This is a genomic window from Brachyspira innocens ATCC 29796, assembly GCF_000384655.1.
GTDB classification, from domain to species: Bacteria; Spirochaetota; Brachyspiria; order Brachyspirales; family Brachyspiraceae; genus Brachyspira; species Brachyspira innocens.
In genome coordinates, this window is record NZ_ARQI01000101.1 from 1 (window position 1) to 40,976 (window position 40,976).

General features: G+C 29.2%; 40 protein-coding genes and 1 tRNA gene. 15 read left to right on the plus strand and 26 right to left on the minus strand.

What is annotated here, in order from left to right:
- Nucleotides 1-681 precede the first annotated feature (681 nt).
- The 12 genes from F811_RS0105610 to F811_RS0105665 all read right to left on the minus strand — a co-directional run bounded on the left by F811_RS0105610 (nt 682) and on the right by F811_RS0105665 (nt 12,233).
- Nucleotides 682-2,784: a 6-bladed beta-propeller gene (locus tag F811_RS0105610; protein ID WP_020004300.1), complete on the minus strand. Its 2,103-nt coding sequence runs from the start codon at nt 2,782-2,784 to the stop codon at nt 682-684.
- Nucleotides 2,785-2,835: 51 nt separating this feature from the next.
- Nucleotides 2,836-2,908: transfer RNA gene (locus tag F811_RS0105615), tRNA-Thr, on the minus strand.
- Between the two features lie 73 nt (nt 2,909-2,981).
- On the minus strand, nt 2,982-3,713 hold the full coding sequence (locus F811_RS0105620) for a lytic transglycosylase domain-containing protein (protein ID WP_020004301.1): 732 nt from the start codon (nt 3,711-3,713) through the stop codon (nt 2,982-2,984).
- 11 nt (nt 3,714-3,724) lie between these two features.
- Nucleotides 3,725-4,177 carry a flagellar FliJ family protein gene (locus F811_RS0105625; RefSeq protein ID WP_020004302.1) on the minus strand — a complete coding sequence of 151 codons (453 nt, stop codon included), beginning with the start codon at nt 4,175-4,177 and terminating at the stop codon, nt 3,725-3,727.
- A 31-nt stretch (nt 4,178-4,208) separates the two neighbouring features.
- Nucleotides 4,209-5,666, minus strand: coding sequence for a FliI/YscN family ATPase (locus F811_RS0105630; RefSeq protein WP_020004303.1), 1,458 nt, complete (start codon nt 5,664-5,666; stop codon nt 4,209-4,211).
- Between the two features lie 55 nt (nt 5,667-5,721).
- Nucleotides 5,722-6,624 (minus strand): flagellar assembly protein FliH, encoded by a 903-nt coding sequence (fliH, locus tag F811_RS0105635; RefSeq protein ID WP_020004304.1) that lies wholly within the window; start codon nt 6,622-6,624, stop codon nt 5,722-5,724.
- 44 nt (nt 6,625-6,668) lie between these two features.
- The gene (fliG, locus tag F811_RS0105640) at nt 6,669-7,700 is read right to left on the minus strand and encodes a flagellar motor switch protein FliG (RefSeq protein ID WP_020004305.1); all 1,032 of its coding nucleotides are present in this window, start codon (nt 7,698-7,700) and stop codon (nt 6,669-6,671) included.
- Nucleotides 7,701-7,756: 56 nt separating this feature from the next.
- A complete protein-coding gene (fliF, locus tag F811_RS0105645) occupies nt 7,757-9,460 on the minus strand; it encodes a flagellar basal-body MS-ring/collar protein FliF (RefSeq protein WP_020004306.1) in 1,704 nt (567 codons plus the stop codon).
- 232 nt (nt 9,461-9,692) lie between these two features.
- Complete coding sequence (locus tag F811_RS0105650) at nt 9,693-10,172, minus strand: CinA family protein (protein ID WP_020004307.1); 480 nt, start codon at nt 10,170-10,172, stop codon at nt 9,693-9,695.
- 510 nt (nt 10,173-10,682) lie between these two features.
- Nucleotides 10,683-11,192: a hypothetical protein gene (locus F811_RS0105655; protein ID WP_020004308.1), complete on the minus strand. Its 510-nt coding sequence runs from the start codon at nt 11,190-11,192 to the stop codon at nt 10,683-10,685.
- 167 nt (nt 11,193-11,359) lie between these two features.
- A complete protein-coding gene (locus F811_RS0105660; protein WP_020004309.1) occupies nt 11,360-11,716 on the minus strand; it encodes an FMN-binding protein in 357 nt (118 codons plus the stop codon).
- Nucleotides 11,717-11,801: 85 nt separating this feature from the next.
- Nucleotides 11,802-12,233, minus strand: coding sequence for a hypothetical protein (locus F811_RS0105665; RefSeq protein ID WP_020004310.1), 432 nt, complete (start codon nt 12,231-12,233; stop codon nt 11,802-11,804).
- A 149-nt stretch (nt 12,234-12,382) separates the two neighbouring features.
- Here F811_RS0105665 and F811_RS0105670 point away from each other — a divergent pair, with 149 nt between their 5' ends.
- From F811_RS0105670 to F811_RS0105705, 8 genes are all read left to right on the plus strand, one after another.
- The gene (locus F811_RS0105670; protein ID WP_020004311.1) at nt 12,383-13,987 is read left to right on the plus strand and encodes a hypothetical protein; all 1,605 of its coding nucleotides are present in this window, start codon (nt 12,383-12,385) and stop codon (nt 13,985-13,987) included.
- Between the two features lie 224 nt (nt 13,988-14,211).
- Nucleotides 14,212-16,122, plus strand: a complete 1,911-nt coding sequence (locus F811_RS0105675; protein ID WP_020004312.1) for a ribonuclease J — start codon at nt 14,212-14,214, stop codon at nt 16,120-16,122.
- Nucleotides 16,014-17,114 carry a signal peptide peptidase SppA gene (sppA, locus tag F811_RS0105680; protein WP_020004313.1) on the plus strand — a complete coding sequence of 367 codons (1,101 nt, stop codon included), beginning with the start codon at nt 16,014-16,016 and terminating at the stop codon, nt 17,112-17,114. The genes F811_RS0105675 and sppA overlap by 109 nt, the downstream gene beginning before the upstream one ends.
- Nucleotides 17,114-17,680, plus strand: a complete 567-nt coding sequence (locus F811_RS0105685; protein WP_020004314.1) for a hypothetical protein — start codon at nt 17,114-17,116, stop codon at nt 17,678-17,680. The genes sppA and F811_RS0105685 overlap by 1 nt, the downstream gene beginning before the upstream one ends.
- A 1-nt stretch (nt 17,681) precedes the next feature.
- The gene (locus F811_RS0105690; protein WP_020004315.1) at nt 17,682-18,935 is read left to right on the plus strand and encodes an LptF/LptG family permease; all 1,254 of its coding nucleotides are present in this window, start codon (nt 17,682-17,684) and stop codon (nt 18,933-18,935) included.
- A gap of 3 nt (nt 18,936-18,938) precedes the next feature.
- Nucleotides 18,939-19,652: a 23S rRNA (guanosine(2251)-2'-O)-methyltransferase RlmB gene (gene rlmB, locus F811_RS0105695; RefSeq protein ID WP_020004316.1), complete on the plus strand. Its 714-nt coding sequence runs from the start codon at nt 18,939-18,941 to the stop codon at nt 19,650-19,652.
- 117 nt (nt 19,653-19,769) lie between these two features.
- The gene (locus F811_RS0105700) at nt 19,770-20,132 is read left to right on the plus strand and encodes a hypothetical protein (protein WP_020004317.1); all 363 of its coding nucleotides are present in this window, start codon (nt 19,770-19,772) and stop codon (nt 20,130-20,132) included.
- Between the two features lie 15 nt (nt 20,133-20,147).
- Entirely contained in the window at nt 20,148-20,909 is a 762-nt protein-coding gene (locus F811_RS0105705; protein WP_026364359.1) for a DUF6115 domain-containing protein, read from the plus strand.
- 4 nt (nt 20,910-20,913) lie between these two features.
- Here the strand turns inward: F811_RS0105705 and F811_RS0105710 are convergent, their stop codons facing one another.
- From F811_RS0105710 to xdhC, 12 genes are all read right to left on the minus strand, one after another.
- Entirely contained in the window at nt 20,914-21,363 is a 450-nt protein-coding gene (locus tag F811_RS0105710; protein WP_020004319.1) for a hypothetical protein, read from the minus strand.
- 3 nt (nt 21,364-21,366) lie between these two features.
- Entirely contained in the window at nt 21,367-22,773 is a 1,407-nt protein-coding gene (locus F811_RS0105715; protein WP_020004320.1) for an ABC transporter permease, read from the minus strand.
- A complete protein-coding gene (locus F811_RS0105720; protein ID WP_020004321.1) occupies nt 22,773-23,813 on the minus strand; it encodes an ABC transporter permease in 1,041 nt (346 codons plus the stop codon). Before F811_RS0105720 ends, F811_RS0105715 begins: the two co-directional genes overlap by 1 nt.
- Before the next feature lie 182 nt (nt 23,814-23,995).
- Nucleotides 23,996-24,487, minus strand: coding sequence for a ribonuclease HI (gene rnhA / locus F811_RS0105725; RefSeq protein WP_020004322.1), 492 nt, complete (start codon nt 24,485-24,487; stop codon nt 23,996-23,998).
- A 24-nt stretch (nt 24,488-24,511) separates the two neighbouring features.
- Nucleotides 24,512-25,507, minus strand: a complete 996-nt coding sequence (locus F811_RS0105730) for a DHH family phosphoesterase (RefSeq protein ID WP_020004323.1) — start codon at nt 25,505-25,507, stop codon at nt 24,512-24,514.
- 36 nt (nt 25,508-25,543) lie between these two features.
- Nucleotides 25,544-25,900, minus strand: coding sequence for a 30S ribosome-binding factor RbfA (rbfA, locus tag F811_RS0105735; RefSeq protein WP_026364360.1), 357 nt, complete (start codon nt 25,898-25,900; stop codon nt 25,544-25,546).
- 5 nt (nt 25,901-25,905) lie between these two features.
- Complete coding sequence (locus tag F811_RS0105740; protein WP_020004325.1) at nt 25,906-26,385, minus strand: chemotaxis protein CheW; 480 nt, start codon at nt 26,383-26,385, stop codon at nt 25,906-25,908.
- Between the two features lie 147 nt (nt 26,386-26,532).
- Nucleotides 26,533-27,834: an L-cysteine desulfidase family protein gene (locus tag F811_RS0105745; RefSeq protein ID WP_020004326.1), complete on the minus strand. Its 1,302-nt coding sequence runs from the start codon at nt 27,832-27,834 to the stop codon at nt 26,533-26,535.
- Nucleotides 27,835-27,928: 94 nt separating this feature from the next.
- Nucleotides 27,929-28,381 carry a cyclic pyranopterin monophosphate synthase MoaC gene (gene moaC / locus F811_RS0105750; RefSeq protein WP_020004327.1) on the minus strand — a complete coding sequence of 151 codons (453 nt, stop codon included), beginning with the start codon at nt 28,379-28,381 and terminating at the stop codon, nt 27,929-27,931.
- A 24-nt stretch (nt 28,382-28,405) separates the two neighbouring features.
- Nucleotides 28,406-29,203: a GTP 3',8-cyclase MoaA gene (locus tag F811_RS0105755; RefSeq protein WP_020004328.1), complete on the minus strand. Its 798-nt coding sequence runs from the start codon at nt 29,201-29,203 to the stop codon at nt 28,406-28,408.
- On the minus strand, nt 29,187-30,398 hold the full coding sequence (locus tag F811_RS0105760; protein ID WP_020004329.1) for a molybdopterin molybdotransferase MoeA: 1,212 nt from the start codon (nt 30,396-30,398) through the stop codon (nt 29,187-29,189). Before F811_RS0105760 ends, F811_RS0105755 begins: the two co-directional genes overlap by 17 nt.
- 39 nt (nt 30,399-30,437) lie before the next feature.
- A complete protein-coding gene (gene xdhC, locus F811_RS0105765; RefSeq protein WP_020004330.1) occupies nt 30,438-31,298 on the minus strand; it encodes a xanthine dehydrogenase accessory protein XdhC in 861 nt (286 codons plus the stop codon).
- Between the two features lie 166 nt (nt 31,299-31,464).
- Between xdhC and F811_RS0105770 the strand changes: the two genes are divergently transcribed.
- The 5 genes from F811_RS0105770 to F811_RS0105790 are packed head-to-tail and all read left to right on the plus strand — an operon-like array spanning nt 31,465 to nt 34,932.
- Nucleotides 31,465-31,914, plus strand: a complete 450-nt coding sequence (locus F811_RS0105770) for an MOSC domain-containing protein (RefSeq protein WP_020004331.1) — start codon at nt 31,465-31,467, stop codon at nt 31,912-31,914.
- Nucleotides 31,886-32,362: a MogA/MoaB family molybdenum cofactor biosynthesis protein gene (locus tag F811_RS0105775; protein ID WP_020004332.1), complete on the plus strand. Its 477-nt coding sequence runs from the start codon at nt 31,886-31,888 to the stop codon at nt 32,360-32,362. Before F811_RS0105770 ends, F811_RS0105775 begins: the two co-directional genes overlap by 29 nt.
- A 26-nt stretch (nt 32,363-32,388) precedes the next feature.
- Nucleotides 32,389-33,177: a molybdate ABC transporter substrate-binding protein gene (gene modA, locus F811_RS0105780; RefSeq protein ID WP_020004333.1), complete on the plus strand. Its 789-nt coding sequence runs from the start codon at nt 32,389-32,391 to the stop codon at nt 33,175-33,177.
- Nucleotides 33,178-33,190: 13 nt separating this feature from the next.
- Nucleotides 33,191-33,859 (plus strand): molybdate ABC transporter permease subunit, encoded by a 669-nt coding sequence (gene modB / locus F811_RS0105785; RefSeq protein ID WP_020004334.1) that lies wholly within the window; start codon nt 33,191-33,193, stop codon nt 33,857-33,859.
- A gap of 23 nt (nt 33,860-33,882) precedes the next feature.
- Nucleotides 33,883-34,932 (plus strand): sulfate/molybdate ABC transporter ATP-binding protein, encoded by a 1,050-nt coding sequence (locus tag F811_RS0105790; protein WP_020004335.1) that lies wholly within the window; start codon nt 33,883-33,885, stop codon nt 34,930-34,932.
- A 288-nt stretch (nt 34,933-35,220) separates the two neighbouring features.
- On the opposite strand, the gene hydA is transcribed toward F811_RS0105790, so the two are convergent.
- Nucleotides 35,221-36,660, minus strand: coding sequence for a dihydropyrimidinase (gene hydA, locus F811_RS0105795; protein WP_020004336.1), 1,440 nt, complete (start codon nt 36,658-36,660; stop codon nt 35,221-35,223).
- Nucleotides 36,661-36,769: 109 nt separating this feature from the next.
- The gene (locus F811_RS0105800) at nt 36,770-37,699 is read right to left on the minus strand and encodes an Rpn family recombination-promoting nuclease/putative transposase (protein WP_020004337.1); all 930 of its coding nucleotides are present in this window, start codon (nt 37,697-37,699) and stop codon (nt 36,770-36,772) included.
- A 121-nt stretch (nt 37,700-37,820) separates the two neighbouring features.
- Between F811_RS0105800 and F811_RS0105805 the strand changes: the two genes are divergently transcribed.
- Both F811_RS0105805 and F811_RS0105810 read left to right on the plus strand, forming a co-directional pair.
- The gene (locus tag F811_RS0105805) at nt 37,821-39,980 is read left to right on the plus strand and encodes an ankyrin repeat domain-containing protein (RefSeq protein ID WP_020004338.1); all 2,160 of its coding nucleotides are present in this window, start codon (nt 37,821-37,823) and stop codon (nt 39,978-39,980) included.
- A 319-nt stretch (nt 39,981-40,299) separates the two neighbouring features.
- Nucleotides 40,300-40,976, plus strand: a 677-nt coding sequence (locus F811_RS0105810; RefSeq protein WP_020004339.1) for an Rpn family recombination-promoting nuclease/putative transposase, incomplete at its 3' end; no start/stop codon positions are given.

The window sequence follows — 40,976 nt, forward strand, 5'->3', positions numbered from 1 at the left end:
TACATTATATAGAATTATCAACTTTTTTGCCGCACAAAAAAGTTTTTGCCAAAGGCACGCTTCGCGAAAAACGCAATTACTAGAACTTTATACTTTAAAGATACGTATTAAATGTATGATAATATACGAAATTTGGGCTACACCTTGCCTACGGCACGCAGAGCGAGGTGGACTTCGTCAAATGCAGTTCTTTCACCGAAGGTGTACTGCGTATGGTTCTTTGTGCCACACCAAAGGCGGACAGCGTCACAAAAGAACTGGGGGTTCGGCACGACTGTGTGCTTTGCAGGGCTAGTCCCCGAAAATAATAAAAATATAAAAACTAATTTTGACAAATTATAATTGTTTAGGTATATACTAAAAATTTTAAGTTTGTCAATTTTTTATTCAACTTTTTCCCGCCGCACACCACAGGCGGACTTCGTCAAAGTTGCAAAAAGTGCAAGTATAAAAATAATACTAAATATTACTAATTTATGTTTTACATGTAGAATAAATTACTAAATTTATACTGAAATGTAGCCTTTCCCTGCCGAAAGCACGCAGAGCGGCGGGCAAAGCACTGCAAGTATTTAAAATTTTGACAAATTGTAATTGTTTAGATATATTAAAAATAAGGCTCCTCTCTTCTATATAGAACTATAAAGAGAAAAGCCTTAATTTTTATATATTAATATTTTATTATGGTATCACATATCCCACTTCTTCTTCGCCGTACATATCTCTATACTGAACCCTTACATTCAAAGCCCTAAACTGTCCAGACTGAGACAGATTTCTAAAACTGCTGTAATATATATAGTATCTTCCAAAATTAATATTCTTCATTCTTTCAAGTTCGGCAGAATAATTAATAGATAAATCAGCATTTATAGTATATCCGTATGTATTTTTTGTCATCAAGTCTAAGAAGTAATTAGACTTTTGAGCACCTATATAAACCTGATTCAAAGATATAGCATTATTTTTAGCAAAACTAGCAATATCGCTGAAGTTCATCATATTAAATACTCCGTCATCAGGACTGCTTACTGTAAAATGTATTATAGCTGTTTTCTTAAAGCTGTTGCCTGCAAGTCTTACAGCCTCATAATAAGCATCATCTAAAGCAGATATTCCTCCTGCAAAATGGAAGTTATTAGCATTTTCAAGTATTCTTAAATTTCTTGCATCATAATTATCAGCCTTATAAACCTGATCATTATAATGTATAACCAAAACTTCATCATTTCCTTGTAAGTTCATAGTAAAGTTGCTGATTTCCTCTTTTATTCTGTTTTCATAAGGTTTTGCTGCTGCACTGTCTTCTATCAAATATACAAATCTATACTCATGAAGTTCTGGTGCATCATAAAAACCAACTTTATAATCAACACTTGAGTTTTCTTTAACAAAGAAATTATCAGCAGTAAGCCCTATAACAGGATTAGCCATTCTGTCTCTTACTGTAACAGAGGCAACAACTACAGGGAATTTATTTAAATACTCTCTGTCTACAAACACATCTAAATTAGCATAATACTCTTCTTTTCTAGTATAAACATCAACTCTTCCAGACATAAAATCAGTAAGATATATATCCCCATTAGGTCCTTCTGACACTGATGTAGGAGTAGCTGTATATCTTTCAGAATTATTGAATATAGTAAAAGTATCAGCATTTATATCATAATAAAAAACTTTGCTTCCGTCAGCTATATAGAGGTTTCCGTCTTTAGCAAAGGAAAGTCCTCTAGGCTCATTAAATAAAGCATGTTTAATAGTTTTTATATAATTTCCGTTAAGGTCAAACTGCTGTATTCTTTTATTTCCCATATCAGCAATATATATATACTGACTATTTACAACTATACCAGCTGGAGAAAATAATTCGCCTTCATTTTCACCAAGTTTTCCAAAGCTGTATAAAAAATTTCCTTCTATGTCAAATACCGCTATTCTATTATTTCCAGTATCAGAAACATACAATTTACCGTCATTATCAGCAAAAACAGATGAAGGTCCTAATAACTGACCATCTCCAATACCAGATACGCCTATATTAGTAATATAACTTCCATTAGAATCATATTTAAATATTTTATCTTTTTTAGTATTTGCTATATATATATTTCCGCTGTTATCAATAGTAAAGCCTCTAGGATTTTCAAGTTTTTCATAAGGATAAACTCTTGCTATAAACTGCAAAGCTTTTCTCCACCAGCTTGGCTGAGCAACTTCAAGTCTCTTACCATAAGATATTTTATTAAGCATATTGCCGTTAGCATCAAATCTTTTTAAAGATGAATCGCTGTAATCAAGAACATACAAAGTACCATCAGCCATAGTTTGTATTTGTATAGGCTGATTAATATTTTTTAAGAAATTAGCATTAGTAGAAAATGCTTTCAAATAAATAAAATTACTAAGTATATCTTTTTGATCTTCTACAGCATTAGCAGAATCGTACTTATTAATTTTAGAAAGTATTATAGGGTCTTCATATCCCATTCTTGCAATATTGAGCCATTCATTAATAGCCAAAGACATATATCCTGCTTTATATAATGATTTGCTGTACCAATACCTTATAAACTTATCAGTAGGATTAGTATTAAGAGAGTTTCTAAAACTAGCTATAGCAGCATCATAACGTTCCTGATTATAATAATGCACCCCTCTTAATAGCTCTCTGTACGAGTCATAAGTTTCTGTGTTTACATAATACGGAGTTTTATCGAATGTGTATGAAAGCGGCATAACTGTCAAAAAAAACACTATGACCGCTAGAAGTTTTACTCTCATAAATCCTCTTTATAGTGTGTGATATTTTTTTGGTTTATAATAGTGAACAAAAGCCCGCTATCGGGATTGAACCGATGACCCTCACCTTACCATGGTGATGCTCTACCTGCTGAGCTAAGCGGGCGACTTTGTAAAATATTATAAAATTACAGAATAAAAAAGTCAAGCAAACTAATTATTTTTTAGTTATGTTAACTTTACTTTATATATCCTATAATATTTTTAACATAATTTTGTGTTTCCTCAATATTAGGAATTCTTTTAAGTCTGTCAACCAAATTAGGTCCTGCATTATAAGCAGATAGAGACAAATCAAGTCTTCCATCATATCTGTTTAACATTTGAGATAAATACTTGCTTCCAGCCATAATATTAGTATACGGATCTTTAAGCATTTCTTCATCTGTAATACCCAAACCTACACCAGTTTGCGGCATTATCTGCATCAAACCTACAGCACCCTTATGACTAACAGCATTTGGTACATAGTTTGATTCCTGTTTTATAACAGCTTTAATCAAATTCTCCGGCAAAGAATATTTTTCAGCTGCCTCTTTAATTATATCATCATACTTAGTAGGGAAACTTTCTACTGAAGCCTTTTTATATGCATTAATAGCCTTAGCAAAATTATTTGTATTTCCTTCATAAACTCCAAAAGATATTTTTCCTTTAAAAGCATCTGAAGAAGTATCTCCATTAATAACTTTGCCGTTATCTAATTTTTTATTAGTATCATTAATAACAGAACCGTCCAAATTATTATTAGCTTCTACACTATTAACCTTATTTTCAGCCATAGCTTCATTTAAATGCTCAGCAAATGGTTTTGAAGGAAGCGGAGTATTAATAGGAGCAAATCCAAGTTTATTAAAAGTTTCCTGAATTTCACCTATTCTTGATTGTATTCTTTGTACAGATTCTATCATAATAATACCTCTTAATATTCATAAGCATCGCCGGTAACATACTCTTTCTTCCATTCGTCCAGCTTAGCCTGTTCTTCTTTATTCATTAACTTTTTATATTCTAATAATTTCTTTTCTTTTAATAATTCAACAGCCCTTCTTTGTCTTGAAGCCTCTTGTAAAACTTCCTGCCTTCTTCTAAGCTCCACACTAATTTCAGCCATATTGTCTTCATGTATAGATATCTGAGAGTTCAAAGCAGTTATATACTCTCCCAAATAAATACTCATAGAAACCATTTCATTATCATCTTCTATGCTGTCTACAATTCTTATACCTTCACTAATTTTGAGAAGACAATTATCTTTCCCGTCACGCTCCTTATTATATTCAGCAGAAACTTCAGCTACTTCAGCCTGCCTTTGTTTTTCTATATTTTTTCTAAGTTTATATAAAGGCTCCAAATTAAAATTAAATCTCTTCATACTGCAATAAATCCAACAATTTTTAATTTATCTAAAGTATAACAACATCATTATTAGCATATTCTACATTGTCGGAAATATTTGTTCTGTCTTCTGCTCTTTTTACATCTCCGCTGTTTACTAAATCCTCTTCTATCTCTTCCTGCGAATAGAACATAGATAAAAGAGCCTCTTTACTGTCAGCAAAACTAGATACTTCATATACGTCCTGCTGCAAATATCTATCCATCATAGGCTTATAATCAATAGCTCTGTCAACGTCTGGCATACTGCCTTTAGCATAACCGCCAATCATTATAAGCTCTTTAGCCTCATTATAATCAGCACTCATCTTTAAAAATTCTCTTGCTGCCTTTTTATGCATATTGGAAACTACTTCATTCATAATCCTCGATATGCTTTTATTAACATCAATAGCAGGGAAATGCCCTCTATTGGCTAAATCTCTTGATAAAACTATATGCCCGTCTAATATACCTCTAACAGCATCAGTAATAGGTTCGTCCAAATCATCACCTTCAACCAATACATTATAAAAAGCAGTAATAGTCCCTTTATTAGAAGTACCAGTACGCTCCAAAAGTTTAGCAAGCTCTGAAAATACGCTTGGGGTATAACCTCTAGTTGTAGGAGGCTCACCTCTTGAAAGTCCAATCTCTCTCTGAGCTAAAGCAAAACGTGTTACAGAATCCACCATAAACATAACATTTTTGCCTTTATCTCTAAAGTATTCTGCTATAGTAGTGGCAGTATATGCAGCACGCACTCTCAAAAGCGGAGCATCATCACTTGTAGCAACTACTAATATACTTCTCTTTAATCCCTCTTCTCCAAGGTCTCTTTCTATAAAATCTCTTACCTCTCTTCTTCTTTCACCAATTAATGCTATAACATTAACATCAGCATTAGTATTTCTAGCTATCATAGACAAAAGTGTAGATTTACCGACGCCTGTACCGCTCATTATAGCCATACGCTGCCCTTGACCTACTGTAAGAAGTCCGTCTATAGCTCTAACACCAGTTTGTATATGCTTTTTTATTCTAGGTCTGTTCATAGGGTTTACAGCATTGTGAGATACTGGAACTGGAGTTTCATAAAAATTATGTCCGCCTCCTGCAAGAGGTTTTCCTCTGGCATCAAGCACTGTACCTAATATCTCATCGCAGCACATAACTGATAAAGGTCTTTCAAAAGAATAAACCATATTGCCGAAAGTTATTCCATTAACAGGTCCGAAAGTAGCCAAAAGAACATCTTGATTTCTAAAACCTATAGCTTCCGCATCAAGATAGGTGTCATCATTCATATATATACGACACATATCTCCAAGTTTGCAAAATGGTCCCTCGCTTATTACTAAAGAACCTATAACTTCTTTAACCTTTCCGTAAGATTTTAATAAAGCTACATCATCAACTACTTTTCTGTACTTGTCAAATGTTTTTCTTACCTCTTTAATAAAATCTATATTTTCATCTTTTATCATCAGCAAGCCCTATTATAAATTAATACCAAAAATATTTTAATTAACAATATCTTAATTAAAAACCTTTTATAGGTTCAACTTCTTTAATAGCAGTTTCTATCTCATTAAGCTGAGTATTTATTCTAGCATCAATATCACCAAAGTCAGTTTCTATCATACATCCGCCCACATCAACATTAGGATCCTCAAGAACAGTTACACCTTCTATCTTATCAAGCATTTGATAAAACTCATCTTTATGTCTAGCAGAAACTTCCAAATCATCAATATTAACTCTAATAGTGATTTTTGTTCTTCCTTTAATTCTTCTTAAAGCTTCCTGAATATTTCTAATAACTATACCTTTATCTCTTTCTGTAAGCATTTTCACTACACGCTTAGCTATAAGTACAGCTACTTCAATAACCTGAGCTTCTGCTGCATCTATTATTTCATTTCTTTTATTAATAGTTTCAGCTAATATTTTCTTCATTTTTTCTGTTAATTTAACCAAATCATTATTGCTGTCAGAAAAAGACTTTTCAAAGCCTTCATCGTATCCTTTAGCATAACCTTCTTTGTATGCAGCATCTTTAATAGATTCGGATTCGCTTTGTATTTTTTCTTTTTCAGCATTAGCATCTTGTATTATCCTTGAAGCGTCAACTTTAGCCTGTTCGGAAATAACATGTGCCTCATTTTGTTTTGATTTAAATATTTCAAAGGCCTGAGTTTTAGCATCTTCTATAATTCTGTCTGCTTCATCAACAGCCTTTCTCCTCATATCTCTTAAATCTTCTTCCCACTGAGCCCTAAGTCCTGCAATCTCAGCTTCAATCTCTTCAATAGAAGGACCTTTATATTCTTCCTGTGATTCTTCATAATCAAGTTCTTCCTGTGATTTATGATGAGGTACAGCAATATTAACTTTTTGAGTAAGCTCTACAATACTTTTAGATTTAAAAACCTTTTCTGGCATAATTAAAACTCCATAATATTAATAATCAAGCATATATTTTTACATCATACAACCATTTCATCTTCACCTGCACGAGCAACAACAATATCACCTTGTTCTTCAAGTTTACGTATGATATTAACAATTTTCTGCTGTGCTTCTTCAACGTCTTTAAGACGAACAGGTCCCATAAAGTCCATATCCTCTTTAAGTAATGCTGCAGCACGTTTGGACATGTTTCTATAAACTTTATCTTGAGCATCTGTATCAACACTTTTAAGTGCTTTAGCCAAATCGCTTGAATCAACTTCACGAAGTACTTTCTGTATAGCTCTGTCATCAAGTAAAACGATATCTTCAAATACAAACATACGTTTCTTGATCTCTTCTGCAAGTTCCGGATCATCTTCTTCCAAGCTCTCAATAATACTTTTCTCAGTAGATCTGTCAACACTGTTAATGATTTCTACTATAGAATCTATACCGCCAGCAGAAGTAAAGTCTTCGCTTGCAAGAGTAGAAAGTTTTCTTTCAAGTACCCTTTCAACCTCTCTTAAAACCTCTGGAGAAGTTCTATCCATTATGGCAATACGTTTAGCTACATCCGGCTGTATTTCTGTAGGCAAAGCACCTAATATACTAGCAGCTTTTTGTGGTTCCAAATATGCCAAAATAAGTGCTATAGTTTGAGGGTGCTCACCTTGTATGAAGTTAAGCAAATGAGCTGGGTCTGTACGGCGTATAAAATCAAAAGGTCTTACCTGTAATGAAGAAGTAAGTCTGTTTATGATATCGCTTGCCTTCTGACTTCCTACAGATCTTTCAAGCAAGTCTCTTGCATAATCTATACCGCCTTGAGTTATAAAGTCCTGAGCTATCATCATCTCTTGGAATTCTCTAAATACTGCATCCTTATCAGCAGCTTCTATATTTTCAAGTCTCGCAATATCAAATGTTATTTGTTCTATCTCTTCTTCCCTTAAATGTTTGAATATTTCGCTTGAAGTTTCCATTCCTAGAGATACTAAGAATATGGCAACCTTTTGACGACCGCTCAAAACACGTTGTTTTTTATCTTTATCTTTTTCTGCAGCCATAATTTTTTCTCCTAATTTTTATATTTATAACTCAATTTTTTTAATTTACACTTTTATTAACTCTTATCATCTGCCATCCAAGTACGAAGCAATTGAGCTACGTCATCTGGTCTTTCATGGCTTACACGTATAACTTCGTCCATAAGTTTTTTACGTGCAGCATCTTCCAAACTCATTTCGCTTATAGGCTCTTCATTAGCATTCATCATAGCCTGTCTGCGCATTTCCATTTGTTTGCGTTCAAGCTCTTCTTCTCTAAGTCTGCGTCTTCTAGCAAGTTCTTTCTGTATAGCTCTTATTACTAATGCCAATACAAACAATATTAGTAAAGAAATCATTGTTATGATTAATGTTTTCTTTATAAATCTGTCACGCATAAGTTTAGCATCTTCAGCATTAAATCTATCCCAATGGTCAAACTGAATATGTGTTACACTTACTTGGTCACCCCTTGTCAAATCATAACCAATAGCAGCCTGTACCAATGATGTAACATTTCTTATCTCTTCTGTTGTTACTGGATGATATTCTCTTACATAACTGTTGCCGTTAGTAATTACTGGTTCCCCATTAACATCATAAACTTTTGTCCATCTTCCGTCCAAAGCAACTGCTGCAGATATTTTACCTATTTGATAACTTCCTTTCTTAATAGCTTCATATCTTTTACTTAATTCATAATTATCCTGTGAATCTGTTTTTGTATATGTCTGCCATCTGTCGCTTTTATCTTTATATCCAGGAGGCACATTTTCTTCAGCACCTGCAGCACCCTGAGGTATAAACTGCTGACCTTTCCAGTCTTCTGTTACTGTACGGCTTGAAACCTGAACCTTATTAGTAAACTGACTGTCATCATAAGGTGTTGTAGGATCATCTTCTTTTAATATTATAGGAAGAACCAAATTATTTGTTATACTAACATCGTCCCATATAAGTTCTAATGCTATTGTTGTTTCTACTCTGTTAGTGTATATTCTTCCTAATGTTTGTCTTATTTTATTTTCTATCTTTTTTCTTTCTCTATCAACTATTTTTAACTCTTCCTGAGCTACTTTTAATTTTAAGTTTGCAGCTTCATCTGTAAAATCTGTTAATACATAGCCTGTACTATCTGTAATTGTTACATACTCTGGTTTTAATTTGTCAACACCCATTGCTATTAACTGCTGCAAGCCTCTTACTGTTTTAGGGTCTCTTAAAATATCCTCTTTAAAAGGCTGTGCTTTAATAACTACTGAAGCTGTAACTGGAGAATCTATATCAGTTAAATATTCTTTTTTAGGAAATGCCAAATCAACTGTAGCTTCCTGTACAAAATCTAATTTTGTTAAAAGCTGAGTGATAGCTTTAGTTAAAGATCTTCTTTTGTTTATATCAAGTTCAACATCTGTTATACCAATACGAGGGGCATCAAATAATTCCCATCCGTCTACTCCTGTAGGCATTCTTCCCTCTTTTACCAATTCTAATTCTGCTTTCGCTTTATCATTCTGATTATTAAGTGTGATAAAACCGTTTCTGTACTGGTATTTTATGTTATTTGCATCTAAAACTGATATAACATTTCTAGCATCTTCCTGAGTTAATGCCTGCTGAAACAATAATGTTCCTGTTTTTCTTGATGTAAGCATTATTGTTGCAATTATAGCTCCAAGACCTACTACTAAAACACCTATTAACACCGCTTTTTGAAGTGTTGTTGTTTTAGCAAAAATATTTTTTATCTGACTTGTCAATTTATTTATAAAGTCCTGCATTAGAAACCACCTAATAAAAGTTATCTTTAGAAATTATCGGTTATAGTTATGTTTACTTTATAAAAAAATTATGTTTATATAAATGAGTTTACATAATTATTTTATCGTTTTATGAATATTAGTTTACATAATTATTTTTGTCAACAAGTAAACATAATATTTTTTGAATTTATGATGGACTTTTCAGATTTTTTTATTAAATTTAATTCGCATGCATTAGTGTTAATATAGACTAACATTTTTTTATGAAATTTTCAACCAAATTCAAAGAAAATAATACGCTCTGCTCTCTTACTTCATCTCTATTTCCAGAAAATATATTTTTATAAGCCTTAATATAAGCTTCAGCTGACAAACATATCCATACCAAACCTACTGGTTTATCTTCACTTCCTCCAGAAGGTCCTGCTATACCGCTTATTGCTATCGATATATCACTTTCCATTATCTTACGGCTATTTTCGGCCATTTCGAGTACGCATTCCTCACTTACAGCCCCATATTTCTCCAATGTTTCCTCTTTTACATTTATCATTTTATGCTTTATTTCATTAGAATAAGTTACAAAAGAGCCTTCAAAACATTCTGATGAACCTGACACTGATGTTATATTAGCAGCAAATAATCCTCCTGTGCATGATTCTGCTGATGTTATTTTTAATCCTCTCTTTATAAGAAGTTCAACCACTTCTTTAGATTTTTCATAATTCATATAAATACTCCAAATTTATAATATATAAAAACACAATAATCATAAAAAAATAAAATATTAAATATTTTTTATTAATAGAAATTGTTAAAACTTCTAAATTTCAGTATATACCTAAACGACTATAATTTGTCAAAAAATTAATTTTTTTAATTTAAAATGTTGCAGGGCTTTGCTGCGAAGCACACAGTCGTGCCCCGCTCTGCGTGCCTTCGGCAGCGAAAGGCTACATTTCAGGCTAAATTTAGTAATTTATTCTACATGTAAAACATAAATTAGTACTATTTAGTATTGTTTTTGCACTTGCACTTTTTGCAACTTTTTGCGGCGGGAAAAAGTTGAATAAAAAAATTGACAAACTTAAAAATTTTAAGTATATACATAAAAAATTATAATTTTTATCTTTTAGTCATTTGTAAATGTATTATCAACTTTTTTGTGCCCAAAAAAGTTGCAAAAAAGACTAGGTTTTATATTAGTTAACTATTATATTAATAATATATAATATAAAACCTATTGTATAAATACTAGTTCTTCATCATAAGAAAACTCAAAATATTTACCATACACAGTAAAAGTTATAATAATATTAGCATTGCATTTAAAACTTTTAGACTTTATAGCATCTATAACAGTTTCAAACAAGTCAGAATACTGGGCTTTGAATTTCATGTTAAATGATATTGAAGAATTGGCTGGTATTTTTAAATTTTCTGAAGTATCCGATGAATTAGCAGAAGCAAATACTTTATCAGAATTATTTATTAGTTTAACTTCGGCTTTTTCTATAGGAAGTTCAAAAGGCAAATTATTTTTTACTTCAATTAATGTATTTAGTGTGATATATGATAAAGTAATTTCATCTATAGAAGCACTTTTAAAAGTTATATCGGGTTTATATTTTTCAATATATTCTCTGCTTATTTCTTTTGCTCTTGATTTTATTTTACCATATGACAATACAAAAACAATCACTAATAAAACAGCTAAAAAAATTAATAAAATAATTATTTTATTTTTCATAATATTAAAGTCCGATTTTAAATTTATTAATACTTTATTAAAAATATACAAAATAAAATAACTTAAATATGAAAACAGTGCAAAAAATTCAATAATAAATAAAATAAAATAATAAAAAAGCGTACCTAAATATTAGATACGCTCATTAACATTCTTATAATCAAAAATTATTTAGCAGGAGTTAATTTTGTTAATGCATCTTCTACTAATGCAACCCAAGTAGCTCCGCTAACGCCATCAACATAAATGTCATTAGCTTGAATCATTTTGTCATAAGCTGCTTTTCCTCTAGCAGGTCCGCTGCTATGTGCACATTTTGTTAATACAACTTTTGTTAATTTACCGCCTGCAACAGTAACTTTAGCCTGATAATCGCCTTGTCTTGTTTTGTAAGTAGCTTTGTAGTTTCCTAAATATGTGCCGTCTGGTACTTTAGACAAATCAACTTTACCTTGAGCAAATAGGAACATGCTAGCTGCAAAAACTAGAGCAAGAACCAAAACCATAATTTTTTTTAAGCTCATACGATTTTCCCCTTTTTAATATAATTACTATTATAAACTCTTTATTTATTTAAAACGTAAAAAAAATGTAAATTAATAATGTAAATTAGTTAAGTATTTTTTTTATATTTCCAGCCCTTAACAATGAAAGAAGGTTATCATATTCCACAGTTGTTTTAAGCTGATAGTATCTATCATCTATAAAACTTGAATATTCCACTTTTATATACTTTTCTACAATATTTTTTAATTCTGTATTTTCAGATTCTCTATTTGGAAGCTCTTTAGCAAAAGCATTCTCAATTTTTACTTTTGATAAGGCTAAAGCAGCATTAAAGGCACTTGTTTTTATCTCTTCTTCGGTTGAAGCATAACCATTAGGGTATCCTATAGATGTAGCTATAAACTTACTTTCATTTACCCAGCCTTCATTAAAATTTACAATATTTGAAGTTTGAGTATTATTTTTTTCTACAGTCTTACATGATAATGCTAAAAAAGAAAAAACAATTAGTATTAATAAATAATTATATCTCATACTGCCTCCAAATAAAAATATACTCCCACAATACTCGTCAAATTTTAATTTTTTTTAAGTTAATAATTTTACATAATTATTAATTTTAGACTGTAAATGTTCCGATTATATTAAAAAAATATACAAACATATTAATATTGGGAATTATTATGAAAAGATTATATATTGTATCTATACTATTTCTTTTGTTATATACAAGAGCTTTCACTCAAATATACACTCTACAAAATAATGAAAAGCTGAACAATTCGTATATTTCATCAGAAACTAATTATGCCCTAATTATAGAAAAAAACTCAGCAAATGAGGGTAAAACCTTTGATATAATATACAAAAACAGCAGACTTACTGGATATAAAGATGCTGGAATTATTAAAATACTTCCAAATGGAACATTAACTGCTACAATGCTTAAAACTTCACTTGGAAAAGATATGTGGGTTTTAATATACGGAAATACTGAGCAGGAATTTGACTCTATAGAAAGAACTATTTTTTCTGGAAACAACTCAATAATATTCGCTAGATTGATGAATTACGGAATAGCTGTTATAAACGGAGAGGCAAAAATACAATATTCAGAATTATTTGACAGTGTAATAAATGATAATTCCTATGCTTTCTCATATTCAAGAGACGGACTATATTATATAAATATTAACGGCGAAGAAAAACAAATATCAGCTAAAGCAGACAGATTAAAATTCTCAAATGACGGAACTAATATAGTATATGTTATTGAAAATGAAGGAAATGCTGTAATATTTACTGGAACTTCTGACAGCGAAAACTTTAGATTAGTTGATGATATTGCTTCATTTAATAATAACAGTATAGCATATGCTGTAAAAATGATGCCTCAGATTGATACTAATAATCAAACTAATACTAATTTATTAACTAATAATCTTGAAATTACAAATGATGTTGTAACTAATACTTCAACTATTACAAATTATAACCTTTCAAATATAAGCGTATATACAAATGAAGAGGGAATAACTGTTAAAGGTCAGTCAAACACTATAGCATTAATTACTGTAACAAATGTTATAACTAATATAAGATACAATGAAATTCCGTCTTTGCCTCCTGCAGCAGACACTTCAAATACAATAATCACAAATGAATTTATTATGACAAGTGTTATTGCTAATGGAAGAAATTACGGAGAATTTAATCTTGTAACTAATATGTCATTCTCCCCTAATGGAAAAACTTTAGTATTTATAAATGTTAATACAAACAATACTATGCAGCTATATGTAGGCGGAAATATGACTACTAACTACAATATCATACATAATTATAAATACTCAGATGACAGTTCTATGCTAGCTTATGGAGCTCAAACTAACGGAGTATCTTTTATAATTCTAAACGGCAGAAGACTTCCTAATAACTATGACTCTATAAATGATATATACTTTTCTACAAATAACAATTTAGTTTATAATGCAAGTAGAAATGAAAGAGAATACATCATAGGAAATGATTTTGAAAGCCCTTCATACAATAATATTACTTCATTTAAGTTTTTAGGCGATTCATTTGCATTTACTGGTGAAAGATTAGGTAAATACTATTATTTCATACTAAACAAAAATGCATCATTGAGAAGAGAATTCGGCGGATATGATTATGTATCGCCTTTAGATGATAGTAATGAAAATGCTGTGTCTATAGTTTCTGACGGAAAAAATGTATTTATAATAAAAGACGGCATGATTATGAATGATAATCAGCAAAACTAAATCTCTATTATTTTTTTATAAGTATGCATAGTAGGTTATAAAAACTTGCTATGCATTATTTTTTTATTAGACAAATTACAGTATAACACTGTATAAAATATTATTACATCAAAAAAGTACATTATTTTATAGCTTGACTTAATATTTTTTTATAGTTAAAATAAAATAAAAATAGTGATGGGTCTTATATATTGAAAATTTAAATAATAAAGTAGTTAATGTAAATGAATAGTAATGATAAAATAAGAATCATACCTCTTGGCGGCGTTCAGGAAATTGGTATGAACATGACAGTTATAGAATACGGAAACGAGGTTTTAGTAATTGATTGCGGTTTTATGTTTCCTAGATATCATATGCTTGGAATAGATTATGTTATACCAGATACATCATATTTGAAAGACAAAAATGTAATAGGTCTTATACTTACACATGGTCATGAAGATCATATAGGGGCAATACCGCATTTTTTAAGAAACTTCCCAGATATTCCAATATACGGCTCAAGACTGACCATAGCATTTCTAACAGCAAAACTTAATGATTATAAAAATGAATATAAAGATGCAAAATTGTATGAAGTAGAGCCTAGAAATAAAATACAGCTAGGTATGAATTTTGATATAGAGTTTATAAAAGTTAATCACAGTATACCAGATGGAATGGGAATTGCTATAACAACGCCTCTTGGAGTAATAATACATACAGGTGATTTCAAAATAGATTTAAACCCTACAACTGATAAATTTATAGATTTATATAAGTTTGCTGAATATGGAGAAAACGGAGTACTTTTAATGCTTGCAGACTCCACCAACTGTCAAAAAGAAGGTTTTTCTATGAGCGAAAGCGTTGTTCAAAATAATATGACGCCTCTATTTGCTTATGAAGACGGTATGATTATTGTTGCAGTGTTTGCAAGCAGTATAGAGAGAATACAGGATTTAGTAACTGCTGCAAAAGTTAATAATAAATACGTTGCATTTTCTGGAAGAAGTTTGATTAAATTCACTAAAATAGCTCAGGATATGGGATATTTAAATCTTTATGATATAGTAATACCAATAGATAAAATAAACAGATACCCAAGAGAGAAAATAGTATGTATAACTACTGGAACGCAGGGAGAACCTTATTCATCTCTTTCTTTAATAGCAGCAGAGGCTCATAAACATATAAAAGTAGAAGACGGAGATATGATTATATTTTCATCAAGCGTTATACCTGGAAATGAAATGGCTGTTACTAGAATGATAAATAACCTCTTTGATTTAGGGGCAAAAATGGTGGGCGAAGATAAAAAACTTCTTCATGTATCAGGACATGCCTCAAGCGAAGATTTAAAATTAATGTACAGATTGGTAAAGCCAAAATATTTTATACCTATTCATGGAGAGAAGAGACATTTAATAACTCATATCAAATTAGTTGAAAATTTAAATGGTTTGGATACTAAAGGATTTTTACTTTATAATGGAGATGTACTTGAAATAGATGAAGCTTTAGAGGCTAAATTTGCAGAACCTATAGAGATAAGAAATATATATGTTGACGGTAAAGGCGTAGGCGATTTGGAAGAGAGTATATTTCATGATAGAGAACAATTATCACTTAACGGCGTTGTTGTTGCTAATGTAATAGCCAAAAAAAATAAAACAGGACAATATGATATAAAAGTAGATTTAGAAAGCAAGGGATTTACTTATAACGGAGGAGAAAAAGAAGGGTTAATACATAAAACAGAACAGCTTAGAGAAGAAGGAATTAACTCGGCAATGGCAGCAGTAAAAAAACTGCTTGATAGAAATAAAAGAACTCCTTCCACAATAAAATACGAAGTAAGAGAAGCATTGCGTAAAAAATTCATGCAGATAATAGGCCGAGAACCTGTAATATTTGTATGTTTATATATGGAGCATGTTTATATAGAAAATACAGAAACATCAGAAGATAATATTGATAATATAGACAACATCAATATAGATAATATAAAAAAAATAATAACAGAAAATGAAGAGGAGATAAAATGTCATACGAAGAAGAAAAAGAGAATAAAGAAAACGGCAGCCAAGAAGAAAATAACACAAATAAAAAGAACAAAATCCAAAAAGAAAAAAGCAGTAAAAGAGAGTTAATATTTACAGCATTAGTTTTAGCATCAATTATAATTGGAATATACAGTTTATTTTTTAATAATGAAAATAAAACTACGCCTATACAAATAACAAAAAATATTAATTCAATATCAGCAAATACGCAAGACGGTATTGCTATTATAGATTTGACTGGAGTTATAACGCATGCAAAGAGAAAAACTAGCATAGGTTTGGAATATCCTTCTGTAACTGAAGAACTTATGGAAGATTTTGAATACTATATAAAAGACCCAAAAGTAAAGGCAATAGTTCTTCAAGTAGATAGCCCCGGAGGAGCTTTAACTTCATGTGAAGAGGCTTTAAAATACTTACAAGATTTAAAAGCAAAATATCCTAAACCAATAGTAGCTTCATTTAGAGGTATGGCAGCAAGCGGAGGATACTATATGTCTATGATAGCCGATAAAATATATGCTAATGAATCTACTCTTACTGGAAGTATAGGAGTTATATCACAATTTCTTAATGTTTCTGACTTAATGGATAAATACGGCGTAAAAATGTATACAATAAAAAGCGGAAGAAATAAAGATTCGCTCTCCCCTTTCAGAGAACCTAGAGAAGATGAGCTAGCATATTGGCAGGATATGACTTATGAATTTGTGGCTCAGTTTACAAATGTGGTAGAGCAGGCAAGAGGCGATAAAATTAAAGGAAACAGAGAAGATATATTTGACGGAAGAGTGTTCAGCGGTAAAAAAGCATTAGAAGTGGGTCTTATAGATGCTATAGGTACATTACAGGACGCTATAAAAGATGCAGCAAAATTGGGCGGTATAGAAGGTGAAGATCCTTACATTATTAAAAAACCTCAGCCGAAAGATAATTTACTTAATATGATATTCTCTGGAATATCTGAAAATATAAAGCCCAAATCTTCACTTCCTATACCTTATGAAGAGATTATTAACACAAAATATATAGGAGTGCCTATGTATATTTATATTCCTAACTATATCGGAGAAAACTGATGAGAATATCTAAAGCAATATATTTATACATGATGCATCCTAAATATGCTATGAGGAATAATATTAATTTTGAATATTCATTTTTAATATATTTACTTTCCATATTAAGTATTGCCGTATCTGCATTATATACATCAAATTCAAAATGTAATATAATAAACTTATTTCTACTTGCCTTTGGAATAGCTTCTTATATTGCTGTGTCAAACATAGTAAAAATAGCTATAATTAACCTTACTGTATCAGTATTTTTTAAAAATAATGATAAAAAAAATATAACTACTTTTATTAGTAACTGTTTTGGTATATATGGAATATTTATTTTTATACTTCCTATAACTTTGATATTTGGAAATTTTAGTTCTATATACTGGATACAGGCTGGAACACTGTTAATACTGCAGTTATATTACATAGTACTTATGTATAATAATATTAAGTATTCATTTAATATAAAAAGTTCATTCAGGGCTGTTTTGGTTTTATTTGCTCCTGTAATATGTGATTATTTAGTATATACAGCTTTAGCAATATTAATATTTGGAAGTTTTATAAACATTATATAACATGAAAAAAATTACTAAATATATTATTCTTGAAACTATAGGTCCGTTTCTAGCGGGTATATTATTTTTTACATTTGTATTTGTAATACAGCTTTTACCAGAATTAATAAGGCTTATTATGAATAATGGAGCTCCGCTTTTAATGTCATTAGAAACTTTTGTTTATATGCTTCCATTTAATATTGCCATAACTATACCTATGTCCATACTTATGGCAAGCATAATAGGATATGGAAGACTTTCATCAGATAATGAAATAATAGTTATGAGGGCTTTGGGATTTCCTCATATGAGAATATATATGCCTATAATAATATTAGGCTTTTTTACTTTTCTATTTTCATTATTCTTTAATAACGTAATTATGTCCGAATCAAATTACAGATACAGAGCATTAATTTCATATATGGTAAATATAAGACCTTCTATTGCTGTAGGAAAATTAGAGTTTACAGAAATTTCTGATATGGGATTCTCAATAGGAGCGAAATATGCTGATGACACTAGTATATCAAATGTTGTAATATATGATAAATCAGAAACAAAAAGAGTTATCACAGCAAAATACGGATTATGGAAAAATAATCAGGCAAACTCTCAGGTTGTAACATTAACACTTTATGACGGAGTAGTACAGGAAATGCCTAACTACGGATTTGTGACTAATGACTACACAGTGTTTGATTCTATGGATATTAATATAATTAGAAATGTAAGCACTCTTACTTCTCATGAAAGAGGATTAAGAGAAATGCCTTCTTGGGAAATATTAAAAAAAATCAATGAAGCTAAAATTAATGCAAATAAATCTGTAGATGAACAAATAGCAGGTATGATAAATAATTCATATAACAATGTACAAAATACTGGAATAGATATAACATCTTTTTCTAATGAATATATTAAAACTAATTCTGCAGAGCTAATATCAATACGTGAAAAAGCTATTGATGAATCAGTGCCTTATTTTTATTATGTTGAATTTTACAAGTTTATATCTATACCTGCAGCTTGTTTATTTATGGTATTAATAGGTGCTCCTTTAGGAATTGTAGGAAAAAGAAGCGGTAAAGGTTTTGGATTTGGAATATCTGTAATAGTTGTAGTTATATATTATCTTCTTATAACAGCAGCTGAATTATTGGCTGGAGGTAAAAAGGTTCCGCCTCTTTTAGCTATGTGGTTTCCAAATATAGTGCTGGCACTTATGGGCGGATTTTTTATGATTAGATCTTTCTTTAGCAGAGGAAAATAGAGTATGTTTATAACAAGTAAAAATGCAATAACAGAAGCTATATCAAAAAATCTAGTAGAAACTTTATATATAAAATTTCCAATATCAAAAAGAGAAAAAGACATTATAAAATTAGCTGAAAAAAAGAAAGTGTTAATAAAAAATGTTGATAAAAATGAAATGGAAAAAATAGTAGGAAAAGTATATTCAATAGCAGCTGACATAAAAGAAAATGCGGAAATAGGTATTGAAAACTTTTTACAAAAAGCACTTGAAAAAAAAGATAATCCTTTAATATTTATACTAGATTCTATAACTGATGTACATAATCTTGGAGCTATTATTAGAAATGCATACTTCTTTGATGCGTCTGGCATAATAATACCTAAAGATAACTCTGCCCCTATCAATGAAAAAGTTTATGAAATATCTGCAGGTGCTGCTTATCATCTGCCAATATCTATAGAAACTAATCTTAATAGAACTATAGAACTTATGAAAGATAAAGGCTTTTGGATATATTATGCAAGCGAAAAAGGAGAAACATCTTTAGAAGACTTTAAGTTTAATACTCCTACTGCAATTATACTTGGCAATGAGCATAGCGGAGTGAGAGATATTTTAAAGAAAAACTCTGATGGGAGTATTATAATAAATGCCTTTAATGATTTTGATTCATTAAATGTGTCTGCTGCGTCTGCTGTTATAGCATATGCATATTCTATATATAAAAAATAATAATATTCTATTTTTATATATTTATTTTAATTTTTTTGCTTGCAATAATAAGAAAAAATATATATATTAATTAATATAGGATATAAAATTTAAGGCATATTATATGGAGATTAAAAAATGCCTATAGCACCTTTGGATTTACAGCAATTATATATGCAGCAGTCGCATATAGGACGTATGGAGCATACGAGAATGGCCGCCAAAACCATTGCTATGCAGTCCGAAGATAGAGATATACATAGAGATTCTTATATAAAAGATTCTACTGTTGTGAAATCCGAAAATATTTCTGATGAAACAAAAGTTAAAGAAAAAAAAGATGATGAGCAGAAACAAAAAGATCAAGGTTATATGTCCTATAGAAAGAAAAATAAGAAAAGAATTATTGATAATAATGAAAATGATAATAATATTATAGAAATAGAAGAGGTTTCGGCTACAGAAAAAACTAAAGGCTCAAAAATAGATCTTTTAGGCTAGTGCAATTTTCAAGTTATGCAAATTTTAATCAGTGTAATAATCAATATAACAATATTAGCGGTTGTCCTACCGTTATTTTATATATATATAGTTTCTAAAGCTAGAGAGAGACTAGAAAAAGAAACTATGTCAAAGGCTAGAGATGAAATAGAGGCTTTGGTAAAGGAGTTTAATAATATAGCATTATCAAGAATTTCAATATTGGAAGATGCCATAACTAGAGCAAATAAGCTAACAGGTGAATTAACTTCTAATAATAAAGAAATACGTACTGAAGATAATACAATAAAAGAAGTAAAAGAAAATAAAGAAGAAGTTAATAATAATATAACTATTCATACAGAAAAGAAAAAGTTAGATATAAGAGTAGAAGATGAAAATGTACAGTTAAATATAAAACCTGAAGAGAAAGAAAATAAAAAAGAAGTTAAAGAAAATAAAGAAATAAAAAAAGAAGAAATTAAAAAAACTATCAAAAAAAATAATATAGATACTGCAGCAAAAGCTATAGATGATGAAGCTAGAAAAGAGGCTATAGAGAGATTAAGAAGCAAATTAGACAGAACTATAAAATCTAATATGTCTATATACGATAAAAATAATGATACTGATAAAAAAATATCAAAAGAAGAAGATAATACAGCAGTATCATCAGATGATAAAAATGCAAATATTATCAAACTATATAAAGAAGGCATGAGCAAAGAAGATATTGCTAAAAAATTAAACTGCTCTATTACAGAAATTGATATAGTAATAGATTTGGAATTAGAATAATAAGTTAATTTAAAGCCTTATTTTTTATAAGTATTAAAGATAAATTATAAAGCTCGTTCTCATCTTCCCCTGATAAAGAGTAATATATTCCTTTGACATTCCAATGAGCAATGTATTCTTTATTAACAGTTTCTATTATTATTTCTGTAGATGTTTCATTATCAGTATATGTTTTATATTCTTTTAGATTATTATATAATGCTAAAAGTTCATCTAAATTTTTTGAAGCTCTGTAATAAAAATGAATATTATTATAATCAAAATTTGATTCTGCAATAGTTTTATTTACAATAGAATACTTAACATTAAAAGCATTTTCTGGTGCTGGTGTACAATAACCTAATACAGAAAAGGATTTAGTAGAATCCACTGGCACAATATCCATATTAGATTTGTTTGAACATGATATTAAAATAAATATGAATACATTAAAAATTATTATTTTTTTAAACATTTATTATCTGCTCCTTAATTTAGGGTGAAGTATTTTATCCAAAGCAAAACCCAAAAATGCAAATGACATACCTAAAATAGCAATTAATATTCCCGGAGGTATTATCCACCACCAAAGACCTGATAACACCGCAGAACCTTTCATAGCATCATGCAGAATCTGTCCCCAAGTAACTATGGAAGCATCTCCAAGTCCAAGCAATGATAAAGAAGATTCATAAACTATAGCAGAAGGCACTGCTAAAGCCATAGAAGCAAATGAAAAAGGAAGAAGAAGCGGAGCTAAATGATTAAATATTATCCTAAAATGCCCTGCCCCTATTGTACGTGCCGCCTCAATATAGGTTTCTTCTTTAAGCTGCATAGCCATAGAACGTACTGTCATAACCGAACCAGTCCAAGAGAAAAATATCATCATTGTTATCATAGTCCATATACTTGGCTTAAATATCGCACTCATAACTATCATCACTGGTAAAACTGGAATACCTATAAATATCTGATAAATAAACTGCATAATATTATCAACTATTCCTCCGAAATATGCAGACACTATTCCATATATTACTCCAATTATAACAGATATAAAACTTGTAGCTATTCCTATAAATAATGCCCATTTAAGACCAGATACAAGCCCTGAAAATATATCACGCTTCATATTATCTGTACCCATTATACCAGACATAGAGCCTACTAATACCATATATGGATTTTCAAAACTCGTATTATTATTATCCGAAAACTTTACAAAAACTTCAAATTTGTAAATGCCTTTTAAAGCTAAAAAGTTTTTAGCCATATCATCTTTTTTGGTATTAAAAAGTATCTTCATAGGATTGGTAGTAAGAGTATCAATCTGTCTTGCAAGCATTCTAGGTACAGAATCCCTGTAAAACCTAAATATTCTATTTTTTGAATCATTAAAGGCTGATATTCTCAAATCACCGTTTATATTATGTAAACTATCTGATAATGTAATCATTGCTCCATCTGGTCTTGTAACAGTCCATACTGCTGCTGATGAACCATTTACATTTGCATGAAAAATTAAATCAACTGGGGATTTATCAAATTTATAATCATATTCAAATACTGCTTTATAGGTTAATTGATTGTCTATATAATTAGTTTCAATATTTATAGGACTGATATCTGTAGTAATAGCTGATTTTTCTCTCTGAAAAAAATTAAGCCATTCTGGTGCTGCTGAAGCGGGGTTATCCTGCCAATATGTTATATCTCTCCAACGTTTAGGAGCTTCTTTATAGGTTAAAAGCAAAGGCTCAAATAATGATACTAATATTGCCAAAACTAATATACACAAACCTATAACACCTGTTTTATCTTTTTTAAACTCTTCAAAAAACTCTATTAATGGAGCAAGTTTTTTAATTATATTATTTTTCATTATAGCTTGCCTCCTACTTTTATTCTAGGATCTAAAAATCCGTAAGATATATCAAGCACTACAAGTCCAAACTGATAAAGTGCAGTAGTTATAGCTAAATTACCCATTAAAACAGGTATATCATTTTGCTGAACTGATATCCAATAAAGATTACCAAGACCAGGCCAAGAAAATATACCCTCAAATATAATAGAGCCTGCAATAGAACCAAGAAGCCCTAATAATGTTATAGTAACTATTGGAGGAGCTGAACTTCTTAAAGTATGCCCGAGTAAAACTGATTTTTCTGATATCCCTCTGGCACGTGCAGCCATTATATAATCTTCCTGCAAAGTAGATAATACTATGTTTCTTACTACAAATGAAAGCCCCCAAAAACCTATTAACGTTAATGTAATTAGAGGCAGAGACATATGCCACAACATATCTAAATAATACATTATACCAGTAGGAACAGGTATTGAATGTACTCCTCCAGAAGGAAATAAATTAAACTTATAAACAAATACCATTATAAGTATCATAGAAAGCCACCAAGTAGGCATGCCGTATACTATCATAGTAATAATGCTTGTAGTTCTGTCAAATAGTCCTCCAGCTTTTCTTGCCTTTATAAGCCCTATTATTAATCCTATTATCATTTGTATAACTGAAGCTGTTGTAAAAAGTATTATAGAACGAGGAAGTGCCTCCCCTATTATTTTTATAACTTCTCTGCTTCCATTTGAATCCATCATAATGGCTGATTTTCCAAATTGAAAAGTTATTGTATTAACAGCACGTATAAATATTCTCTCCCCTATACTTCTATTAAGCCAATATATATCATAGTAATATGCCCTTCTCTCTTTGATAAAATTCTCTATATCTTCGGTACGCATATTGCTAAGCCCTCTAACCTCTGCATTGATATTTTCTTCAATCTGGGATTTTAGAGTTTTTTCGCTTACAGTATTGAATATAGCAGATGACATAAACATCAGTATTATAAACATGATTATGCCTTTTAATATACGTTTTATAACAAAATAAGTAAACACAATACAATCCTTTCAAAGCATTATACTAAAAATAATAAAAATTGTAAAGTATTATTATGTTAATTTAATTATGTTAATTATTTAATTTTATATATTAGAATTGCTTTAATAATTAATTTTTTATTTTAGATAAAAACTAAAAAACAGCAATAGTTTTTAATTATTATTATAAAAGAAATATATTAACAATACTGAGTTTTTTCATTAAATGAAGAAGTTTTACCGCTTTCAATATGCTTATCCATCAAAATATTAACTATTTCATCAGCACGGTTATTTTCTTTGTTATTAGAATGCCCTTTTACTTTTATAAACTCTATATCATGCTTTTTTGAAAGTTCTATTAATCTTATCCAATATTCTTTGTTTTCAACAGTTTTTTTATCACTCTTTATCCAATTATTTTTCTGCCAAGAGTATATCCATTTAGTCATACCATTAACTAAATATGCACTGTCGCTATATAATTTAATATTATGAGAATGTTTTAATCTTTCAAGTGCCTTAATAGCAGCCTTCATCTCCATTCTATTGTTTGTGGTATTATCTTCGCTTTCACCTATTTCAAGACGCAAGTTATGTTTTTCGCTTATAAGTATGGCTCCCCAAGCTCCAAGCCCGGGATTACCTCTGCATCCGCCGTCTGTATATATTATAATATTATCTCTTGTCATGATTTTTTATTAGATTAAAATATATTAAGAAGCTAATAAACCAATTAATTTATTATTTATCTCTTCAACTAATCTTTCTTTTGTATAATCTTTTTTTGAAACATAAAATCCAGATGCTTTAGGATGTCCTCCTCCTCCGAAACTTTCTGCAACGTCTCTGATATCTTTTGAACATCTGCTTCTAATGCTTACTCTAAAATTATCCTCACCTTCATGAATTATAAATCCTATAAGCACATCTTCCATTTGTATAAGTGTATCTGAAGCACTAACTCCAAGCTCTTTTATACTAGTACCGCAAATAGTATCTTCCAAACATATATAGCCTATTTTTCTGTCATAGTCTATTACCATTCTTTTATATATTTCCATTAAGGCAGCTACATCGTTTCTAGTATATCTCTTTCTTACAACATTTCCAAGATTTTCCTGTATAATGCCTATTTTCATTAACTTTGAACCATAAAGAAGCGTTCTCTCTGTAGTATTGCTAAATATAAAACTTCCAGTATCTGTACAAATTCCGCAGTAAAGAAGTGTTGCTATATAAGAATCAAATTTATCTAAATAGTCCTGAAATATATCAACTATTATCTCGCAAGTAGCACCAGCTGAAGTATCATCATAAAACATAGTAACACCTTTAACATTTCTAACTTTATGATGATCTATAAAAATTACTTCATTATATTCATCTGTAATATCAGAAATCCAGCCTATTCTGTCTATATCTCCAGAATCCAAAATAACCAAAACATCTTTTTTAGGAATATTATTTTCATTAACTTCAAAAATTACTCTATCAACAAATAAAACATTATGCAAATCTCTTTGCATTTTATCAGTATTAACTACAATAGCTTCTTTATTAAAAAGATTTTTTATAATCAAAGATAAAGCAAGACCAGAACATATACAGTCACAGTCTGGATTTCTATGCCCTGTTATTGTAATATTCTGAGCTTTTGATAATCTTTCTATTATATTTTTTTTTGTGGTATTTATATTATCAGTAGACATTAAATAAGCCTTTAATATATGTAGTATTTTTATAAATTAATTATCTTCAGGTATATTTAAATTTTTTATATCAGTTAATACCTTATTAGTTTCTATCAAATTTTTATCATAATGAAATGTTAGATTAGGAACATATCTAATAGTAAGCTGTTTTTTAAGATAAGAAAATATTAGACCTTTAGCACTATTAAGACCATTAAGAACTTCATTTTGTTTATCTTCATTAAGGCATACAAAGTAAACTTTAGCATTTTTCAAGTCTTTAGCTGTATCTACTTTTGTAATAGTAACAAGATTATTTTTAATTCTAGGATCTTCTATCTCCCTCATTATAATCATAGAGAGAGTCTGCTTAATATTTTCATTTACTCTAAGTATTCTATGCGAAGACATATATATTATTTTACTATAGAATTATTAACAGCAGTACTTAAATCATCGAGTTCATCTTTAACAAATACTTTATCTATATCAACTAAAATGATCATCTGCTCATTAGCTTTTACCAATCCCATTATATATCTGCTGTCTATACCAACATGCATATCTATATCTTCCTGTATATTTTCACTATTTATAGTAAGAACATCAGATACAGAGTCAACAACTAATCCGTATTTTTTATCACCTATAGCAACAACAACAATTACACAGTTTTCTGGATTCATAGGTTCATCAAAATGGAATCTAGCTCTTAAATCTATAACAAGAATTATAGTACCTCTCAAATTAATAATACCTTTTAAATATTCTGGACAATTTGGTATAGGCGAAGGCTGCATAAAATTTAATATTTCCTGAACTTTAAGGATATCTATTCCGTATAATTCGTTATTTATCTTAAATACAAGTATTTGATTTGATATAGCACTACTCATGTTAACTCCTTTAAATCGTACTATAAATTATAATATATAATGTACATAAGTCAAGTAATTTTATTGTTCTTTAATAAACATTTTATATCATATTTAATAAAAATACAATCTATTTAAAAATTAATAGTCACTTTTTTATCGATATAATTAACTTTTACTTTCCATTATTTTGATTATAGTTTTTTCTGTTTCTACCATACCTTCTGAAGCTATAAGCCCCATATTTCTCATAGTATCTTCTGGAGTTTTAGCATTTATACCATGAATAGGAAATATATAAGAGCCGCTTAAAGAAAGTTCTGCCGCTCTAAATCCTGCATCCAAAGCAACTATAGCCTTCATAACACAGCCCTGATTTCCTCCATCGCATATCATTCCAGTTATTCCCGCTGACATATTATTAATTATATGAACTATCTCTTTATAATCAGCACCTTTTAAATACCCTATAGCACAAGCCACCCCAGTACCTCCAGCTATACCGCATCCGCAAAATGCCGAAAGTCTTCCAGAATGCTCTTTTATATACATAGTTATCAAAAAACTCAATGCTGTTGCTCTAAGCAAAATATCATCACTAAGTTTATTAACCTTAAATAAAGCATATAAAGGCATAGTACATATTATACCATGTGCCCCGCTTCCAGTAATACTCATAGCAGGCTTATTAAGTCCCAAAACTCTAGCCTCTATTGCCCCTGCTGTAAGTAAACGTGCTGTACATATCTCATCATCTGAAAACACGGTGTTATTATTCATTTTTAATAATTTTTTTGCTATATCTGTACGATTTGATTCTAAAGATAGATAAAATAAATCTATATTCATTTTGTGTGCTTCCATTATAAAAGCTATATCTTCTATACTAACATTATTTATATACTCTAATATATCATTTACCGTATAATCAAGTATCTCTTTTGAAGAAATATTTTCTGATTCATTTTCAGCTTCTTGTTTTTCATCATCTTCTTTATTAAATATAACAGTATTATTAACCTTTATACTAACAATATTAGTATGATAATCTTTTATAATAACTTCTGAAGTATCAGTTTTAGTTTTAACAGAAGCCTTTATATATATATTAGAGCTCATATCTCCAAGTACAATTTTTATTTTATTTTCATCTATTAACTTTTTAGCTTTATCATTATCTTCACCTTTTACATCTTCCAATGCTTCCAAGCCTTTTTCATAATTTCCTGCAGCTAAACCTAAAGCAGCGGCAAATAGATTACCGAATTCATTTGAATTTGGTATTCCGCAGGTAAAAGCATTTTTATATATACCAGAATTTAATACTATCTCAGCACTTTCTATATCGCCTTTAGTATAACTTCTAGCCTTCGATACTGCAAAAGCTATAGCAGCAGGCTCTGTAACTCCTAATGCTGGCTTCATATCATATTTTATTAGAGAAGTTAATCTATTAAGTTTTTCATTCATTTTTAATAACCCATAAGTTTTAATGCTATTTAATTCTAATCAAAAATATTATATAATAAAAACTTATGATAATCAAACTAAAAATATATTAATACTAAATCTCTTTTGTTTTTGAAAGTAAAGTAATATCAGATATTCTCATATTTTTGTCAACAGCCTTACACATATCCCATATAGTAAGTGCGGCAATACTAACAGCAGTCAATGCCTCCATTTCTATGCCAGTCTTATAGCTGCATCTTAAATATGATTTTATTAATACTCCGTCTTCTTCTAAAGTAAAATCCAAAGATACATTTTCTATATTAATATTATGACATAAAGGAATCAAATTGGAAGTTTGTTTTGCCCCCATTATACCAGCAATTCTAGCTACCGATATTACATCACCCTTTTTTATATTATTTTCTTCTATTAATTTAAGAGTTTCTTTTGATAAATATATTTTTCCAACAGCCTCTGCAGTTCTTTTTATAATATCTTTATCTCCCACGTCCACCATATTGGCATTACCGTTTTTATCTACATGTGTTAATTTATTACTCATATCACCCTCAATTATTATATAATATTATCCGCCTATCATACTAACAGACTTTACATCACTATAAGAACCATTTTCTGGTTTTCCTTCAATACATTTTATTATAGAGCCTCTTATATCATCAAAATCTATCTTAAATTTTATATTACTATGAAGACAGCTTAACAAATATCCGTCTGATAAAAGCCTTATTCTATTGCAGTATTTACATTTTGCAGGTCTATCATATTCCAAAGCGTCCTCTTTTTGTTTATTAATATCATAACATTGAATAGTTTGAAGTTCAGCATTGACACTTTTTGCAAAATCTCTTAATAATGGCAGTTCTTCTCTGCTTTTCTCATCATATACTACAGTATTAATTTTTAATTTAAATCCCAAATCCGAAGCCTTATTTATACCTTTAATAGCATCATCTATATTTCCGCCTCTTGTAATATGTTTGTACCTTTCACTATCTAAAGTATCAAGTGATATATTTATAGAATCAAGACCTGCATTTTTTAATTTTTCTGCTAAACTATAAAGTAAAACAGCATTTGTAGTCATAGCTATTATCTCTACTTTTTCTATACTTCTAATCATAGATACAAGCTCTTCAATATTTTTTCTAACTAAAGGCTCACCGCCTGTTATTCTTACCTTTTTTATACCTAGCTCTGAAGCCTCTTTAACAATGCTGTATATTTGCTCAAAAGTAAGTATTTCATTATGAGATTTTTTTATAATACCCTCTTCAGGCATACAATATACGCATCTTAAATTGCATCTATCTGTAACTGATACTCGTATATAATTTATCTCTCTATTAAAGGAATCTAACATCGACTATACTCCCTTTATCTATAGAAGAAAATCCTATATCTATTTTTAATATACCATTAGCCTCAGAAAAGGACGATATCATAGAAGAGTTATTATATTTAATAAGTTCTACTGATAATCTAGTTTCATCATAAAATAATTTTACAGGTATATACTCAAGTCTTTCAGTATCTTTTCTTTTAAAATCTTCTAAAAGTACAGCTTTAGTATAATTATTATCATATTCAAGACCTAAACATTTTAATATATATGGCTTAACCATTATCTCAAAAGTCATAAAAGAAGAAACTGTATTACCAGGCAAAGCAAAAACAGCCTTTTTATCGAGTTTCCCAAAAAATAAAGGCTTACCGGGCTTCATAGCAATACCATGAAATATCTGCTTAACTCCGAGATTAATAAGCTCCTTATGCACATAATCAAAATCACCCATAGATACACCGCCGCTTATAAGTATAATATCATTTTCTTTTAATGCTTTTGAGAGTATATCTCTTATATCTTTTTCATTGTCATTAACTTTTCCGTAAAATTTACTACAGCATGATAAGGCAGAAGTCCTTGAAACAAGCATAGGGGCATTAGCATCATATATTTGTCCATCTTTCAAAGTTTCGCCTATATTTGCTATCTCATTGCCTGTAGATATAACAGCAGTATTAATTTTCTTTTTTACTTCTATATTGCTATATCCGAATCCTGCAAGTATGGCAATATCTTTTGGAAGTAAGAATTTTTTATATAATATTTTATCTCCAGATTTTTTATTATTACCTTTTTCTATGATATTATTACTATTCTCTTTTTTTATAAAGTTAATAATCGTTGTTCCATTTTCTTTTTTTTCTTCTGTCCACTCCACCCTCTGAACTGCATTGCAATTATCTGGTATCATAGCACCAGTCATTATTTTTATACATTCACCGCTGCCAATACTTATTTTATCGCAAAAACCTGCGTATATAACTTTATCTTCATTTAAAATATAGCTTTCTTTATTCTCATCTTCTTTTTTATAAGCATACCCATCCATAGAAGATTTACTAAAAGGAGGATCATCATTTAAAGCATAAATATCATTAAGCAAAACTCTATTATAAGAATCAAGCACGGATATTTTTTCATTACCATAATCCTCACAATTTTTTAATACCAATTCCAATGCCTCATTCGGATGCAAAAAAGTTCTTCCCATAACAATTCCCATTTATAAATATTTAACTTAAACAAAAAATCATTTTTTTATTTTTCTTCTGTTTTCAGATATAGCCCTAGTAAGTATAAGTTCCGCTGCTATACTTATTGCTATTTCTTCTGTAGTTTCTGCCCCTATTGCCAAACCTATAGGAGCATGCACTCTCGATATCATTTCATCTGTATAATTTTCTTCTTTTTTTAATCTTTCATGAAGGGTTTTTATTTTATTCTTACTCCCTATCATACCAATATAAGCAGCATTTGTTTTTAGAGCATTTTTTTCTACTATATAGTCATCAGCATGACCTCTAGTTACTATAATTATATAATCTTTATTTGTAATATTTATTTTATCAAATACATTATTATAGTCTTCTGCCAATACTTTATATGCATTAGGAAATCTCTCTTTATTTGCAAACTCCTCTCTATCATCTATAACGATACAGTTAAATCCTATTTTATATAAAACTTCTACCAAATCAAAAGATACATGACCCGCACCAAATATATAAACATTTATTTCTTTATCTTCTATTTCTTTTTTTAGAGTATTTATAAAATCTTTATTGCCGTTCAAATATGTAAAAGATATATCTACACTACCCCCGCATACCATACCTATTCCGCCAGAAGCCTCAGGGCTTAAATTATACTTTTTATTATAATTTTCTTTTTTAGTTAAAAACTCAAAAGCATCTTTCACCGCCTCAAATTCTAATATACCCCCTCCAATTGTACCTATAGTTTTTTGCTTATTATCTTCATTGTATACTATCATAAAAGCGTCCAATGTCCTTGGAGATGAGCCTGAAGTTTTATCTATTTTTATAAGCTCTGTTTCAATATTATTATCTATAAACTCTAATGCCTTATCCAATATATATTTATTATTCATTTACTCTAACCATCAAATTAATTTCAAATAATATTATAATAAATTTTTTTCAATTTTTAAACAAAATTCTAAAAAAAATTTATTATAATATTGAATATTTTACTTTTTTGTATAAACTTCTAAATAATAGCAGTTTTAAAATAAATGAAAAATAAACGGATAATATATGGAAAAGAAATATTTTAAACTCATTTCTCTAAATATATCTAAAAATACAGGTACAGTAAAAACTCCAGTTGATAAAATCACATTAGTAGAAGATAAAGGCGTACTAAATGACGCTCATTTTAATAAATTAAAAGACAGACAAGTTTCTATATTGGCCATTGAAGATATTGAATATACAAACAGTAAAATGCAAAGCACTCTTAAAGCAGGAGATTTTGCAGAAAACATTACTACCGGAGGAATAGAGCTTTTTACTCTGCCTTTAGGTACTAAAATATATATAGGCGATACAATATTAGAAGTATCAAAAATAGGTAAAGAATGTCATAAAGGCTGCGATATAAAAAATTTGGTAGGCGACTGCATTATGCCTAAAAGAGGAATATTTGCAAGGGTTATTAAGGGAGGAGAAGTAAATCTTGAAGATACTTGTTATTACTGTTTCTGACAGGGCATATAAAGGAATATATGAAGATAAATCTGGTGCTGTTATAATAAGAACTCTTAAAGAAAAATTAAAAAATAAAATTACAAATATAGAAAAAATTATTATACCAGATGAATTTGATATTATATTAAACACTTTAAAAGAAAATAAAGAAAAATTTGATATAATAATCACAACGGGAGGAACAGGCTTATCAAAAAGAGATGTAACTCCAGAAGCTACAGAAAGTTTTTGTAAAAAGGAAGTAAGAGGGGTGTCTGATTATTTAAGACAAGAATCTATGAAAGAAACTATATTTGCTTCTCTTTCAAGAATGTATGCTGGTATTAATGATAATGTTTTTGTAGTAAATTTTCCCGGAAGCGAAAAAGGGGCTGAGTACTGCACTAATCTGATAATACCTATTTTGGAACATATAGTAAGTATGATTAAAGGCGAAGGTCATTAAATAAAAATATATAAAAGGTGTAATTTATGAAAAAATTAATACTTATAACTTTAATAATATCATATCTATTTATATCATGCAGTTCTTCAAATACTGATAATAATAAAACTTCATCATCTAATAATAAAGAAATTTTGGTTTTGGCAGCTGCAAGCCTAACCGATGTACTTACAGAATTGGCTAATAATTATAAAACAGAAACGGGAACTATAGTTACATTTTCATTTGCATCATCTGGAGCATTGCAGTCTCAAATAGAATCAGGAGCACCAGCCGATATATTTTTCTCAGCCGCACAAAAACAAATGGACGCATTACAGCAAAAAGATTTGATAGATACTAATACAAGAAAAGATTTGCTTGAAAATAAAGTAGTATTAATTGCTCCGAGTAATTCAAAATTAAATATAAAATCATTTACAGATATAACAAATTCTGATGTTTCCAAAGTAGGACTTGGAGAGCCTAAAAGCGTACCTGTAGGTCAGTATTCAGAAGAGATATTAAGTAATTTATCTATACTTGATACTATTAAACAAAAATCAGTTTATGGTTCTGATGTTAGGAATGTACTTTCTTGGGTAGAGATAGGAGAAGTTGACTGTGGTATAGTTTATGCCACTGATGCAAAAATAGCAAAAGATATTAATATAATAGCTGAAGCCCCTGAAGGAACACATAAAAAAGTTATTTATCCTATAGCTGTAATAAAATCTTCTCAAAATAAAGAAGAAGCTTTAAAGTTTATAGATTATATATCATCTGACAAATCTATAGAAACATTTAAAGCTTATGGCTTTACTGTAATACAATAAGAAATCATCAATTATGCAATATACTCCGTTAATACTGTCTATAAAAACGGCATTTTATTCCACAATAATTACTTTTTTTGTTGGAATATATGCCGCTATTATAGCAGTAAAAATAAAAAAGTTTTCATCTCTTTTTGATATAATATTTACACTTCCTCTAGTACTTCCCCCTACTGTTGTGGGTTTTTTTCTTTTATTATTTTTCGGGCGTAATTCTTTTATAGGGGGTGTAGTTGAGAAATTAGGCTTTCCATTTGTATTCACACTTAGAGGTGCAGTATTGGCTTCTTTTATAGTATCATTTCCTCTAATGTACAGAACAAGCAAAGGAGCTTTTGAACAAATAGATAAAAATATAATAAATGCTGCGAGAACATTAGGAAAATCAGAAAATTGGATTTTTTGGAAATTAATACTACCAAACAGCTGGCATTCTATATTAGGAGGTACTATACTATCTTTTACTAGGGCTTTAGGAGAGTTTGGTGCTACTATAATGATAGCTGGAAATATACCAAATAAAACTCAGACTATGTCGCTTGCTGTTTATACTGCAGTACAGGCTGGAGACAGAGAGCTTGCTTTTAAATGGGTTATGATAATAGTTGCTATATCATTTATTAGCATTATGATTATGAATATGATACAGCCTATTTCTAATACTTTTAAAAAAAGATTATAAAAATAAATATATGGCGGTTTATATTGAGTTTAATAGTTGATATAAAAAAGAAATTATCTAATTTCAATTTAGATTTGCAGTTTGAAGTAAAAGGAGGAGTATTCTCTATTTTAGGTGCATCTGGAAGCGGAAAAAGCATGACATTAAAATGCATCGCTGGGATAGAAAATCCAGACAGCGGATACATAGAACTTGACGGAAAAATTTTTTATGATTCCAAAAAAAGAATTAATATAAAACCTCAGAAAAGAAATGTAGGTTTTTTATTTCAAAATTACGCATTATTTCCAAATATGACTGTTGAAGAAAATATTAAATGCGGAATAAGAGATAAAAAAATAAATCATAATATAGACTTCATAATGAAAAAATTTTTTATATATGATATACGAAATAAAAAGCCAAGAGAAATATCAGGAGGCGAACAGCAGAGAACAGCAATCGCCAGAATATTCGTATCATCTCCTAATATATTAATGCTTGATGAGCCTTTGAGTGCTTTGGATTATCATATAAAATGGGAATTGGAAAAATTCATATCATCTAGTATAAAAGAGTTTAATCTAACTACTCTATTCGTATCACACAACAGAGATGAAGCATACAGACTATCCGACAACATAGGAATAATTAATAAAGGTAAATTTGATATAATAGATTCTAAATACAATCTTTTTGAAAATCCAAAGACATATTTTTCAGCATTATTAACAGGATATAAAAACTTCTCAAAAATAAAATTACTTCCAAATAAAAAAATAGAATGCTCAGACTGGAATATTACAATAACGTTAAAAGAGGATAAAGAAAATATTGAAAATACTAACTATATAGGCATACGTCCGTACTCATTTTTTGACTATGATTTAAATAACAATAATAACATATATATAAAATCTAAAATAACAAACATTACAGAAGATATGTTTTCCTATATTATAACATCAGTACCAATCAATACAAATACTCAAATAACATGGAGACTTGATAAAAAAAATTATAAAAGTAGATATAAAGAAGGAAATGATTTAAATTTGAGTTTTGATATTGATAATGTTATATTTTTAAAATAAATAATAGACTTGTTTCAAAACTACTCAACAATATTAAGTATAAAATTATATAATTTTGAAATTATGAATATTATGTCTTACATATCGTATATTTTTTTATTTTAGTATATAAAAATGCAGTCCTTCGCCGCAGGCGTACTTCGTATGCTTCTTTGGGTCACCAAAAGAAGTGGGGTTTGGCACGACTGTGTGCTTCGCAGCAAAGCCCCAACTATAATTTAAAAATATTAAATTAAAAATTTATAAATATTAATAAATTTAGTTTTGAAACAAGTCTATTATAATTTTTTAATTACAGTCAATATCTATATAATCACCCAATTTGAAATGATTATTAAAGTCGGTATAATTATCTAAAGTTTTTCTCTTTATAAACTTTCCGTCTCCCTTACTGCCTAAAAACTTATTATCTTTAAATACTATTTTTCCTCTTGATATAACAGTGGCAACAGAACATAAAAGCTCCATTCCTTCATAAGCTGTATAATCACATGCTCCATGCATATTTGATTTTGTAATAACTGATTTTTTATTAGGGTCTATTATAGTAATGTCAGCATCAGCATTCGGAATAATAGCACCTTTCTCTGGATAAAGTCCGTATATCAAAGCTGGATTATAGCATAAAGTTTCAACAAATTTATTAATTGTTATTCTTCCTTTCATAACGCCTTCAGAAAACATTAGTGGGTATCTCTCCTCTACTCCACCTGCACCATTAGGGCATTTAGTAAAATTATCTTTTCCTTTAACCTTATCAGTTTCATAATTAAACGGACAATGATCTGTTGCTATAACTTGAATATGTCCTTGAGCAATAGCTTTCCACAATCTTTCGCTGTCCTCTTTCTTTCTTAAAGGTGGAGACATTACAAATTTAAGTCCGTCTTCTCTGTCGTACTCTTTATCTGTCAAAACCAAATATTGAGGGCAAGTTTCAGAGAAAATATTTTTATGACCCAAAGCCCTCGCATTAACTATCTCATCAACACTCTTTCCAGCAGAAGTATGCACTATATATACAGGAGCATTTCCAGCTATAACAGATAAATGTATAATTCTATTAACTGCCTCTGCCTCAGCTTCAGGAGGCCTGCTTATAGGGTGATAATGTGCAGAAGTTTTACCCTCTTCAATAAATTTCTTTTTTAAATACTCTATAACATAATGATTTTCAGCATGAAAAGCAGAAACAGCATTAAGCTCTTTCATTTTTTTTAGTACTCTTACAATATTATCATCTTCTATTTTGTAGTTATAAGTTAAATAAAGTTTTGTACTTTGCAAACCTTCTTCTTTGGCTAATACTTCAAGACCTTTAAGCACATCTTCATCAACATGCTGCAAAACTCCATGAAAACTATAATCAATAACAGCTTTATTGTCAGCGATAGTATGATAATATTTTAATTGATGAAATACATCGCAGCCTTTAGGTCCGAACCCCATATGATCAACTATAGTAGTAGTACCTCCGCAAGCAGCAGCGACAGTACCAGTATAAAAATCATCAACCGCACGCCCTATACCAACGTCTATATTCATATGTGTATGAACGTCTATTCCGCCCGGCATTACATATTTGCCTGAAGCGTCAATAATCTCAGCATCATCGCATTTTAAATCAGCACCTATTTTAGAAATTTTTTCATCTTCTATTAATACATCAGCTTTATAAGTTTCTGAAGCATTAACTACAGTACCATTTTTTATAATAATTTTTTTCATATTATAGTCCTATAATTATAACTTTTATTTATTATTTATACATAAAAAATTTAATCGCAAAAATATCTGACAAAAACTATATTCATTATCAGATGTACATAATTTTTTATTATAGTTCTTCTATTTCTTTTATAGTTAAACCCGTTATTTTTCTTATATCTTCAATACTCATATTCATATTTTTTAGGTTTAATGCTATAGTTTTTGACTTATTTATTTCTCCTTGTTCTATACCTTGTTCTATACCTTGTTCTATACCTTTCTGAAAACCTATTTCTATACCTTCTTTTCTTCCTTCTGCTCTCTCATACTGAAGCATAGCAGCCTGTCCGTAAAGAAAAGTATCTCTTTCATTATACGCTGACATTTCTTTTTCATCAGCTACAAATCTTTTATATTTATCTATTACTTTAGACATGATACCGTTACCTCCTACTAACTTATCAATATCTTTCTCTAAATCTTTCGTAGTAAAAAAATCAATCCAAGATAAAAGTTTGTTCCTATTATATTCATCTATACTAGTATTTTTTAATATTTCTGCAAATCTTTTAATTTCTATAAAATGTATCTGTAAATCGTCAAGTCTAATATTAGGATTATTGACATCAGCAAATGTTAAACATTTATGCTCTCTTCTTATATCAGTTTCGCTTCCTATATCCAAATTGAAATTAATAAAACTAATACTAATCATCTGACTTATACCAATATATAAATCACTTTCTTTTAACTCAGAAGCTATATTTTTAGCTATGTAATATAATATTCTTTTTATAAAATTGTTATTTCCAACTAACTGTACTTCAATGAGTATCTTTTTACCATCTTTGGTTTTTGCTTTAACATCGAGGATTGATTCTTTTAAGTTTTCATTTTCTGCTAAATTGTAAGGATTGATTATTTCAAGATTACTCACAGATTCAAATCCAACATCATTTAAAACAGCATTAACAATATTTTCTAATATATCTTCATCGCCTTCAGTACCAATTAGATATCGTACAAATAAATCATTAAGTCTGTTAATCTCTTTCATAACTTAATTATACTAAAAATTTCATTAATAGCAATTTATAAAACAAAAAAACTATATCATTGACAGAAAATAATTTTAAATATAGAATACAATCATATGCGATAAACATATGGGGGTATATATGAAAAAAGTATTTATTATATTATTCTTGTTTAATATTATTTTATATTCTAAAACTTTAGATGAATCGTTATTTTCAGCTGTAGAAGATAATAATATAAAAAAAGTTAAATCATATTTAGAGCAAGATGCAAACTGTAATGCATTAGATTCTTATAATAGAACGGCTTTAATAAATGCTTCTGTATGCGGATATGATGATATAGCAAAATTACTTATAGAAGAAGGTACTGATATAAATATTCGAGATAAAGCAGGTGCTACAGCATTAATGTATACTGCTAGAGATACAAATTATGAAATGGTTGAATTTTTATTAAAAAATGGTGCTGATATAAACATTAGAGATATATCAGGAGAAACTGCATTATATTATACTATTGAGCATAATAGTTTCGGACAAGAAAATGAAACAGAAAATGCTATAAAAATACTTAATTTATTAATAGAATATGGTGCTGATGTAAATACCAAAAACGATGAAGGAGCATCTCTTCTTGATGTATCCTATAGAATTTCAGAATCTTTTGATAAAAATAAAGAAATGTTTAAAATATTAGTTGAAAATGGTTTTGATTTAGAGTCAAGAATAAAGGCGGATAGATCTGATTATGATTATACTCCTTTAATGATTGCTGTTTATAAAAAAGATTATGATATGGTTAAATATTTGCTTGATAAAGGTTCCAATCCTAATACAGCAAATAATGAAAACAAAACAGCTTTAATGATTGCTAATGATGATGGAAATTATGATATTTCAAAATTACTTATACAACAAGGTGCAAATATAAACACACAAGATGAATACGGTATTACAGTATTAATGTACGCTGCTCTAAGCGGAGACTATGAAATGGTTAAATTTTTATTAGAAAATGGTGCCAATATAAATACTAAAGACAATGATGGAAACACTGTATTATATTATAATATTCGCTATGATCTTTACGAAAAAGAAGAAAGACTAGAAAATGCTAAAAAAATATTTAATTTATTAATAAAATACGGTGCTGATGTAAATACTAAAAACAATGATGGAGCATCACTTCTTGATAAATCTTATAGACCTTCAACAGCATTGGCACAAAATAGAGAAATGTTTAAAGTATTAGTAGAAAATGGTTTTGACTTAGAATCAAGAATAAAGGGTGGGGAGGATTATCCTCCTGATTATGATTATACTCCTTTAATGATAGCAGCTTTAAGAAATGACTATGATATGGTTAAATTTTTAGTTGAAAAAGGTGCCGATGTAAATGCCAAAACACATTCTGAATATAGCTCAGTAGTAACTCCCCTATTACTCTCATTAGATTATGAACATATTGAATCTAGATATGATGAAAATTCATCTGTTGCAGAATTTTTAATAAATAATGGTGCTGATATAAATGTAAAAAATAATCATGGGGAGACACCTTTAATGTATGCTTCCAAACTTCATAATATAAAAGTGGTAGAACTTCTAATACAAAAAGGGGCAAATATAAATGCTTTCAATAATTATGGAAATACAGCCTTAATATATGGTGTAAATAATTTAGAAACAGTAAAATTATTAGTGGAAAATGGTGCTGATGTAAACTTTTATAAAGGAGGAAGTACTGCTTTAATATCAGCATGTGACTATAGTCCTGAAAGAAATATAGATGTAATAAAATATTTAGTTTCAAAAAAAGCCAATATAAATGCCCAAGATAATAAAGGAGACACAGCTTTAAATAAAACTCTTGATACTTCAGATGAAGGAAGTATTGATATACTAGACTTTGAAATAGCTAATTTTTTAATAGAGCAAGGTGCTGATGTAAACATAAAAAATGAAGACCAATATACTCCTTTGATATATCTTGGTATGGGTGAAGGTAATTTTAATAATAAAAGTTTTCAGGAATATCGTATAAAATTAGCTGAAGTTTTATTAGAAAAAGGTGCAGATATTAATGCTCAAGATTATAATGGATACACTTCTTTAATTTGGGCTTGTGCATCATCAGGATCAAGGTTTGCTGAACCATATGTTAAATTTCTAGTAGAAAAAGGAGCCGATGTAAATATAGAAAATGACCATGGAGATACTGCTTTAGATATGGCAGAGTATTTTAAACTTAGAAAAATTACAGGTATTCTAAAAAAAGCTCAAAGAAATAGAAACTAAATTTTGATGATTAAACTTGTAACTTTATAGTTAATTTAGTATATACTGCAAATTTTTAAGTTTGTTAAAAACTAGTTTTTATATTTTTAATATTTTCGGGGACTAGCCCCCGACCCCCCACTTCTTTTGGTGACCCAAAGAAGCAGGCACAGCCCGCAGTCGCGAAAGACTGCATTTTTAACTAAAATATAATTATTACAATACATTTAAAACTTATTTTATTAATAATTAATAATACTTTATATTATTTATAATTTATAATTACATTTATTAATAATTCAAAATTGACAAATTATAGTTGTTTAGGTATAATAAAGTTATGAGAAATATTAATGTTTTAAATGACTATTTTGTGAGATATCTATTCTCATCACCAGACAGTAATTTAATACTGCTTGACTTTATTAATTCTATAATGCTTGATTCTAATATGAAGACATTTAGAAGTGTAGAGATACTTACTCCATTTAATTATAAGGAAAATTACGAAGATAAAGAAACTATTGCTGACGTAAAGTGTATAACTCAAAATGGTACGGTTGTCATTATAGAAATACAGTTACAAGGTAATTCAAGATTTCCAGAACGCATACTATATTATTGGGCTTCAAATTATAGTAAATTATTAAAGCATGGAGAAAAATATGATGCTTTAACTCCTGTAATTAGTATTAATTTACTTAATTTCAATTTAGATGATTCAAATAATATTCATTCATGCTATATGATTTATGATACTATTAATAATAGATTATTAACAGACCATTTACAAATTCATATAATTGAACTCAAAAAATTTCAATATAATTTATTACAGCCCGATTTAAACTGTTGGCTTAAATTTTTTACAATGAAAGAAAAAGATAATAAGGAGGTTATAATGTCAGATTTAGTAAAAGAAAAACCTATAATGGAAGAAGTACAAAAAAGATACAATAACTTTATTAAAGATAGATTAATGATGAATGAATACGATAAAAGAGAAGCGTATCTATA

What these genes read in the sequence shown, in the direction of transcription:
- F811_RS0105665 (WP_020004310.1), bottom strand. Translation starts at nt 12,233, where the DNA reads ATGAGATATAATTATTTATTAATACTAATTGTTTTTTCTTTTTTAGCA.
- F811_RS0105770 (WP_020004331.1), top strand. Translation starts at nt 31,465, where the DNA reads ATGGAAAAGAAATATTTTAAACTCATTTCTCTAAATATATCTAAAAAT.
- hydA (WP_020004336.1), bottom strand. Translation starts at nt 36,660, where the DNA reads ATGAAAAAAATTATTATAAAAAATGGTACTGTAGTTAATGCTTCAGAA.
- F811_RS0105675 (WP_020004312.1), top strand. Translation starts at nt 14,212, where the DNA reads ATGAATAGTAATGATAAAATAAGAATCATACCTCTTGGCGGCGTTCAG.
- F811_RS0105660 (WP_020004309.1), bottom strand. Translation starts at nt 11,716, where the DNA reads ATGAGCTTAAAAAAAATTATGGTTTTGGTTCTTGCTCTAGTTTTTGCA.
- F811_RS0105630 (WP_020004303.1), bottom strand. Translation starts at nt 5,666, where the DNA reads ATGATAAAAGATGAAAATATAGATTTTATTAAAGAGGTAAGAAAAACA.
- F811_RS0105730 (WP_020004323.1), bottom strand. Translation starts at nt 25,507, where the DNA reads ATGTCTACTGATAATATAAATACCACAAAAAAAAATATAATAGAAAGA.
- rnhA (WP_020004322.1), bottom strand. Translation starts at nt 24,487, where the DNA reads ATGACAAGAGATAATATTATAATATATACAGACGGCGGATGCAGAGGT.
- sppA (WP_020004313.1), top strand. Translation starts at nt 16,014, where the DNA reads ATGTCATACGAAGAAGAAAAAGAGAATAAAGAAAACGGCAGCCAAGAA.
- F811_RS0105740 (WP_020004325.1), bottom strand. Translation starts at nt 26,385, where the DNA reads ATGAGTAGTGCTATATCAAATCAAATACTTGTATTTAAGATAAATAAC.
- rbfA (WP_026364360.1), bottom strand. Translation starts at nt 25,900, where the DNA reads ATGTCTTCGCATAGAATACTTAGAGTAAATGAAAATATTAAGCAGACT.
- F811_RS0105760 (WP_020004329.1), bottom strand. Translation starts at nt 30,398, where the DNA reads ATGGGAAGAACTTTTTTGCATCCGAATGAGGCATTGGAATTGGTATTA.
- xdhC (WP_020004330.1), bottom strand. Translation starts at nt 31,298, where the DNA reads ATGAATAATAAATATATATTGGATAAGGCATTAGAGTTTATAGATAAT.
- F811_RS0105620 (WP_020004301.1), bottom strand. Translation starts at nt 3,713, where the DNA reads ATGATAGAATCTGTACAAAGAATACAATCAAGAATAGGTGAAATTCAG.
- F811_RS0105755 (WP_020004328.1), bottom strand. Translation starts at nt 29,203, where the DNA reads ATGTTAGATTCCTTTAATAGAGAGATAAATTATATACGAGTATCAGTT.
- fliH (WP_020004304.1), bottom strand. Translation starts at nt 6,624, where the DNA reads ATGCCAGAAAAGGTTTTTAAATCTAAAAGTATTGTAGAGCTTACTCAA.
- F811_RS0105700 (WP_020004317.1), top strand. Translation starts at nt 19,770, where the DNA reads ATGCCTATAGCACCTTTGGATTTACAGCAATTATATATGCAGCAGTCG.
- F811_RS0105710 (WP_020004319.1), bottom strand. Translation starts at nt 21,363, where the DNA reads ATGTTTAAAAAAATAATAATTTTTAATGTATTCATATTTATTTTAATA.
- modA (WP_020004333.1), top strand. Translation starts at nt 32,389, where the DNA reads ATGAAAAAATTAATACTTATAACTTTAATAATATCATATCTATTTATA.
- F811_RS0105610 (WP_020004300.1), bottom strand. Translation starts at nt 2,784, where the DNA reads ATGAGAGTAAAACTTCTAGCGGTCATAGTGTTTTTTTTGACAGTTATG.
- F811_RS0105690 (WP_020004315.1), top strand. Translation starts at nt 17,682, where the DNA reads ATGAAAAAAATTACTAAATATATTATTCTTGAAACTATAGGTCCGTTT.
- F811_RS0105685 (WP_020004314.1), top strand. Translation starts at nt 17,114, where the DNA reads ATGAGAATATCTAAAGCAATATATTTATACATGATGCATCCTAAATAT.
- F811_RS0105705 (WP_026364359.1), top strand. Translation starts at nt 20,148, where the DNA reads ATGCAAATTTTAATCAGTGTAATAATCAATATAACAATATTAGCGGTT.
- F811_RS0105625 (WP_020004302.1), bottom strand. Translation starts at nt 4,177, where the DNA reads ATGAAGAGATTTAATTTTAATTTGGAGCCTTTATATAAACTTAGAAAA.
- F811_RS0105650 (WP_020004307.1), bottom strand. Translation starts at nt 10,172, where the DNA reads ATGAATTATGAAAAATCTAAAGAAGTGGTTGAACTTCTTATAAAGAGA.
- rlmB (WP_020004316.1), top strand. Translation starts at nt 18,939, where the DNA reads ATGTTTATAACAAGTAAAAATGCAATAACAGAAGCTATATCAAAAAAT.
- F811_RS0105655 (WP_020004308.1), bottom strand. Translation starts at nt 11,192, where the DNA reads ATGAAAAATAAAATAATTATTTTATTAATTTTTTTAGCTGTTTTATTA.
- F811_RS0105670 (WP_020004311.1), top strand. Translation starts at nt 12,383, where the DNA reads ATGAAAAGATTATATATTGTATCTATACTATTTCTTTTGTTATATACA.
- F811_RS0105745 (WP_020004326.1), bottom strand. Translation starts at nt 27,834, where the DNA reads ATGAATGAAAAACTTAATAGATTAACTTCTCTAATAAAATATGATATG.
- moaC (WP_020004327.1), bottom strand. Translation starts at nt 28,381, where the DNA reads ATGAGTAATAAATTAACACATGTAGATAAAAACGGTAATGCCAATATG.
- F811_RS0105800 (WP_020004337.1), bottom strand. Translation starts at nt 37,699, where the DNA reads ATGAAAGAGATTAACAGACTTAATGATTTATTTGTACGATATCTAATT.
- fliF (WP_020004306.1), bottom strand. Translation starts at nt 9,460, where the DNA reads ATGCAGGACTTTATAAATAAATTGACAAGTCAGATAAAAAATATTTTT.
- fliG (WP_020004305.1), bottom strand. Translation starts at nt 7,700, where the DNA reads ATGGCTGCAGAAAAAGATAAAGATAAAAAACAACGTGTTTTGAGCGGT.
- F811_RS0105715 (WP_020004320.1), bottom strand. Translation starts at nt 22,773, where the DNA reads ATGAAAAATAATATAATTAAAAAACTTGCTCCATTAATAGAGTTTTTT.
- modB (WP_020004334.1), top strand. Translation starts at nt 33,191, where the DNA reads ATGCAATATACTCCGTTAATACTGTCTATAAAAACGGCATTTTATTCC.
- F811_RS0105805 (WP_020004338.1), top strand. Translation starts at nt 37,821, where the DNA reads ATGAAAAAAGTATTTATTATATTATTCTTGTTTAATATTATTTTATAT.